At 74.9% G+C, this 57671-nt stretch carries 48 protein-coding genes; 22 read left to right on the top strand and 26 right to left on the bottom strand.

Annotated features, from left to right (window positions below):
- Window positions 1-44 precede the first annotated feature (44 nt).
- The 10 genes from IF83_RS0125265 (at window position 45) to IF83_RS35370 (ending at window position 10947) form a co-directional block, all read left to right on the top strand.
- Entirely contained in the window at window positions 45-947 is a 903-nt protein-coding gene (locus tag IF83_RS0125265) for a glycoside hydrolase family 19 protein (RefSeq protein WP_030547958.1), read from the top strand.
- 365 nt (window positions 948-1312) lie between these two features.
- Entirely contained in the window at window positions 1313-2599 is a 1287-nt protein-coding gene (locus IF83_RS0125260; RefSeq protein WP_030547957.1) for a S1 family peptidase, read from the top strand.
- Between the two features lie 579 nt (window positions 2600-3178).
- Window positions 3179-4489: an ergothioneine biosynthesis glutamate--cysteine ligase EgtA gene (gene egtA, locus IF83_RS0125255; RefSeq protein ID WP_051723365.1), complete on the top strand. Its 1311-nt coding sequence runs from the start codon at window positions 3179-3181 to the stop codon at window positions 4487-4489.
- Window positions 4486-5862 carry an ergothioneine biosynthesis protein EgtB gene (gene egtB, locus IF83_RS0125250; RefSeq protein WP_030547953.1) on the top strand — a complete coding sequence of 459 codons (1377 nt, stop codon included), beginning with the start codon at window positions 4486-4488 and terminating at the stop codon, window positions 5860-5862. Before egtA ends, egtB begins: the two co-directional genes overlap by 4 nt.
- Window positions 5863-5911: 49 nt before the next feature.
- Window positions 5912-6667 carry an ergothioneine biosynthesis protein EgtC gene (egtC, locus tag IF83_RS0125245; protein WP_030547951.1) on the top strand — a complete coding sequence of 252 codons (756 nt, stop codon included), beginning with the start codon at window positions 5912-5914 and terminating at the stop codon, window positions 6665-6667.
- The gene (gene egtD, locus IF83_RS0125240) at window positions 6664-7632 is read left to right on the top strand and encodes an L-histidine N(alpha)-methyltransferase (RefSeq protein ID WP_030547949.1); all 969 of its coding nucleotides are present in this window, start codon (window positions 6664-6666) and stop codon (window positions 7630-7632) included. Before egtC ends, egtD begins: the two co-directional genes overlap by 4 nt.
- Before the next feature lie 278 nt (window positions 7633-7910).
- Window positions 7911-8279 (top strand): DUF3140 domain-containing protein, encoded by a 369-nt coding sequence (locus IF83_RS0125235; protein WP_279617231.1) that lies wholly within the window; start codon window positions 7911-7913, stop codon window positions 8277-8279.
- A gap of 135 nt (window positions 8280-8414) precedes the next feature.
- Window positions 8415-8630, top strand: a complete 216-nt coding sequence (locus tag IF83_RS0125230) for a dodecin (RefSeq protein ID WP_030547945.1) — start codon at window positions 8415-8417, stop codon at window positions 8628-8630.
- A gap of 189 nt (window positions 8631-8819) precedes the next feature.
- Window positions 8820-9848: a rod shape-determining protein gene (gene mreB, locus IF83_RS0125225; protein ID WP_030547943.1), complete on the top strand. Its 1029-nt coding sequence runs from the start codon at window positions 8820-8822 to the stop codon at window positions 9846-9848.
- A 190-nt stretch (window positions 9849-10038) separates the two neighbouring features.
- Entirely contained in the window at window positions 10039-10947 is a 909-nt protein-coding gene (locus tag IF83_RS35370) for a hypothetical protein (RefSeq protein ID WP_279617230.1), read from the top strand.
- A 177-nt stretch (window positions 10948-11124) separates the two neighbouring features.
- Here the strand turns inward: IF83_RS35370 and IF83_RS0125215 are convergent, their stop codons facing one another.
- Both IF83_RS0125215 and IF83_RS0125210 read right to left on the bottom strand, forming a co-directional pair.
- Window positions 11125-13302, bottom strand: coding sequence for a putative bifunctional diguanylate cyclase/phosphodiesterase (locus IF83_RS0125215; protein ID WP_030547939.1), 2178 nt, complete (start codon window positions 13300-13302; stop codon window positions 11125-11127).
- The gene (locus IF83_RS0125210; protein ID WP_030547937.1) at window positions 13299-14111 is read right to left on the bottom strand and encodes an SAM-dependent methyltransferase; all 813 of its coding nucleotides are present in this window, start codon (window positions 14109-14111) and stop codon (window positions 13299-13301) included. Before IF83_RS0125210 ends, IF83_RS0125215 begins: the two co-directional genes overlap by 4 nt.
- A 337-nt stretch (window positions 14112-14448) precedes the next feature.
- On the opposite strand from IF83_RS0125210, the gene IF83_RS0125205 reads away from it, so the two are divergent.
- Window positions 14449-14919: a universal stress protein gene (locus IF83_RS0125205; RefSeq protein WP_030547936.1), complete on the top strand. Its 471-nt coding sequence runs from the start codon at window positions 14449-14451 to the stop codon at window positions 14917-14919.
- Window positions 14920-14982: 63 nt separating this feature from the next.
- On the opposite strand, the gene IF83_RS35035 is transcribed toward IF83_RS0125205, so the two are convergent.
- Complete coding sequence (locus IF83_RS35035) at window positions 14983-15573, bottom strand: hypothetical protein (RefSeq protein ID WP_244177200.1); 591 nt, start codon at window positions 15571-15573, stop codon at window positions 14983-14985.
- A gap of 36 nt (window positions 15574-15609) precedes the next feature.
- Between IF83_RS35035 and IF83_RS0125190 the strand changes: the two genes are divergently transcribed.
- Window positions 15610-16359 (top strand): response regulator transcription factor, encoded by a 750-nt coding sequence (locus IF83_RS0125190; RefSeq protein WP_030547930.1) that lies wholly within the window; start codon window positions 15610-15612, stop codon window positions 16357-16359.
- The gene (locus IF83_RS0125185) at window positions 16356-17777 is read left to right on the top strand and encodes a sensor histidine kinase (RefSeq protein WP_078843853.1); all 1422 of its coding nucleotides are present in this window, start codon (window positions 16356-16358) and stop codon (window positions 17775-17777) included. Before IF83_RS0125190 ends, IF83_RS0125185 begins: the two co-directional genes overlap by 4 nt.
- Before the next feature lie 204 nt (window positions 17778-17981).
- On the opposite strand, the gene IF83_RS0125180 is transcribed toward IF83_RS0125185, so the two are convergent.
- From IF83_RS0125180 to IF83_RS0125150, 7 genes are all read right to left on the bottom strand, one after another.
- A complete protein-coding gene (locus tag IF83_RS0125180) occupies window positions 17982-18758 on the bottom strand; it encodes a CAP domain-containing protein (RefSeq protein WP_030547926.1) in 777 nt (258 codons plus the stop codon).
- 343 nt (window positions 18759-19101) lie between these two features.
- On the bottom strand, window positions 19102-19590 hold the full coding sequence (locus IF83_RS0125175; protein ID WP_030547924.1) for a GNAT family N-acetyltransferase: 489 nt from the start codon (window positions 19588-19590) through the stop codon (window positions 19102-19104).
- A gap of 99 nt (window positions 19591-19689) precedes the next feature.
- Window positions 19690-21000, bottom strand: coding sequence for an NAD(P)/FAD-dependent oxidoreductase (locus IF83_RS0125170; protein ID WP_037681281.1), 1311 nt, complete (start codon window positions 20998-21000; stop codon window positions 19690-19692).
- A gap of 159 nt (window positions 21001-21159) precedes the next feature.
- Complete coding sequence (locus IF83_RS0125165) at window positions 21160-21525, bottom strand: DUF6343 family protein (RefSeq protein ID WP_030547920.1); 366 nt, start codon at window positions 21523-21525, stop codon at window positions 21160-21162.
- Between the two features lie 60 nt (window positions 21526-21585).
- Window positions 21586-22032, bottom strand: a complete 447-nt coding sequence (locus tag IF83_RS0125160; protein WP_030547918.1) for a DUF2267 domain-containing protein — start codon at window positions 22030-22032, stop codon at window positions 21586-21588.
- 155 nt (window positions 22033-22187) lie between these two features.
- Entirely contained in the window at window positions 22188-23054 is an 867-nt protein-coding gene (locus tag IF83_RS0125155) for a glycosyltransferase family 2 protein (protein WP_030547916.1), read from the bottom strand.
- Window positions 23055-23389: 335 nt separating this feature from the next.
- Entirely contained in the window at window positions 23390-24298 is a 909-nt protein-coding gene (locus tag IF83_RS0125150) for a glycosyltransferase family 2 protein (RefSeq protein WP_051723363.1), read from the bottom strand.
- Between the two features lie 221 nt (window positions 24299-24519).
- Between IF83_RS0125150 and IF83_RS0125145 the strand changes: the two genes are divergently transcribed.
- Complete coding sequence (locus tag IF83_RS0125145) at window positions 24520-24762, top strand: DUF6480 family protein (protein WP_030547912.1); 243 nt, start codon at window positions 24520-24522, stop codon at window positions 24760-24762.
- A 60-nt stretch (window positions 24763-24822) separates the two neighbouring features.
- Here IF83_RS0125145 and IF83_RS0125140 read toward each other — a convergent pair whose 3' ends face one another.
- Entirely contained in the window at window positions 24823-25998 is a 1176-nt protein-coding gene (locus tag IF83_RS0125140; RefSeq protein ID WP_078843852.1) for an NAD-dependent epimerase/dehydratase family protein, read from the bottom strand.
- A 92-nt stretch (window positions 25999-26090) separates the two neighbouring features.
- Window positions 26091-27926, bottom strand: a complete 1836-nt coding sequence (locus tag IF83_RS0125135; RefSeq protein ID WP_030547908.1) for a transketolase — start codon at window positions 27924-27926, stop codon at window positions 26091-26093.
- Window positions 27927-28090: 164 nt separating this feature from the next.
- On the opposite strand from IF83_RS0125135, the gene IF83_RS0125130 reads away from it, so the two are divergent.
- Window positions 28091-29341, top strand: a complete 1251-nt coding sequence (locus tag IF83_RS0125130) for an FUSC family protein (protein ID WP_051723361.1) — start codon at window positions 28091-28093, stop codon at window positions 29339-29341.
- A gap of 108 nt (window positions 29342-29449) precedes the next feature.
- Here the strand turns inward: IF83_RS0125130 and secD are convergent, their stop codons facing one another.
- Both secD and IF83_RS0125120 read right to left on the bottom strand, forming a co-directional pair.
- Window positions 29450-31810 carry a protein translocase subunit SecD gene (gene secD / locus IF83_RS0125125; protein WP_030547904.1) on the bottom strand — a complete coding sequence of 787 codons (2361 nt, stop codon included), beginning with the start codon at window positions 31808-31810 and terminating at the stop codon, window positions 29450-29452.
- A gap of 209 nt (window positions 31811-32019) precedes the next feature.
- Window positions 32020-32439 (bottom strand): hypothetical protein, encoded by a 420-nt coding sequence (locus IF83_RS0125120; RefSeq protein WP_030547902.1) that lies wholly within the window; start codon window positions 32437-32439, stop codon window positions 32020-32022.
- Window positions 32440-32602: 163 nt separating this feature from the next.
- On the opposite strand from IF83_RS0125120, the gene IF83_RS0125115 reads away from it, so the two are divergent.
- Window positions 32603-34228, top strand: a complete 1626-nt coding sequence (locus IF83_RS0125115) for a serine/threonine-protein kinase (RefSeq protein ID WP_030547900.1) — start codon at window positions 32603-32605, stop codon at window positions 34226-34228.
- Between the two features lie 26 nt (window positions 34229-34254).
- Window positions 34255-34791, top strand: a complete 537-nt coding sequence (locus IF83_RS0125110; RefSeq protein WP_051723355.1) for a DUF6328 family protein — start codon at window positions 34255-34257, stop codon at window positions 34789-34791.
- Between the two features lie 102 nt (window positions 34792-34893).
- Here the strand turns inward: IF83_RS0125110 and IF83_RS0125105 are convergent, their stop codons facing one another.
- From IF83_RS0125105 to IF83_RS0125070, 7 genes are all read right to left on the bottom strand, one after another.
- On the bottom strand, window positions 34894-36087 hold the full coding sequence (locus IF83_RS0125105; protein ID WP_030547896.1) for an alcohol dehydrogenase catalytic domain-containing protein: 1194 nt from the start codon (window positions 36085-36087) through the stop codon (window positions 34894-34896).
- Between the two features lie 329 nt (window positions 36088-36416).
- On the bottom strand, window positions 36417-37589 hold the full coding sequence (gene nrfD, locus IF83_RS30665) for an NrfD/PsrC family molybdoenzyme membrane anchor subunit (protein ID WP_078843851.1): 1173 nt from the start codon (window positions 37587-37589) through the stop codon (window positions 36417-36419).
- Complete coding sequence (locus IF83_RS0125090) at window positions 37586-38554, bottom strand: 4Fe-4S dicluster domain-containing protein (protein WP_051723353.1); 969 nt, start codon at window positions 38552-38554, stop codon at window positions 37586-37588. Before IF83_RS0125090 ends, nrfD begins: the two co-directional genes overlap by 4 nt.
- A complete protein-coding gene (gene fdh, locus IF83_RS0125085; RefSeq protein WP_030547890.1) occupies window positions 38551-41892 on the bottom strand; it encodes a formate dehydrogenase in 3342 nt (1113 codons plus the stop codon). Before fdh ends, IF83_RS0125090 begins: the two co-directional genes overlap by 4 nt.
- A 177-nt stretch (window positions 41893-42069) precedes the next feature.
- Window positions 42070-42240 carry a hypothetical protein gene (locus IF83_RS34170; RefSeq protein ID WP_019706657.1) on the bottom strand — a complete coding sequence of 57 codons (171 nt, stop codon included), beginning with the start codon at window positions 42238-42240 and terminating at the stop codon, window positions 42070-42072.
- A gap of 484 nt (window positions 42241-42724) precedes the next feature.
- Window positions 42725-44203, bottom strand: a complete 1479-nt coding sequence (locus IF83_RS0125075) for an SDR family oxidoreductase (protein WP_030547888.1) — start codon at window positions 44201-44203, stop codon at window positions 42725-42727.
- Between the two features lie 349 nt (window positions 44204-44552).
- Window positions 44553-45515: an endo alpha-1,4 polygalactosaminidase gene (locus tag IF83_RS0125070; RefSeq protein ID WP_078843850.1), complete on the bottom strand. Its 963-nt coding sequence runs from the start codon at window positions 45513-45515 to the stop codon at window positions 44553-44555.
- A gap of 214 nt (window positions 45516-45729) precedes the next feature.
- Here IF83_RS0125070 and IF83_RS0125065 point away from each other — a divergent pair, with 214 nt between their 5' ends.
- The 4 genes from IF83_RS0125065 (at window position 45730) to IF83_RS0125050 (ending at window position 50941) form a co-directional block, all read left to right on the top strand.
- Window positions 45730-47214 (top strand): aldehyde dehydrogenase family protein, encoded by a 1485-nt coding sequence (locus IF83_RS0125065; protein ID WP_030547884.1) that lies wholly within the window; start codon window positions 45730-45732, stop codon window positions 47212-47214.
- 196 nt (window positions 47215-47410) lie between these two features.
- Window positions 47411-48226 carry an SAM-dependent methyltransferase gene (locus IF83_RS0125060; protein WP_030547882.1) on the top strand — a complete coding sequence of 272 codons (816 nt, stop codon included), beginning with the start codon at window positions 47411-47413 and terminating at the stop codon, window positions 48224-48226.
- 611 nt (window positions 48227-48837) lie between these two features.
- Entirely contained in the window at window positions 48838-49803 is a 966-nt protein-coding gene (locus IF83_RS0125055; RefSeq protein WP_078843849.1) for an SAM-dependent methyltransferase, read from the top strand.
- Between the two features lie 4 nt (window positions 49804-49807).
- Window positions 49808-50941, top strand: a complete 1134-nt coding sequence (locus IF83_RS0125050) for a terpene synthase family protein (protein WP_244177199.1) — start codon at window positions 49808-49810, stop codon at window positions 50939-50941.
- Window positions 50942-50994: 53 nt separating this feature from the next.
- On the opposite strand, the gene IF83_RS0125045 is transcribed toward IF83_RS0125050, so the two are convergent.
- From IF83_RS0125045 to IF83_RS0125025, 5 genes are read right to left on the bottom strand one after another with little or no spacing between them, the layout of a single operon-like run.
- A complete protein-coding gene (locus IF83_RS0125045; RefSeq protein WP_394297374.1) occupies window positions 50995-52596 on the bottom strand; it encodes a cytochrome P450 in 1602 nt (533 codons plus the stop codon).
- Window positions 52593-53216, bottom strand: coding sequence for a GTP-binding protein (locus IF83_RS0125040; RefSeq protein WP_030547874.1), 624 nt, complete (start codon window positions 53214-53216; stop codon window positions 52593-52595). The genes IF83_RS0125045 and IF83_RS0125040 overlap by 4 nt, the downstream gene beginning before the upstream one ends.
- Window positions 53197-53559 carry a DUF742 domain-containing protein gene (locus IF83_RS0125035; protein ID WP_030547872.1) on the bottom strand — a complete coding sequence of 121 codons (363 nt, stop codon included), beginning with the start codon at window positions 53557-53559 and terminating at the stop codon, window positions 53197-53199. Before IF83_RS0125035 ends, IF83_RS0125040 begins: the two co-directional genes overlap by 20 nt.
- Window positions 53556-53939: a roadblock/LC7 domain-containing protein gene (locus IF83_RS0125030; RefSeq protein ID WP_078843855.1), complete on the bottom strand. Its 384-nt coding sequence runs from the start codon at window positions 53937-53939 to the stop codon at window positions 53556-53558. Before IF83_RS0125030 ends, IF83_RS0125035 begins: the two co-directional genes overlap by 4 nt.
- 25 nt (window positions 53940-53964) lie before the next feature.
- Window positions 53965-55458: a sensor histidine kinase gene (locus IF83_RS0125025; protein WP_051723351.1), complete on the bottom strand. Its 1494-nt coding sequence runs from the start codon at window positions 55456-55458 to the stop codon at window positions 53965-53967.
- Window positions 55459-56119: 661 nt separating this feature from the next.
- Between IF83_RS0125025 and IF83_RS0125020 the strand changes: the two genes are divergently transcribed.
- Window positions 56120-57601: a hypothetical protein gene (locus tag IF83_RS0125020; protein ID WP_051723349.1), complete on the top strand. Its 1482-nt coding sequence runs from the start codon at window positions 56120-56122 to the stop codon at window positions 57599-57601.
- The last annotated feature ends 70 nt before the right edge of the window (window positions 57602-57671 follow it).

Raw genomic sequence — 57671 nt, 5'->3', positions numbered from 1 at the left:
GGTGCCGGCCCGAAGCGGCGACCTGCCGCACAAGGAGTGATCGCGTGTCGCGACGTCTTCTGGCGTTACTCACCACTCTGCTGGTCTGCTGTGGGCTGGCGGGCCTCACGCCCGCGGCCGCCTCGGCCGCCCCCGTTTCCGCGGCACGGGCCGCGGCCTGCCCGGCGCCGGACTGGGTGGCCGGGCAGTGGTACGCGGCCGGTTCGGTCGTCCGCTACACCGACGGCCGCCACTACCGGGCCGAGCACGGCAATCCGGGGTATGACCCGGTGATCAGCACCTGGTACTGGGAGCCGCACGTGTGCGACGGCGGCACCCCCTCCCCCGGCGGCTTCGTGGTGAGCGAGGCGCAGTTCCAGCAGATGTTCCCGAACCGGAATCCCTTCTACACCTACAGCGGTCTGACGGCCGCGCTGGGCGCCTACCCCGCCTTCGCCACCACCGGCAGCGACACCGTCAGGCGGCAGGAGGCGGCGGCCTTCCTCGCCAATGTGGCCCACGAGACCGGCGGTCTGGTGCACATCGTCGAGCAGAACACCGCCAACTACCCGCACTACTGCGACACGTCCCAGCCGTACGGCTGCCCCGCCGGGCACGACGCGTACTACGGTCGCGGGCCCATCCAGCTGAGCTGGAACTTCAACTACAAGGCCGCCGGTGATGCCCTCGGCATCGACCTGCTGAACCAACCGTTCCTGGTGCAGAACGACGCGGCCGTGGCCTGGAAGACCGCCCTGTGGTACTGGAACACCCAGAGCGGCCCCGGCACCATGACCGGCCATACCGCGATGACCGGCGGCCACGGATTCGGCCAGACGATCCGCAGCATCAACGGCAGCCTGGAGTGCGACGGGAAGAACCCGGCGCAGGTACGCAGCCGGATCGACAACTACCAGCGTTTCACGGGCATCCTCGGCACCGTCCCGGGCGGCGGTCTCTCCTGCTGAGCGGCCCGCTCCGCCCGTCCCGCTCCACGCACCGTACGCCCGCCACGGCACGCCGCCGCGGCGGGCGTACGCCATGTGACGGGGCGCCCGTGCACCGTGCGCGGACGCCCGCGGAAGCGGGTGACCCCCAGGGGCCGGCTCCGGTCCCACCAGGCACTTCTCGTCAATTCTCCGTCCCCTTGAGGCAATTCGCGCCCCCGTACGTAGTGAGGGTGAACAGGCGCACGGGGTCGGAGGACCGCAACCGCTCGCGTCTGTCCGTACGGCAGGAGGACCCGCTCCGGGGACCCTCCCCGCCGCAGCCCCACAAGCCGGACCGGCCGGACCCCCAGCGGCCGGTCCGCCCCCCGATGGAGGTCAGTCAGTTGAGCCACCGACGAGTCAACAAGCGGACGAGCGCCATAGCCGCGGCCTCCGCAGCCGCCCTCGCGGGAGCGGTGATCCTGCTGCCGAACGCGAACGCCAGTGACGAGAAGGAGGCCGCTCCCAGAACGTTCGCCGGCCCGGCCGCGGCGGAGACGGGTACCGCCCTCGCGGCCGACCTGGGCGCCGACGCCGCGGGCTGGTACTTCGACGGCGACTCCGGCCGGCTCGTGATGAACGTCCTGGACGAGGAAGCCGCGGAGACCGCGCGTGCCAAGGGCGCCGAGGCGCGGATCGTGGACAACAGCATGGCCGAACTGAAGGCCGCCACGCAGACCCTGAGCGACCAGGCGTCGATCCCGGGCACCGCCTGGTCGATCGACCCCAAGACCAACAAGGTCTCCGTGCTCGCCGACCGCACCGTGACGGGCGACAAGCTCGCCGAACTGGAGCAGGCCACGGACGGCATGGCGGGCCTGGTGTCCGTCAAGCGCAGCCAGGGCGAGTTCAAGCCGTTCGCCGACGGCGGCGACGCCATCTTCGGCGGCGGCTCGCGCTGCTCCCTCGGCTTCAACGTGGACGTGAACGGCGCCCCGGGCTTCCTGACCGCCGGCCACTGCGGCGGCGTCGGGCAGACCTGGACGGCCGACCAGGGTGGCGCCCAGCCGCTGGGCGCCACGGCCGAATCCGTCTTCCCCGTCGCCGACTTCTCCCTGGTGATGTACGACGACCCGGCGACGGAGGCCCCGAGCACGGTCGACCTCCAGGACGGCACCACGCAGGAGATCACCGAGGCCGCGGAGGCGAGCGTCGGCATGGAGGTGCAGCGCTCCGGCAGCACCACCGGTCTCAGCGACGGCCAGGTCACCGGCCTCAACGCCACCGTCAACTACGGCAATGGCGACATCGTCAACGGCCTGATCCAGACCAATGTGTGCGCCGAGCCGGGCGACAGCGGCGGCGCCATGTTCTCCGGCACCGCCGCCGTGGGCCTGACCTCGGGCGGCAGCGGCGACTGCACGGTCGGCGGCGAGACCTTCTTCCAGCCGGTGACCACCGCCCTGGAGGCCGTGGGCGCGACGATCGGCGCCGGCGGCGCGGGTGCGGGCGGCGAAGCGGGTGACGGCGGTGAGGCCGGTGCGGGCGGTGAGGCCGGTGACGGCGTCATCGGCGAGGGCGCCGGTGACGCGGGCGACGCCGGTGCCGGTGACCAGGGTGCCGGTGACGAGGGCATCGGGAGCCCCGTCGACGGTGCGCGGGACGACTCCTCCGGCTCCGGCCACCAGTAGGCGTCACGGCGGACCGGAGGGCGCGGCCGCCCGTCAGCCCTCCTCCTCCGCCACGCGCGAGATTCGTACGTTCCGCAAGCTCCACATGCTCCGGGCGCGGGGCCCGGGTACCTCTCCCCCGGTACCCGGGCCCCGCGCGCGTCCCCGCACCGCCGCGGGCTCCCCGCCGCCTCGGAACACCGTGCCCGGCACCCCCTGCGGTGGCGCAGCCGCGAGGGGAAGCAGGGCTTCTCACCCCTTCACCCCCGACAGAACAGGGCGGCCGGTCGTCTTCGCCGGGCGGCCCCTCCGGACCGTCCCGTCGCCCCTCCGCGGCACCGTCCGGCTCGTCCCCTGCCTCCACCACCCGCTTCGTCCACCTCCCACCACCTGCCGCGTCACCTCCCGCCTCCCGGCCGCCGCCCCGTCCTCCGTCCGCTCCCCCGCCCGTGCCGGCAGCCCGCCGGCCGCGCGTGCCCGGCGGGAAGGAGGGCAAAAGGCGGTCTTGAGGACATCCGCCGCAGCGGGTTAGGTGATGCGGGACGGCACCGGTTCACCTACCGTGAGCACGTGCCGCCGCCACACCGGGAGGTACCGGATATGACCGACGTCTTCGACGCGCCCATCCCCCCGCCGGAGCCCCGGGCCCGGCTCGTCACCACCGCCGAGGTCGACGCCCAGGTGCGCGGCGTCTGCTTCAAGACCGGGCCGCCGCGCAGGCTCGGTGTGGAACTCGAATGGTTCATCCACGACCCCCGCGATGCCCGCGCCCCCGTCGCCCCCTCCCGGCTCTCCGCCGCCCACGCCGCCCTGCGCGGCCTCACCCTCCGCTCTGCGCTCACCTTCGAGCCCGGCGGCCAGATCGAGCTCAGCTCTCCCCCCGCCGGCTCCCTCGCCGCCTGCGTGGCGGACGCGGCCGCCGACCTGCGGCTCGTACGCGCCGCCCTGGCCGGCCGCGGCCTCGCCCTCGCCGGGCACGGCCACGACCCGTGGAACCCCCCGCGCCGGCTGCTCACCGCCCCCCGGTACCGCGCCATGGAGGCGTACTTCGACCGCGCCGGCCCCGCCGGCCGGGCCATGATGTGCGCCACCGCCTCCGTCCAGGTGTGCCTGGACGCCGGGCACGAGGAGCCCGGTCCGCTCGGCCACGTCCGCCGCTGGCGGCTGGCGCATCTGCTGGGCGCCGTGCTCGTCGCCGCCTTCGCCAACTCCCCGCTCCGGCAGGGCGTTCCCACCGGCTGGCGCTCCACCCGGCAGGCCCTGTGGGCCGAGCTCGACCCCGGCCGCGCCCTGGCGCCCCCCGAGGGCCCGGAGCCGCGCGCCGCCTGGGCGGCGTACGCCCTCGACGCACCCGTCATGTGCGTCCGCTCCGGCAACGGCGGGCCGTGGGCCGTACCGCCGGACGGACTCACCTTCCGCCACTGGATCGCGGGCGGCGCCGCCCGGCCGCCGACCGCCGACGACCTCGCCTACCACCTGACCACCCTCTTCCCCCCGGTCCGGCCGCGCGGCCACCTGGAGCTGCGCATGATCGACGCGCAGCCCGGCGAGGACGGCTGGATGGTGCCGCTCGCGGTGACCGCCGCCCTGTTCGACGACCCGGCGGCCGCCTCGGCAGCCGCCCGGGCGGTCGAACCGCTCGCCGCCACCGCCGGCACGGACCCACCGCCCGGCAATCCGCTGTGGCGGAACGCCGCCCGCCACGGCCTCGCCGATCCCGCGCTCCGCGCCGCCGCCGAGGCCTGCTTCGCCGCCGCCCGCGAGGCCCTGCCCCGGCTCGGGGCACCGCCCTCCGTGCGGAACGCGGTGGCGGACTTCACGGAACGCTACGTCTCCCGTGGCCGCTGCCCCGCCGACGACCTGCTCGACCTGTACGGACAGCCGGCACCAGGGAAGGAGAGCCGCCCATGACGGCCACCGAACGGACCAGCCCCGCGGCCCGCGACACCGCCGAGAGCGTCCTCCCCGCGACCGCCCCCGACACCTTCCGCCAACGGGCCGCCGACGCCCTCACCGCCGCCCGCGACCGGACCGCCCTGCTCACCTCCTGCGTCGACGACCCCGAACTCACCGCCCAGCACTCCCCGCTGATGTCCCCGCTCGTCTGGGACCTCGCCCACATCGGCAATTTCGAGGACCAGTGGCTGCTCCGCGCCGTCGGCGGCCGCGCGGCACTCCGCCCCGACGTCGACGCCGTCTACGACGCCTTCGAACACCCCCGCGCGGAACGCCCCTCCCTGCCGCTGCTGCCCCCGGGCGAGGCCCGCCGCTACGTCGCCGACGTGCGGACCCGGGCCCTCGACGTCCTCGCGGACACCCCGCTGGAGGGCAGGGAACTCACCGACGCGGCCTTCGCGTTCGGCATGATCGCCCAGCACGAGCAGCAGCACGACGAGACCATGCTCATCACCCACCAGCTGCGCCGCGGCCCCGCCGCGCTCACCGCACCCCCGCCACCGCCGGCCCCCGCCGACGCCGGCTCGCTGCCGGACGAAGTCCTCGTGCCCGGCGGCCCGTTCACCATGGGCACCTCCGCCGAGCCCTGGGCCCTCGACAACGAACGGCCCGCGCACCCGCGCGACCTCCCGGCCTTCCTCATCGACACCGTCCCCGTCGGCAACGGCGCCTATCTGCGCTTCATGGCGGACGGCGGCTACGACGACCCCCGCTGGTGGGCCCCCGCGGGCTGGGCATACATCCGCGAACACGGCCTGCGCGCACCGCTGTTCTGGCGCCGCGAGGGCACCGGCTGGGTCCGCCGCCGCTTCGGCGTCACCGAACCCGTACCGCTCGACGAGCCCGTGCTCCACGTCAGCTGGTACGAGGCCGACGCCTACGCCCGCTGGGCCGGCCGGCGCCTGCCCACCGAGGCCGAGTGGGAGAAGGCCGCCCGCCACGACCCGGCCACCGGCCGCTCCCGCCGCTACCCCTGGGGCGACGCCGACCCGGGACCGGAGCACGCCAACCTCGGGCAGCGGCATCTGCGGCCCGCGCCCCTGGGCAGCTGGCCGCGCGGCGCGTCACCGCTCGGCGTGCGGCAGCTCATCGGCGACGTGTGGGAGTGGACCGCGAGCGACTTCCTCCCCTACCCGGGCTTCCGCGCCTTCCCCTACCGGGAGTACTCGGAAGTCTTCTTCGGCCCGGAACACAAGGTACTGCGCGGCGGCTCCTTCACCGTCGACCCCGTCGCCTGCCGGGGCACCTTCCGCAACTGGGACCTGCCGGTGCGCCGCCAGATCTTCGCCGGCTTCCGCACGGCCCGCGACCTGCCGGAGAGCGCGTGACCGCCCGGCGCGGGCCCGCGCCCGCGGTCTCCGGACGGAGGTGCGGCTGATGTGCCGGCACGTGGCCTACCTGGGCCCCGCCGTCCCCTGGCGGGACGTCCTCGTCACCCCCGGGCACGGGCTGTACCGCCAGTCGTGGGCGCCGCGCCGCCAGCGGTACGGCACCGTCAACGCCGACGGCTTCGGCGTCGGCTGGTACGCCGACGGCGACCCGGTGCCCGCCCGCTACCGCCGCGCCGGCCCCATCTGGGCCGACCAGTCCTTCGCCGACCTCGCCCGCGCCGTGCGCACCCGCGCCCTCCTCGCCGCCGTACGGGACGCGACCGAGGCCGGCGCCGACGGCGAGGCCGCCGCCGCGCCGTTCGCCGACGGCCCCTGGCTGTTCAGCCACAACGGGGCCCTGACGGGCTGGCCCGCCTCCGCCGCCCCGCTCGCAGCCGCACTGCCGCCGGAGGACCTGCTGACGCTTCCGGCGCGCTGCGACGCGGCCTTCGTCTGGGCGCTGGTCCGCCACGCGCTGCGCCGCGGCGACTCCCTGGGCGACGCGCTGTCCGCCGCCGTCGGGGAACTGGCCGCGGCGGCACCCGGTTCCCGGCTCAATCTGCTGCTGACCGACGGCACCACCGTCGCCGCCACCGCCTGGGGCGACACCCTCTGGTATCTCGCCGACCCGGCCGCCCGGCGCACCGTCGTGGCCTCCGAGCCCTACGACGACGATCCCCGCTGGACCGAGGCGCCCGACCGCACCCTGCTCACCGCAACCCGCACCGATGTTCTCCTGACCCCGCTCAAGGAGCCCGCGTGAGTCCGTTCGCCGTCACCCGCACGCTGCCCGCCGACGCCACCGCCGCCGCTCTGCGCACCGACGTCCTCCGCGGCCTCTCCACCCGCCCCAGGGAGCTGCCGCCCAAGTGGTTCTACGACGCCCGCGGCAGCGAGCTGTTCGAGGAGATCACGCGACTTCCCGAGTACTACCCGACCCGCGCGGAACGGGAGATCCTCGCCGCCCGCGCGGACGCCGTCGCCGCGGCGAGCGGCGCCCGCACCCTGGTGGAACTGGGCTCCGGCTCCTCCGAGAAGACCCGCCACCTCCTGCGGGCCCTGGGCGGCCTGCGGGCCTACGTGCCCGTCGACGTCAGCGAGTCGGCGCTGCGCCTGGCGGGCGAAAGCCTGCTGGCGGACCATCCGGAGCTGGAGGTCCACGCCCTGGTGACCGACTTCCAGCACGGACTCCGGCTCCCGGACACCCCCGGCCCGCGCCTGGTCGCCTTCCTCGGCGGCACGATCGGCAACCTGCTGCCCGCCGAGCGCGCCGCCTTCCTGACCGCCGTGCGCGGCCTGCTCTCCCCCGGTGACACGCTGCTGCTCGGCACCGACCTGGTGAAGGACGAACGCACGCTGGTGGCGGCCTACGACGACGCCCGGGGTGTCACCGCCGCGTTCAACAAGAACGTCCTGTCGGTCCTGGACCGCGAACTCGGCGCGGACTTCGACCCGGACGACTTCGACCACGTCGCGCTGTGGGACGCCGAGCACGAATGGATCGAGATGCGGCTGCGCGCCCGGCACGCGCTGACCGCGAAGATCCCCGCGCTGGACCTCGCCGTCACCTTCGACGCCGGCGAGGAACTGCGCACCGAGGTCTCGGCCAAGTTCCGGCGGGAGGGTGTCCGGAAGGAACTGGCCGCCGCCGGCATGGAGTTGCGCCACTGGTGGACGGACGAGGAGAACCGCTTCGCCCTGTCGCTGGCGGCGCCGGCCGCGAGCTGAACGGACGGTACGGACGGTCCGGCCGGTCCCCCGCGCGTCCCCCGGGGGACCGGCCTCCACCTGGCCGGACGCCTGCCCGGCCGGGCCCGGAGCTGCGGACTCCGCGAGCAGCGGCCCCGCGACGCCCGGCTCCCCGGCACCGGACGCACGGACCAACCGGACTCCCGGCGTTTCCCACCCGTTTCCCCGCGCCCCTGCCGGGCACCCGTGGATGTCGTAAGCGACCGGCGTCGCGGACGCCGGGACGACCGACGGAAACCGGGCCCGGGAGGCACACCGTGGCTGACACATCGGCTCACATCTCCACCATCGAGCTCGACGCGCTCTGGGACGAGTTCCACCGCGTCGTCAACATGAACTCCGAGGAACTCGCCGCATGGCTGCGGACGGAATCCGCCGGCGAGGTCAGCGAGACCGAACCGGACCACTCCGGTACGCGGCTGGGCCGGCACGTTCTGCACATCCTGCAGTCACGCCGCACCGACCTCACCGACGACGACATCCGGGTGATGCACAAGGTCGTCGACCGGGTGACGGAGCAACGGCGCGAGGACATGGAACCGGTGGCCGGACAGAGCCACTGGCGGCACCGGCTCATGAACATGGGCCACGACCCGCTGAAACCCCCGCGCGACACCGGCCGCTGACCCGGTACGCCGCACGGCCCCCTCGCCTCGCGCGCCCGCGCCCGCCGGGGCACGGTGGGTCGTGACCACCCCCGCCCCCGCCCACCGCGGCGCGCCCCACCGCGCCACACCGGCCACACAGTCAGGGAGATCGCCATGACCAACCACGTCTACCGGGTGACCGAGATCGTCGGCTCGTCGCACGAGGGACTCGACGACGCCATCCGCAACGGGATCCGCCGCGCCTCGGAAACCCTGCGGCACCTCGACTGGTTCGAGGTGACCGAGATGCGCGGACAGATCAAGGACGGGCAGGTCGAGCACTACCAGGTCGGCCTGAAGGTCGGCTTCCGGCTGGAGGACGCCGGCTGACCGGCGCACCGGCGGCTCCGGCACCCGGCCCACCCGCCGGCGCCACCGCCCCGTCCGTCCCCCGAACGGGCCACCGCGCTCCCCCGGCCGGACCTCCCCGGCGGGCACACCCTCCGGGCCTGCCGGAGGCTGTACGGAAGCGGGCCCGCGCGCCCGCCCTCCGCACCGTCCCGCAGGGGAGGACCCGACGTGCCCGTCAACATCGAAGAGATGCGCCGCTGCTCGGTCGCCGTGGACCTCGGCGCGTCGAGGAGCCGGGTGTACGTCAAGGACACCGGCCTCATCGTCGACGAGCCGAGCGTCGCCGCCGTCAACACCCGTACCGGCGCGCTCCTCGCGGTGGGCGAACTCGCCGAACGCATGACCGGGCGCACCCCCGAGCACATCCGGGTCGTCCGCCCCGTGCAGGGCGGCACCGTCGTCAACGTCGACCTGGCCCGCCGGATGCTGCGCCACCTCATCGGGGGCAAACTCCGCCACACCTGGATCCGCCGGCCCGGCATGCGCTTCGCCGCCTGCGTACCGCACGACAGCGAACCGCTCGCGCAGCGCGCCCTGCGGGAGACCCTCACCGCGGTCGGCGCCCGCCGGGTGGAACTGGCCGACACCCTCATCTGCGCGGCCATCGGCTCGGGCCTCCCGGTGGAGCACCCGGAGGCGACGATGATCGTGGTCTGCGGAGCGGGCACCACGCAAGTGGCGGTGCTGTCACTCGGCTCGATCGTGGCCGCGGAGACCGTGCCGGTCGGCGGCGACTCCATCGACTACGCCGTCATCGAACACCTCCGCAGCCGCCACGAACTGCTGCTGCCGTACCCGGCGGTGCGCCCGCTGCGGATGATCCTGCACTCGGCGGAGCAGAGCCCCGCGGTGGCCGAGGTGCACGGCCGCGACGTGACGACGGGACTGGCGCGGACGGTGACCGTGGACACCGAGAGCGTCCGGCAGGCCGTCGGCGGCCCGCTCACCGCCGTGCTCGACGCGATCCGCGCCGTCCTGCGGCGCTGCCCGCCCGACCTCGTCGCGGACCTCTCCGAACGCGGCGTCGTCCTGGCCGGCGGGAGCGCCCTGCTGCCGGGACTGGACGCGATGCTGAGCCGCTCGACCGGGATGCCGGTGCACACCGCCGACGCCCCGGACACCTGTGCCGTCCGGGGACTCGGCGCGATGATCGAGGGCAAGGTCGAGTCGATGCGCCTCGACCCGCTGGCCGGCTGACGGGCCGGCGGGCCGGCGGCCCCGGCCGGCCCGGGCACGGAACGGCACGCACCGGCGCGGACGAGCCCGCCCGGCGCGGACGGCGGAGGCGCCCGGAGACCGCCGGGGACACGGCCACCGCGGGCCACCACGACCCCGCCGCCGCGAAAGGTCCGTGCGGGTGAGGGGCGGGGTGGGTGACAATCGCCGGGTGCCGACACCTTCGTATCCCTCCATCGCCGCGCTGGACGCGCTCCTCGACGCGATGCCCGCGACCGGGGACGCGCGTCGGCGGCAACTGGGCATGGTCCGGCGCGAGTTGGAAACGGCTCTGCGCCAGGACGCCCTGCCCGCCCCGGCACGCGGCAGCCTGCGGCACCTCCTGGGCGAGGAGGCCCTGGGCCCGTACCTGCGCCGGGCGGAGTCCGGCGCGCTGCGTCACCGCCTGGTCGCCGGCCGGCGCCCGCCGACGTCCGGGCACACCAACCAGACCCGGCTGGTCTGCCTCGATCTGCTGCGGGAGGCGGCCGGTCTGCCGGACCTGCACCTGGCGGTCACCGGGACCCCGGACCTGCACCCGGTCCCCGCCTTCGCCCAACTGGCCGCGCTGCGGCGGCAGCTCGACCGGGACCTCGCCGGCCCTCTGTCCCCGGGACGGGTCCGGCTGACCGCCGTGCTCGCCCTGGTGCTGGACACGGCCGCGCGCTCCGGCGAACTGACCGGCCTGCGGATCACCCATCTCACCGGAGACCGCCGCTCGGTGTACGTGGAGCGGCGTCCGCAGCACGGCACCGCCGCCCCGGTGACAGGCGAGTGGCTGCCGCTCTCCCCGCTCGCCCGGGCCGCCCTGGACCGCTGGCTCGCGGCCCGTGCGGATCTGGTCGCGTTCGCCCACGGCACCTCCCGCCTGTGGGTGTCCCTGCGCCCGAACCACGCCGGCCTCCCGGACGAGAACGGCAACGCCGTGGGACGGCCGGCAGGGATGCCACTGGAGGAGAACGGACTCATCACCTCCTACCGGCGCGGCCGCGCCCGCTACGGGCTCCAGCACCTGCTGCCGGCGAAGTTGGAACAACTGCGCCGCGCCGCCGAACAGCAGCGCGACGCGCGTCACACCTAGCGGCATCCTCCGGCGTGGGCGGCGCCCCCGGCGGCCGCCGCCTTCTGTGTCTGCGGTGGAACGGTGGCAGCCAAAGGCTTGTTATATGACTTTCCCCCATTGGTCCCCGGAGCCCGGCAGGCCACCCGGAGGATGGCTGATTCACGCCCTCGGGGAAGCCGCCGGGCCGCCCCCGCGTCAGGTCGCGTCGGCCAGGGAGAGGGTGTGCAGGTGCTCGGGCGGGCCGGGGCGGGCGTAGTACCAGCCCTGGGCCGTGTCGCAGCCGAGGACGCGCAGATGCTCGGCCTGGACGCCCGTCTCCACGCCCTCGACGGTGACCGCGAGGTCGAGGGTGTGCGCGAGGGAGACGATGCCCTCCACGATCTTGATGTCGATGGGGTCGGCCGGCTCCCGCTGCATGCCCCGGGTGAAGGATCGGTCGAGTTTGAGGGTGCTGAGCGGCATCCGGCGCAGGTTGGAGAGGTTGGAGTAGCCGGTGCCGAAGTCGTCGAGGGCGATGTCGACACCGAGGTCGGCCAGTTCGCGCAGCGGCTTCAGCAGGGCCTCGTCGGCGCCGATGAGGGCGCTCTCGGTGACCTCCAGGCAGAGCGAGGACGGCTCCAGGCCGGCCTCCTTGAGCACCTCCGCCGTGTCCCGCACCAGATGCGGGTGGTGGAGCTGACAGGGCGACAGATTGACGTTGACGCGCAGGGCCTTGCCGTCGATGTGCTGGAACTGCCAGTCGCGGGCCTGCCGTACGGCCTCCTCCAGCACCCAGCGGCCGAGCGGCACGATCAGGCCGGTGTTCTCCGCGAGGGGGATGAACTGGTCCGGCCCGAGCACGCCGCGCAGCGGATGGGACCAGCGGACCAGGGCCTCCGCGCCGTGCACCTGGCCGTCGCTGAGCCGGACCAGCGGCTGGTACTCGATGAAGAACTCGCCGCGCTGGAGCGCCAGCGGCAGGCTGTTGGTCAGGCCGTGGCGGGTGATGACGCGGGTGTCGGCCTCGGGGTCGGCGTGCTCGTAGCGGTTGCCGCCCGCGGCCTTGGCCCGGTACATGGTGATGTCCGCGCTGCGCAGCACCTCGGCGGCGCCGAGCTTGCCCGCCGGGCCGTCGACGATGCCGATGCTGCCCCGTACGGCCAGTTCCTTGCCGGCGATGGAGACCGGGGTGGAGAGGGCGTCGAGGATGCGCTCGGCGAAGTCGGTGACGTCCTTCTGCTCGGGCGGATCGTTGATGAGGGCCACGAACTCGTCACCGCCGATCCGCGCGACGAGCTGTCCGGGGCCGGTGACGCACGCTTGCAGCCGGTCGGCGACGGCGACCAGCAGCTGGTCGCCGATGGCGTGGCCGAGGTGGTCGTTGACCGTCTTGAAGCCGTCCAGGTCCAGGTAGCAGAGGCCGAACCGGGCGGTGCCCCCGCGGGCGACGACCGCGGATTCCAGCCGTTCGAAGAAGAAGGTCCGGTTGGGGAGCCCGGTGAGGGCGTCGTGCGTCGCCTCGTAGCGGAGGCGCAGGTTGAGCAGCCGGCGCTCGGTGATGTCCTCCATCAGCGCCAGCATGTAGCGGGGGGTGCCGTCCCGGTCGCGGAGGAGGGAGACCGTGAGGTTGGTCCACAGGACGGTGCCGTCGTTGCGGTAGTACGGCTTGTCGACGCGGAAGTGGTCGCGTTCACCGCGCATGAGTTCGGCCAGCATCCGCCAGACCCCCGGCTCGTCCTCGGGGTGGGTCCAGTCGGTCACCCGGCGGCTGCGCACATGGTGCTCCAGGCCGCCGAACATCCGGGTCAGGCTCTCGTTGATGTCGACGACCCGGCCCTCCATGTCGGCGATGCCGATGCCGATGGCGGCGCCCTCGAAGACCGCCCGGAACCTCGCCTCGCTGCGGTGGAGTGCCTGTTCGGCCTCCGCCTGGGCCCGCAGCGCGGCGCGGGACATGGCCTCCTGTTCGGAGCGGGTCCGCTCGCGCAGGGCCTCGGCGAATCCGGCGGCGACGGCGTGCTGGAGCCGGGTGCAGCGGGCGCGGAGCTGCTCCACCGGCTGCGGTTCCTCGGGCGGGCAGTAGAGCGTCAGATAGGAGTCGATCACGCCGAGCGTCTGCGGCAGGCTGCCGGGGTCGGTGCAGTGGGCCGCGACGAGCGCCGCCCCGACCTCCAGCCCCGCGCCGGGGTCGAACGGCCGGGTCCGCAGGGCCGCCGCCAGCCGGCGGGCCTGCGGGACCAGATGCTGTTCGAACTCGGCGCGGGTCATGGAGGTGGCCGTGGCCGGGTAGATGGCCCGGCTCCAGATCGCGGCGAACCGTCTCAGTCTGTCGTCGGGCCCGTCCTCGGAACCGTCTGGGCCGGGGGTGCCGGGCCCGGGCGGCCGGGCCGTCACGCCTTGCGCCCCACGCCGGCGAACCCGGTGTAGACCACGGGGTCCTCCTGTTCGCCGGGGGTGTCGGGCCGCCAGTCGGGCATCGACACGAGACCCGGCTCGACCATCTCGAAGCCGTCGAAGAACCGGGTGACCTCCGCGCGCGACCGCATGATCAGCGGTGAGGTGGCCTGCCGGTAGACGCCCTGCACCTCGTCGCCCTGGCGGGGCGTCAGGGGGCCGCCCTCGGTGGACGCGTGGGTGAGCGCCATCAGGCTTCCCGGTGGGAGCGCGTCGCGCAACTCGGCGACGACGCGCTCCGGTTGGTCGTCCTCGGTGAGGAAGTGCAGGACGGCGACGAGGAGCAGGGCCACCGGCTTGCCGAGGTCGAGCATCCTCCCGACCTCGGGGCTGGACAGGATGTCCGCCGGCTTGCGCAGGTCGGCCGCGGCGATGACCGCGGAGTCGTTGCCCTCCAGCACCGCGCGGCTGTGCGCCACGGCCACCGGGTCGTTGTCGACGTAGACGACCTTCGCCTCCGGGGCGGCGGCCTGGGCGACCTCGTGCACGTTGCCGAAGGTCGGTATGCCGGAGCCTATGTCGAGGAACTGGGTGATGCCCTCCCCCGCGGCGTACCGTACGGCCCGGCGCATGAAGGCACGGTTCGCCTGCATGATCTTCGGCAGGCCCGGCATGATCTCCATCGCCCTGCGCGCCGCCTCCCGGTCGGCCTCGAAGTTGTGCGAGCCGCCCAGGTAGTAGTCGTAGATCCGGGACACGCTCGGCACGGAAAGGTCGATGCCCTGTGGGGCCCAGGAGGGTCGCTCCATCGGTGGTCTCCAAGTGTCGGCCAGGAGGGTCCGGCCATTTTTGTGCCGGTGTATGCGCCTGAGGCTACTGATCGCTCCTCAGCAGGGGAACCTCAAACGGAAATCTGCGATCCGTTCTGGTCACAAACCATGGGCATGTGCGCCGGGAGAGGGGAGTTGAGCCCCACGTGTCCCACCGCGCATCGCAAGACGACCGGCGCACAGCGCAACTGAGGCTGAATCAGGCCGGACCGGAACCGATTTCACGCCACCTGCCGCGCCGCCCGGATGTCCGGTGCGCACCGGTCCGCCGGAGCCGGGGACGCGGTACGCTACGGGCATCCATGGCCTCAGCCGTGTGGAGAACAGGGAGGAACGGGTGCCCGCGCCCTTCGAGCGCGGAACGGACGGCCCGAAGGTGATCGTCGCCGGGCTGGACGGTTCCGACTCCTCCTGGCGTGCCACCGCCTACGCCGCGGGGCTGGCCCGGCGGCAGCACGCCCTGCTCGCGATCGTCCACGTCCAGCCCCTACTGGTCGTCCGCGCCGCCCTGGGCGCCCCCACGGCCGCGATCACCGCCGATGCCGCCGAGGAGCTGGAGCGGGAGGCGCGCTCGGCGATCGACCGCATGCCGGATCCCCGGGGCCTGCGCTGGGAGTTCCACACCTTCCATGGCGACCCGTACACCGTGCTGACCGAGGCGGCGGACGGGCTGCGGGCCGACGCCGTGGTCGTCGGCGCCTCCGAGCGTGCCGGGCACCGGCTGGCCGGTTCGGTCGCGGTGCGGCTGGTCAAGGCGGGCCGCTGGCCGGTCACCGTGGTGCCGTAGCCCCGGCCCGGGCCCCGGCCCCGGCCACGACCCCGGCCCCTGCCCCTGCCCCGGCCCCGGTGGTCACCAGGAGGTCTCCTTGATCGTCGCTTTGTTCTGCGGGGTGGTGGTCGCTGTGATCTCCGACTCGCTCCGCTGTCCGGAGAACGTCACGGTCAGCGTCGTCCGCTCGCGCTGCTCGGTCCGGACGGTGAAGCCCCGGACCGGCACGGCCGAGACCAGGCACACCCCCCGGTCGCCGAAGCGGACCGTCGCCTGCCCCCCGGCCGACTCGATGGTGTGCACGCCCGCCCCGCCCTCGCAGTCCGTGTAGGCACCGGAGCCGCCCGCCGGCGTGGAGGCCGCGGGCGGCGGGGCGGTGCTCCGGCTCGGCCGGGGCGTGGCCGCCCGGGACGGGGGCCGGGAGGCCTCGGCGCGGGACGCGGACCGGGTGGCCGAGGGGCCGGCGGTGCGCCTGCTCGGGGAGGGCTCGGGCTCGGCGCTCGGGCTCGGCGGCCGGCTCGTGGAGGACGTGAAGACCGTCGGCGCCGACCGCGCCACCAGCGGCTTGGGCCGGGTCGAGCCCACCACGAAGTGCACGGTCAGCAGCACCGCCGTCACGCTGACGGCGGTACAGGAGAGCCAGAGGAGGAGGTAGCGGAGGTAGCGGGGCACGACACCATGGTGACGTACGGGATAACGTGCAGAGCCATGGCTTCCGTCCTGGTCGTCGAGGACGACCCCGTCATACGCACCGCGCTCATCGAGGTGCTCTCCGCGCACGGCCATGTGGTGCACAGCGCCGCCGCGGGTTTCGAGGCGCTGCGGGAGATCACCGCCCGGCCGCCGGACGTCGTCGTGCTCGATCTCGGGCTGCCGGACCTGGACGGCACCGATGTGCTGCGGATGATGCGCGGCATCTCCCGGGTGCCGGTGGTGGTCGCCACCGCACGGGACGACGACGCCGAGGTCGTCAAGCTGCTCAACGCGGGGGCCGACGACTACGTGGTCAAGCCCTTCTCCGGGGAGCAGCTCGCCGCCCGGATCGGCGCGGTGCTGCGCCGGACCGCACCCCCGGCCGCGGCGCTCCCCTCCCCCGCCGCCGAGGCGGCCGGCGGACTCCCGGGGGCGCTCCCGGCCGCCGGCGGGGCCGCGGCGAGCACGGTGCGGGTGGGCGAGCTGGTGGTGGACCCGCCGGCCCGGTCGGCACGGCTGGCCGGGCGGGAGCTGCGGCTCACCCGGCGCGAGTTCGATCTGCTCGCCTATCTGGCGGCCCACGCCGACCAGGTCGTCTCCCGGCGCCGGATCCTCGCGGACGTCTGGCGGCAGCCGTATGTGGAGGACCAGACCATAGACGTCCATCTCTCCGCGCTCCGCCGCAAACTGGGCGAGCGGGCCTCGCAGCCGCGCTATCTGCACACGGTGCGCGGCATCGGGATCAAGCTGGTGGCCCCGCGATGAGACGGGCCCTGGCCGGTGTCGCACTGGCGGTGACGTCCATGGTCGCGCTCTCCTTCCTGATCCCGCTGGCGCTGCTCGTGCAGTCCGAGGCGCGGGCCCGCTCCACCACGCAGGCGGAGCAGCGGGCCTCGGCCCTGGCCCCGGTGCTGGCGCTGACCACCCGTTCCCGCGATGTGCAGCAGGCCGTCTCCGGCCTGGACTCGGAGCGGCGGCTGGCGGTCCATCTGCCGGACGGGGAGGTGATCGGGGCCCCTCACGCGCCGGCGTCCGCGCTGCGGCGGGCCGAGCGGGAGCGGGAGACGCTGGCGATGGACACGGCCGACGGGTGGGTGTACCTGCAGCCGGTGATCCTGGCCGGGGACCGGGTCGCGGTCGTGGAGTCGTTCGTGCCGGCCTCGGCGCTCAACCGGGGCGTGGTGCTGTCCTGGGGGGTGATGTCGCTGCTGGCCGTGGGGCTGGTGGCGGGCTCGGTGCTGGTCGCCGACCGGCTGGGCGCGCGGGTGGTCCGCTCCTCGCGGGAGCTGTCCCGGGCCTCGAACACGCTCGGTGAGGGGGATCTCGGGATCCGGGTGGAGCCGGCCGGGCCGCCGGAGCTGAAGGAGGCGGGCCGGGCGTTCAACTCGATGGCGGACCGGGTCGTGGGGCTGCTGGCGACGGAGCGGGAGCTGGTGGCGGATCTGTCGCACCGGCTCCGCACGCCGCTGACGGCGCTCCGGCTGGAGGCGGAGCGGATGGGGTCGGCGCCGGGGTCGGAACGGCTGACGGCCGCGATCACGCATCTGCAGACCGAGATCGACTCGATCATCTCCGCGGCGCGCAGCCCGCTGGCGGTGGACGCGCCGGGGGACGGAGCGGCGGACGGCTCCGGGGACGGGGCCGCGGGGAACCGCTGCGAGGTGTCCGGTGTGGTGCGGCGGCGGGCGGAGTTCTGGGCCGTGCTGGCCGGGCAGCAGGACCGGCCCTGCGGGCTGGAGGTCACCACCGAGCCGACGCCGGTGCGGCTGCCGTACGACGATCTGGCGGCCGTCGTGGACGCCCTGATCGGGAATGTCTTCCAGCACACCCCGGAGGGGACGGCGTTCGCGGTGGAGGTGGAGCGGACCGCGGGGTCGGTGGTGCTCTGCGTGGACGACGCCGGACCCGGCATCGCGGACCCGGATCTCGCCCTGGAGCGCGGGGTGAGCGTCGGCGGCTCGACGGGTCTGGGGCTCGACATCGCGCTCCGGGCGGCGCGGACGACGCGGGGCGACGTGACCATCGGCCGCGGGCCGCTGGGCGGGGCCCGGGTGCGGGTCGAGCTGGGCCTGGCCCCGGCCGTGCCGCCGGCGGGGACGCCCTCCCGGGCCTCGCGGGCCGTCCGCGCGGCGGCCCGGCGGGGGAGGCGGACGACCCCGGACCGGGGCGCCCCGGCCGGCTGAGGGCCGCCCGGCCGGCCGGAGAGCCGGCCGGGAAGGCCACGCGACGCTCGCGCTCGCCTCCCGGGCCGCGCCGTCACCGGGCGCGGGGAGCACCGGGCACGGGAGCCGGTGGAGCGAGTCGCCCCGGGGCGCACCCGGAGGTTCCCCGGGGCGTGCGGCGTTCCAGCGGACCGGGTGCCCGGCCCGGGGAGGGCGGGGCCTCCGTCAGCGGGTGGTGGCGAAGACCTGGGTCCACCAGGGGCCGCCGCTCTCGTGGAGGCCGAGGCCCATTTCCTTGAAGTCGCAGTTGAGGATGTTCGCCCGGTGGCCCGGGCTGTTCATCCAGCCGTCCATGACGGCGGCCGCGTCGGGCTGGCCCATCGCTATGTTCTCGCCGACGGTGGACCAGGCGTAGCCCTCGCGTTCGACGCGCTCGGAGACGTCCGACCCGTCGGTGCCGGTGTGTGAGAAGTTCCCGCTGGACGCCATGGCCCGGCTGTACGTCTGGGCGGCGGCGTCCAGCCGTTCGTCGGCGGTCACCGGCGCGCAGCCGGCGCTCGCGCGGGCCTGGTTGACCAGGCGCAGGACCTCTCCGGCGACACCGGCCGCGGCCGCCTCCGGGGCCTTCGCGGGCTGCTCGGCGGTCTTCGCGGGCTCCTGCGCCCGGGCGGGGGCGCTGTCCCGCTCCGTCTGCCGGTCGGCCTTCGCCGTCGTACGGTCCGGCCGCGGGGTGGCGGTGCTCTTCGTGCTCTGCTCCGCCTTCGGCGACGGGCTGCGCCGGGTGGCGGAGGGGGAAGGGGACGGCGTCGCCTCCCCGGCCGTGGGGGATGCCGGGGAGACGGCGCCGCCGGCCGCGGACCGGGGCTCGGAGGCCACGGTCGCGGGGCCGTCGTCGTCCAGGGCGAGTCCCGTTCCGACGCCCGCCACGACCGTGAGCGCCCCGGCCGCGAGGGCGATGGGGCGGAGCGGCAACGAGCGGGGCTTGCGGTGGCGGGAACTCATGGGGGGAACCTCCGGACAGGTGGTCCGGACGGCCCGCGCTCGCGTCGCGCGGGCCGTACGGACTGGGACCGCCGGCGGTGACCTCGCCGACGCGTTCCCGACCCTAGGGCCCCGGCCGGGCCCGATCGCTCAGAGGAGCGATTCTTAAAGGACCCATAAGGAAACGCTCAAGGAGCGCTTGGAGAACCTGCGCTCCGCATCACCGCATGCTTACGGAGCGTGATGAACCGCCGGTCGGGCCGTGGTCCGCCGGCCCGGTGAACTGCCCGGCGGGCTACGCCCGTTCGCCGGCAGCGGTGTTCCGGAGGGCCCACCGGGGCCCGTCCGGTCCCGGGCCGGGCGCTCAGAGGCGGCGGTGCATGATGTGCAGCCCCACATAGCCCTTCACGGGGTGGTGGAAGCCCTCCGGCAGGGTGCCCAGGATCTCGAAGCCGAGGGACCGCCAGAGCGCGACGGCGCGGGTGTTGCTCTCCACCACGGCGTTGAACTGCATCGCCCGGTAGCCCTCGGCGCGCGCCCACGCGATCACGTGCTCGCCGAGCGCGCGGCCGGTGCCCCGCCCGGCCATCGCCGGGTCGACCATGAAGCTCGCACCGGCGATGTGCGAGGCACCGCCCATGTGGTTGGGGTTCATCTTGGCGGTCCCGAGGACGGTGCCGTCCTCGTCCACGGCGACGACGGTGCGGCCCGGCGGCGTGAGCATCCACATCTCGCGGGCCGTCGCCTCGTCCAGGTCCCGGGGATAGGTGTAGGTCTCCCCCGCGGCGACGATCTCGTGCAGGAAGGGCCAGATGGCGGGCCAGTCGTCCGGGGTGGCTTCTCTGATGTGCATGGTCTCCATCATCACGCGCCGGCGCCCCGGCCGGCGACCGCGTTCTCCGTTCGCGGCGGCCGCCCGGGGCGCCCGGGGCTGGGCCCGTTGCCGGTCCGGTCAGGCGTAGGTCCGTACCGGCAGTTCGGGCGAGGCGTTCTCCAGCGGTACCGCGTCGGAGCGGACCAGGCCCATCTGCACGGCCTGCCGCGACAGGGCCGCGTCCAGCAGCCAGTCGGCTCCGGTGCGGACCCGGTTGCCCGGCATCGCGGCCAGGTGGTAGCCCCGGGTGACGGCCTTGGCGACGGGCCCGGACAGCGGCACCCGCAGCGGGTTGGCCGCGGCCTGGAAGCCGCCCAGGTCCACCACGAAGCCCAGGTCGCGGTGGCGGTACGGGCTGCGCTCGCCCTTGCCGTAGGAGGCGGCGATGTTGTGGGCGGCGGTCCTCCCCTGCCGCCAGGCGTGCTGGGCGGTCATCGGGGTGATCTCGCCGGGCCGGTTGAGGTCCGGGACGGCCGCGGCGTCGCCGCAGGCGAAGACCTCGGGGTGGCCGGGGACGTTCAGGTACTCGTCGACGCAGAGCCGCCCCTTCTCGGTCGGCAGGCCGAGATCGCCGACCAGAGGGTCGGGCCGGACCCCCACGCACCAGATCAGCGAGTGGGTCGGGACGAAGCGGTCGTCGGTGAGGCGCACGCCCTCCTTGGTGGCCTCGGCGACCGAGACGCCCATGGAGACCTCGACGCCCCGCCCGGTCAGCACCCGTTCGGCGGTCTCGGCCATGTGCTCGGGCAGTCCCGGCAGCACGCGCGGGGCGATGTCCAGCAGCATCCAGCGGGGCGGTTCACGGTCGCGCAGCGAGGGCTGGTGCCTGGCCAGTTCGTCGGTGAACAGCTTGCCGTGGGCGGCGACCTCGGTGCCGGTGTAGCCGGCTCCGACCACCACGAAGGTGCAGCGGGCGTCCCGCTCGGCGGGATCGTCGGCGACGTCGGCCAGCTCGATCTGGCGGGTCATGTGGTCCCGCAGGTAGAGCGCCTCGGGCATGCCGCGGAAGCCGTGCGCGTGCTCGGTGACCCCGGGGATCGGCAGCAGCTTGTTGACGCTGCCCGCGGAGAGCACGAGCCGGTCGTAGGAGATCTCGCGGCGGTTGCCCTCCGGGTCCACCAGGCCGACCCGGCGCCCGTCGAGGTCGATGTGGTCGGCCTCGCCCAGCATGAGCCGTACGTCCGGCAATGTGCCGGGGATGGACACCGAGATGCGGCGCGGTTCGAGGATGCCGGTCGCCACTTCCGGGAGCAGCGGTACGTAGAGGAAGTAGTCGTGCGGGTTGACCAGTACGATCTCCGCCGCGCCCTTCGCGAGGCGGCAGAGCGTACGGGCGGTCTGGTAACCGGCGAAGCCGGCTCCGACGATCACGATGCGCGGTCGGCTCATGGTGGCGTCCAGTTCGCTTCCTGCTCGGCGTCACGTTCGTCCTGCCTGTTGCCTGCGGGTGCCCCCGACGCGCGGGGCGAATCCCCGGCCGGCGGGCCGCGGCGGGTCTTCCGGTCACCGGCCTCCGGCGCCGGGGCGCCGAGGCCGGCCGGGCGGCGCTCAGCTCCGGGGCCGGCCGTCCCGTTCGCGCCCCCGCCGGCGCAGTACGACCGCCAGGTCGAGCGCCGCCAGAACGGCCAGCACGGCGCAGATGGCGGCGACCACGGCCAGCGATCCGGCGCTGGGGGCGTCGTCCGGCCCGGCCGAGGCCGACCAGAGGGAGAACAGGACCGCGCCGGCGACGAAGAGGGGGGTGAAGACGGCGGCCAGCAGCAGCCGCAGGCCGAGTGCGCTGCGCGCCGTGACGGGTTCGTCGCCGGTGCGCTCCCAGCGCCGGCCGACGACACCGGAGCGGGACCGGGGCACCGGTCCCCCGTCCTCCGGCTTCTCCTGGGTGCGGCCGCGGCCGCGGTGCTCCTGGTGCATGGTTCCTCCTTCGCGTCCGGTGCCCCGGGGGTCCGGCGACGGGCCGGGCCGGGGGGCGTGTCAGGCCCGGGGCCCGCTCTCCCCGGCCCGCGTCTCGGGCAGCAGTTCGCCGATGTCGCGCGGGAGGACCGACGTGAGCTTGTGCATCAGCTCGGGGCTGACGGCCGCGTCCAGCACTTCCAGGACGGCCGCCGCCTCCCGCAGCGCCTCGTCCTCGGAGTGGCCGCTGCGCCAGGCGATCCGTCCCGCGAACGAGGTGATGTCGAAGCGCTCGCCGTGGTCGCGGCTGTACTCCCGCTGCCGGGGCGCGGCCTCGTGCGCCGCGGTGATCCGGCGCACGGCCTCCGCGGCCCCGTCGGGGAGCTGCGCCGCGAGATGGTCGGCCAGCCCGTCCGGCACCCGTTCGGCGAGGGTCTCCAGCGTGGCGCCGAGGACGCGCTCGGCCGACTGCCGGTCCGGCAGCTGGGCCCTGGCCTGCACCTTTCCGGTGAGTTCTTCGTACCGCATGGTGTGCACCGCCTTGTGACGATTCCTGGTGGTCCGCGGCCTCGCAGGGGGCGGAGCCGCTCGCTGCTGTCCGGGTGACCGCCGCGGGGCCTTCCGTAACCCGCCGGGGGCGACCGGTCCGGCCGACGGGCGGGCACCGGGCGGCGGGGCCGGCGTCAGCCCACGTAGCGGCGGGCCGTGGAGCTCCGCTGCTCCTCCTCCAGCAGGCGCAGCCGGCTCTCCACGGCCTCCGGTACCACCCGCCGTTCGCGCAGGACCCACGGCAGCCCGGCGGCCGCCAGCCCGAACGCGCGCAGGGAGGGCCGGTCGCGCGGGACCGTGCGGGCGAGCCGGAGGGTGCGGCGCGCGGCGGCCGGCCAGGGCCGCCGGAGCCAGGAGAACCAGAGGGTGTTGCGGAGGCCGTCCACCCGGCGGCCGGTCGCGTCCCGCGCCGTGGACGGCGCGTGGTGGACGGTGGCCCGCTCGGCGTAGACGAGCCACCAGCCGCGGGTGGCCAGGTCGGTGGCGAGCAGTTCCTCCTCGCCGCCGAGCCACAGCCGGGGCGAGAAGCCGCCTGCCGCGCGGAAGGCGTCGGTGCGGAGGGTGGTGGCGGCGGCGAGGAAGGAGCCGAGGGCGGGGCCGGGCAGCCAGTCCGGTCCGCGGAGGGGCGAGTCGCGCAGCTCGGCGACGATCGGGTCCTCGGTGCCGGCGGGTTCGACGACGATCCGCGCGGTGACCCCGGCCACCCCGGGGTGGGCGTCGAGCAGGTCGGCCGAGGCCGCGAGGGAGCCGGGGGCCCACCAGGAGTCGTCGTCGCAGAAGGCCACGTAGGGGGTGCGGACCTCGCGCACCGCCAGATTGCGGCCGACCGCGCCCAGATTGCGCCCGGGGCGCAGCAGCCGGGCCCAGGGGTGCAGCCGGGTGACGGCCTCGGCGGTGCCGTCGGTGGAGCCGTTGTCCACGACGACGACCGGCGGCTCCTCGGGGAGCGCGGCCAGCCGGCCGAGGGTGTGGAGCAGTTCGTCCCGCCGGTTCCGGGTGATGACGACGACGGTGGTGCGCCCGTCGGCTCCGCTCCCCGGACGGCGGCCGGGGTGGGCGGGATCCGGGGCGGCGGTGCCGGGGGGCGCGGCGCCCGGGGTCGCGGTGCCCCGGCTCGCCGTGCCCGGGACTCCGGCGGCGGGGGCCGCGTCCGCCGGGGGGCCGGGGATGCCGTTCCGCCGCGACGGCCCGGGGCTCGCGGCCCGGCCGGCCTGTGGCGCCGGGTCGTACGGGGCCGGGGAGGGCCGCGGGTCCGGGAGGCTCCGCGGGCGCGGGGCGTCCGGCGCGGCCGGGGTGTCCGGCGGGGCCGGGGGGTTCGGTGCGTTCCGGTCTCGGGTCACGAGGCTCGCTGTCCCTCCAGCCGCCGGACGGCGCGCTCCAGGTACGGCGGCAGCGGATCGCGGAAACGGAGGGAGGCGGGGAGCCGGGCGAGGGCGCCGCTCAGCGCCTCCCGTGCGGTGATGTCGGAGCGGGCCGCGGCGGCGAGCCGGGCCGTGCGCCGCAGGGCGGTCGTCAGCGGGCGGCGCAGCCACGCGGTCAGCAGTTCGTTGCGCAGCACCCGGGCGCGGCGGCCGGCGCGCGGGCCGGAGGCGGGGTGGTGGTGGGCCACCACCTCGGGGCAGTACGCCACGCCCCAGCCGCGGGCCGCCAGGTCGTAGGCGAGCAGGGTTTCCTCGCCGCCGAAGAACAGCACCGGGTGGTAGCCGCCGGCGTCGAGGTACGCCTCGCGCCGGGCGACGGCGGCGCAGCCGAGGTAGCCGAGCACCTGCGGGCCGGGCAGGTCGTGGACGCGGCCCAGCGGGGAGGCGGCGAGGACGTCGTTGAGCGGGTCCGGTTCGTCGTCCGGTCCAACGAGGATGCTGCCGGCGATCAGGCCCAGCCGGGGATGCTCGTCCAGGATGCGGGCGGCGTGCGCGAGGGAGCCCGGCCGCCACCAGGAGTCGTCGTCGCTGAACGCCACGTACGGGGTGTCCAGCGCACGCACCCCGTCGTTGCGGGCGAGCGCGCCGCGGTTGACCGCCAGGGGCAGCATCCGGACCTCCGGGAAGCGCTCGGCGACCATGGCCCGGGTGTGGTCGGCCGAGGCGTTGTCCACGACGACGATCTCCGGGCGCTCCGGCAGGTCGAGCAGGTGCCGCAGGGTCACGGCGAGCTGATCGGCCCGGTTCCGGGTGGCGACGACCACCCCCACCCGGGGGCCGGCCGCGGTGCCCTCCGCCTCGTCTCCAGCGGTGGTTCGCCTCATCCCTGCTGTCCTCCCTCCGTCGCGGCCGCCGGCCGCGGGGCCCGTCCGCCCGGCGGTGGCATGCCGGGGACGCTGCCTGCGTGCCCGGTCCTGCCTTGGCCCGGCCTCTGGCGGGTACCCCGGTTCCGTCACCGGACACGGCCGCGGGCGGAACCGGCCGGGGCCGCCGGCGGAACGGGAGCGGCAGGTGTGAGACGGCGATCCCTGCGCACTCGGTGCCCATGAACCACAGCAACCGGAACCAGGACCCCGACCCCCGGACCAGCACCGGTCTCGAACGCGGCGGCGGGGTGCCGCCCGGGGAGACGCCGCCCCTGGAGGGCAGTCTCTCGGAGAGCGGGCCGGCGGATCTGCCGCACAATCCCGCGAAGGGCTGGGGCAAGGGCCCGATCATCCTCATCGCGGTGGTCGTGCTGCTCTTCGCCGTCTTCATGGTGGTGCGCGCGGCGGCTCTTTGGTCGTGAGCTGGTCCCGAGCGGGGCGGGCCTGCGCCTGCCCCGCTCGCGACGGATCCTCGCAACGGATCAGGGCCGTTCGCCGACCCCCGTCGCCACCTCGGCGGCCCGCCCGCCGCCGGGCAGGCTCGACGCGAGCGGCGCCGTGGCCATGCCCCGTCCCTCCCGCAGCCCGTCCACGAAGGCCATGAGCGCCTCCCGGGCGGTGTACCGGGGCCGCCAGCCCAGCTCCTCCACGGCGCGCCGGGTGTCCATGAGCGGCAGCCGCAGCACCGCGTCGAAGAGCTGCGGGGAGGCCGGCAGGAGATGGAGCCGCCAGGCCGCGGCCAGCCCGGACCGCACGGGCCAGGCCGGCATCCGGACGACGCGGGCGCCGAAGAGCTCCGCCAGCATCGCCGCGTCGACCGGCGGGTCGGCGGCCAGGTTGTAGGCGCCGTGCGCGGCCGGGGAGGTGACGGCGAGGCGGTAGGCCTCGGCCGCGTCGTCGGTGTGCAGGGCCTGGAAGCGCAGACCGGGCAGGTCGGGGACGACGGGCAGCAGCTCGGGGCGGGCCATCCGCCGGGAGAGCAGGGGTCCGGCGAAGAGCCGGCGCTGCTGTGAGGCCGCCTCGGGCTTGAAGAGGAACCCGGGCCGCATCCGCACGACCCGCATGTGCGGGTGCTCGCGCTCGTGGACGTCGAGAGCCCGTTCCACATAGGACTTCTCGCGGCAGTAGGCCGCTTCCGGCCAGCCGTGCGTGGGCCAGCTCTCGTCGACGGGGCGGTCCTTGGGTCCGGCCGAGTACGCCCCGACGGAGGAGGCGTACACGAGCGCCGGGACGTCCGCCGCGGCCGCCGCCTCGAACACCCGGAGGCTGCCGAGGACGTTGGTCCGCCATGTGAGCTTGGGCGTGTGCGTCGGCTGGAACAGCCAGGCCAGGTGGACGACGGCGTCGGCGCCCCGGAAGTGCCGGGTCAGGTCGCCGAGGGCGGCGTCCTCGCCGATGTCGACCGCCGCCCACCGGGTGCGCGGGGGCGACCAGGCGGGCAGGCGCCGGGCGAGCCCGAGCACGGACCCGACGGCCGGGTCCTCGCTCAGGGCGCGCACCACGCTCGTGCCGGCGTTCCCGGTGGCCCCGACGACCACGACCCGCAGTCCGCCACCGGCGCCGGCGCCGCCCTCACCCCCCTTCCCGCCGGTGCCGCGGGGGCCGGTGCCGCTGGTGCTGCCGTTGCTGTCGCTGCCGCCGTGCGGGACGCTGCTCATCGGCGCTGCTCCTCAACAGGTCGAAAGGCGGTGGGGAGGAGAACAGGAAAACGGAGAAACGGGGAAGCGGGGAAACGGGGAAGCGGAGGGGATCAGTCCGCCGAGGCCACCAGCCGCCGCGCGGCCGCGGTGATCGCCTCCCGGTCGATGCCGGCGGCGGCGAGCTGCTCCTCGGCGGTGGCGGAGTCGGGCATGGTGCGCACGGCGAGGCGGGCCACCCGGGGCACGGGCCTGCCGTCGGCGAAGGCCTCCAGCACGGCGTCGCCGAGCCCGCCCTCGGGCCGGTGGTCCTCGACGGTCACGATCCGCCCGGTGTCGTGGGCCGCCTCGTGGAGGGTCGCGGCGTCGACCGGCTTGACCGAGTAGAGGTCGATCACGCGGGCGGCGATGCCCTCCTCGGCGAGCCAGTCGGCGGCGGCCAGCGCCTCGTGGACGGTGACCCCGGCGGCGACCAGGGTCACCCGGTCCTCGCCGGAGGCGCGGAGCACCTTGCTGCCGCCGATGGCGAACGGCTCCTCGGGCCCGTACAGCTGCGGGTAGGCGTCGCGGGAGGTGCGCAGATAGCCGATCCCGGGCCGGTCGCACAGCGCCGACACCAGCCGGCCGGTCTGGTGGGGGTCGCAGGGGTACAGCACGGTGCTGCCGTGCACCGCGCGGAACATGGCGAGGTCCTCCAGGCCCATCTGGGAGGGACCGTCCGGACCGATGGCCACCCCGGCGTGCGAGCCGGCCACGATCAGCCGGGCCCGGCTGACCGCGGCCATGCGCAGGAAGTCGTGGGCGCGGGTGAGGAAGGCGCCGAAGGTGGAGACGTACGGGACCCAGCCGCGGGCCTGGATACCGACGGCCGCCGCGACGAGCTGCTGTTCGGCGATGTAGCACTCGATGAACCGGTCCGGGTGCTCCTGCGCGAAGAACTTGGCCCGGGTGGAATCGCTGACCTCGCCGTCCAGGGCGACCACGTCACCGCGCGCCGTGCCGAGCGCTGCCAGGGCGTGGCCGTAGGCGTCGCGGGTGGCGGCCTTCTCGTCCGGCTCGTAGCGCGGCAGTTGGAGGTCGGCGAGGGGGCGTTCCGACTCGCGGACCTCGGGGGGCGGCTGGACGTCGACCCGCAGGGCGCGGGGCCCGCCGAGTTCGGCGATGGCCTCGGCGGCGTCCGGCAGCGGTTTGCCGTGGGCGCCCTCGCGGTCCTCCACCGCGTCGACTCCCCGGCCCTTGGCGGTCCTGGCGATGACGGCGGTGGGGCGGTGCGGGGTGGCCTTCGCCTCGGCGTAGGCGGCGTCCACGGCCGCGGGGTCGTGGCCGTCGATCTCGACGGTGTGCCAGCCGAAGGCCCGGATGCGCCGGGCGTAGGCGTCGAGGTCCCATTCGTGGCGGGTGGGGCCGCGCTGGCCGAGCCGGTTGACGTCGACGATCGCGGTCAGGTTGTCCAGCCCTTCGTGCCCGGCGTATTCGAACGCCTCCCACATCGAGCCCTCGGCCAGCTCGCTGTCCCCGCACAGCACCCAGGTGCGGTACGGCAGCCGGTCCAGGCGTTTCCCGGCCAGCGCCAGGCCGACGCCGACCGGCAGGCCCTGGCCCAGCGAGCCGGTGGCCACGTCCACCCAGGGCAGCCGGGGGGTCGGGTGGCCCTCCAGCCGGCTGCCCCGGGTGCGGAAGGTCAGGAGTTCGTCGTCGCCGATGGCGCCGGCCGCCTTGAACAGGGCGTAGAGCAGCGGTGAGGCGTGGCCCTTGGAGAAGACCAGGTGGTCGTTGCCGGGGTGGTCCGGCCGGCCGAAGTCGTAGTGGAGGTGACGGGCCAGCAGGACGGCCATCAAGTCGGCGGCGGACATCGAGGACGTGGGGTGGCCGGATCCGGCGGCGTCGGCGGCCCGTACGGCGTCGACGCGCAGTTGCTGGCCCAGTTCGCGCAGGTTGTCGAGATCCATGTCGCCTTCCTCGTCGGGTTCCCGTCGGGAACGTGGCGTTTCCGGGTGGTGGGACGTCCACGCTGGGTACCCCGCATCCGGCCCGGCATCCACCGCCGTACGGCGGGATTCCTCACGCTCTCCGGGACGCGTGAGCGCCCGCCGCGCGTGGCACCGGAACAGTGATGCCGTACACACCCCGCACACCGCTCACCGGTTCGCAGCACGCCCGTTCCCCGCACTCCCGTTCGCCGTCCCGGTTCCTCCGCGCGGAGGCGGCCGCGGTGGCCCGTTCCGCCCGCCGGGCGTGGTCGGGTCCGGGGCGTGAACGTGACCTTCTCGTCCAGTCCCTGAAGGCCGCGCTGGCCGCGGTTCTCGCGTGGCTGCTGTCGTCCTGGCTGCTGCCGGACACCCTGGCCCTCATGGCGCCCTGGGTGGCCGTCGTCCTGGTGCAGGCCACCGTCTACCGGTCGATGGCGCAGGGCGTGCGGCAGCTGGCGGCGATCGCGCTCGGCACCGTGCTGGGCACCGCCGCCCTGGCCCTGTCCGGCCATCCGCTGGCGGCGATGGCCGCCGTGCTGCCACTGACCATCCTCATCGGCAACTGGCACCGCTTCGGCGACCAGGGCATCTACGGCGCGACCTCGGCACTGTTCACCGTCACCGCCTCCCAGGAGGCGACGGCGGTGGTCGCCGGGGAGCGGGTGGCGGCCGCGCTGCTCGGCGCGGGCGTGGCCGTCGCCGTCAACGCGCTGCTGCGGCCCCCGGCGTATCTGCGGGACACCCGCAAGGCGGTGCGGAACGTGGTGGACGAGGCGGCCGAGGCGCTGGAGGACATCGCGGACGGCCTCGGCGAGCCGCTGGAGTACGACCGGGCCCGCGGCTGGTACGACCGCGCCCGCCGGCTGCCCCGGCTCATCGGCGACGTGCGGTCGTCGGTCGCGTGGACCCGGGAGAGCGTGTGGTTCAACCCCGAGCGGCGCAAGCGGGCGGAGGCGGCCCGGCTGGCCCCGTGGTACGACGAGACGCTGCACACCCTCGACCATGTGGGCGGCCATCTCGCGGCCCTGACCGCCATGCTGCTGGACGCGGCCGACGAGGAGCGGCCGAGTCCGCGGCCGGACGCCGGGGTCACGGAGCCGTACGCCGTCTTCCTCCGCCAGGTGGTGGCGGTGCTGCGGGCCTACGGGCGTGCGGTGGCGGAGGAGGACGGCGGCCGGCGGGAGCGGGAACTGAACGAGGCGGCGGCCGCGGTCGGCGAGACGCACGACCGGCTGCGCGGGGAGCTGCCGCGCTGGGCCACCGGAAGCCCCGAGTCCGTGGCGTTCTTCGGCTCCCTGCTCCGGCACGCCGGGGATCTGACGGATCGTCTGGCGTCCGGGCGGCCGGCGGATCCCGGCGAGCGCCCGGGCCTGCCGGGGCAGCCGGAGGCGTAGCCCCGCCCCTGGGGCGGCCCGGGACCGCGGCCCACCCCCGCCCGTGAAGCCCTCTCCCGACCGCCTCGTTCACGGCGGCCGGGAGAGGGCTTCACGGGCGGTGCCGGCTCAGACGCGTGCGCCGTTGTCCTCGGCACCGGGGCGGACGGCCGCACGGTCCCGCGAGGGGCCGGGACGCTTCTTCGCCGACGGCGGCGCGGCGCCGGTCCGTTCGGCGAGTTCGACGGCGATCGGCACGGCCGTGAACACCGAGGAGAACATGCCCACGGTGAGGCCGACGAGCAGCGCGACGGCGAAGTCGGTGAGCGAGTCACCGCCGAGCACCGCGAGGGCCAGCAGGATAAACAGGGCGCCCATCCCGGTGTTGATGGTCCGCGGCACGGTCTGCAGGGCGGCCCTGCCCGCGACGTCCGAGAAGGGCGTGCCGCGGTGCCGGGCCCACAGCTCCCGCACCCGGTCGAAGATCACCACCGAGTCGTTGACCGAGTAGCCGATGACGGTCAGCAGGGCCGCCAGGAACACCCCGTCGACCGGCTTCCCCAGCCAGGCGAAGACGCCGATGAGGATGAGCACGTCTTGGGCCATGGCCGCCACGGTCGCCGCCCCGAAGATCCAGCGGAAGCGGACGGCGAGGTACAGGAGCTGGGCGGCCAGCGCGACCCCGAGGGCGATCAGGGCGTTGCGGCGCAGCTCGTCCCCCAGGCTCGGTCCGATCAGTTCGTCGCGGAGCTTCTCCGCGCCGCCGCCCGTCTCGGCGAGGGCCTCCTCGACGCGGACCACCTCGTCGTCGCCGAGGTTCTCGCTCCGTACGGAGATGGCGCCCTCACCGGAGGACTGGACGACCGCGCGGGGGAAACCGGCGTCCGCCACGGCCCGGCGGGCCTCCTCGGCGTCCACCGGCCGCTCCGTGGCGTACTCCACGAGACGGCCGCCGGTGAACTCCACGCCGAAGTCCAGACCGCGGACGAAGAGGCCGCTCGTCGCCAGGACCAGAACGGCGGCCGAGCCGGCGAGCCACCGCCTGCGCTTCCGCATGAAGGCGGGGCCGTGCCCTTCGAGCCGGCGGCGCAGCCCTCCGCCGCCGGCGACCCCGCTGAGGCCGGGACGCTTCTGCAGGGCACGCCGGCCGGCCGCGGTCTCGGTGAGCGCTCGGGCGACGACCAGCGCGCTGATCATGGAGGCGAGCACGCCGATGGAGAGGGTGACGCCGAAGCCGCGGACCGGGCCCGAGGCGAGGAAGAACAGCAGCACGGCGGCGAGCAGGGTGGTGATGTTGGAGTCCGCGATGGCGCTCCACGCGTTGCGGTAGCCGGAGGTCAGGGCCGCCGCCAGGCTCCTCCCGCGACGCGCCGCGAAATCCTCCCGAGCCCGTTCGAACACCAGCACGTTGGCGTCCACGGCCATGCCGATCGCCAGCACGAAACCGGCCAGTCCCGGCAGGGTCAGGGTGGCCCCGAGGAGCAGCAGGGCCGCGTAGGAGATGAGGCCGTAGCTCACGAGGGCGATCGCCGCGAGGCCGCCGAAGAGCCGGTAGACGACCAGGATGAACAGCGAGGTGGCCGCGATGCCGATCACGGCGGCCTGCGCGCTGGCCTCAATGGCCTCCGCACCCAGCGTCGGGCCCACGGTCCGCTGCTCCACCGTCTCGACGGGCACCGGCAGGGCTCCGCCGCTGATGAGCAGGGCCAGTTCCTTGGCGTCCTCCGCGCTGAAGTTGCCGGTGATCTGGGTGGAACCGCCCGCGATCCCGCCGTCGCAGCGGACGGACGGATCGACCTGCGGCGAGGAGATCACCTCGTCGTCCAGCACGATGGCCACCCGCCGGGCGGGGTCGCCGGGCGGGGAACACGCGGCCTCGGCGGTCAGCTCGCGCCACTGCTCCTTGCCCTCGCCCCGCAGGTCCACGGTGACGTACCAGCCGCCGCCGGTCTGCGCGTCGAAGCCGGGCTCCGCCCCCTCCACGAGGGCGCCGCTCAGCCCGGCCGGGCCGATGCGCAGGGGTTGGCCGTCCTCGTCCTTCAGGGTCCGTTCGTCCTTCTCCTTCTTCTCCTTCTTCTCTTCCTCCGTGTTCCCGCCGGGGTCCTCCCGGACGTCCTCGCCGGCGCCGGTCACCGGGTGGAAGGTCAGCTGCGCGGTGCGGCCGAGGACCTCGGCCGCCTGCCTCGGGTCCTGCACCCCGGGGAGCTCGACGATGATGCGCCGCTCCCCGGAGCTGGTGATGGTCGGTTCGGTGACGCCCAGGGCGTCGACCCGGCGGCGCAGCACCTCCAGGGTCCGGTTGGTGGCCTCCGGCCCGGCCTTCACCCGGTCCGAGTCCTTGGTCTCCAGGACGATCTGCGTGCCGCCGCGCAGATCGAGTCCGAGCCGGGGCGGCTTGGTGAAGCTCAGCCAGACCGACACGGTGACGACGGCAAGAGCGAGGAACACCCGCACCCAGTGGGCGCGGGACGATGTGGCGCGCGTTTTCACACTGCCTCCAGCAGGCACGCCGTGGCCTCTGCGGGCACGGCGGAGTACGACGAGGGGACGCCGGTGCCGGGGAGCTGTCCGAGAGCCGCCTGCCGGCGGGCAGGGCGGGGCGGGGCCGGGGCTGTTGCCCGCGTGCGGGCGGGTGGGGCCGCGTGCGGGACCGCGGCTCGGTCGTCGCCGCCGCGTCCGCGCACGTCACCGGTCTCCGGTCACCGGTCTCGGAGAGCTCCGGAGCCGGGTGGCGCGCGGCCGGGGCGCGGCGTGTGGTGTGCGGTGGCGGTCGCGGGCCGGGGGGCGGAGGCGAGGGCCCGGTGGCGGTCCGCGGGGTGCCCGCCGTGCCGGGCCGGCACGGCGGCCGGCATCCCGCTGTGGGGCGGATGGTGGTCCTCGCCGCCGACGAGGGACGCCCGGCCCGAGGAGGACAGGACACCGGCGACGGCCACCCGGTCGGTGACGGCCGCCGAGTGGTCTCCCGGACGCGCGTGCCCCGGCAGGGCGGCGCTCCCCACGGGGGAGGACACCGGCGGACCGCCGAACAGCACGGCCAGCACCGCGAGCAGCGCGGAGAGCACTCCCGCGGGCCGGCGGCCGGGGACGGGGCGGCGGGAAACGCCGGCGGAGCGACGCATCGCCCTCCCCTCCCTCCGCGGACACCGGTGAACGGCCGACCTTAGCCCATCCCGGCCGGCCGGCACGGCGGCAACGGCGGCTTCCCCGCGCCGCGGTGCCGACCGGTTTCGGGACCGGCGCTCGGACACCTCCGGGAACAGCGGATACGGTGATCCGGTGGCGATGATCGGTGACGAGACGGTACCGGGGGCCGTGCTGCTGCTGGCGGCGGCGCCCGTGGGCAGGAGCCGGCTGGTGGACGGGGCGTCCGCGCTGCCCGCACTGGCGGCCGTGCGGCCGGAGGTGCTGACGGGCACGGCGGCCGCGAGCGTCGTGGAGCTGGTGGAACCGGCCGATCCGCAGGTCGTCCTGGTCCGGCTGCGGAGCGCGGCGGCCGCTCCGGGGCCGCTGCTGATCCACCTCATCGGGCAGCTCACACTGGACCGGCGGCAGCAGCTGCCGCATCTGGCGCTGGCGCGCACCACGGCGGCGACCGCCCGCTACACCGCGCTGCCCTGGCACTGGCTCTCCGCCGAACTCCAGTTCCGGCCGCCGGGCACCACCACGGTGCTGGCCGACCTGACGGCCGACCAGGCCGCCTGGGAGCGGCTGCCGCCCCCGTCGGCACTGGCGGTGGCCGGGGCGGCGCTGTACGGGGCGGTGTCCCCGCCGCCGGGCCGCCGGGCCCCGGCCGAGCCGCTCTACAGCCGGGCGGTCGCCGGGCTGCTGCGGTCCGCCACCGGCCGGCCCTCCCCGGCGGAGCTCCACGATCTCGCCGTCGCCCGCGCGGGGCTGCCCGCCGAGGCGCGGCTGCTCACCCCGCTCACCACGGGTACGGCCGGGTCGCACCCGGGGCTGCCCGGCCTCCCCTCCGGCACGGACGCCCCGGCCGTGCCCCGGCCGGTCCCGGCCGCTCCCGACAGCACGGCGCGGCCGTCGTCCCCCGGTCTTCCGGCGCCTCCCTCGTCCTCCGGCCCGGCGCCCGCCGCACCCGCGCCGGTACCCGCTTCCGGACCGGAGAGCCCGCTCCCGGAGGGCGCTCCTCCCCCGGGCGCCCAGGCGTCCCCCGCCCCGGCCGGCTCCGCCGCACCGGACGGGTCCGCGCCCGGGCCGGCGCCCGCCTCGGCTCACTCCACGAGTGCGGGCACCACGCCGGAGCCGACGTCCTCCGTGCCGGGCACCGCAGTCGCGCACGGAGCCACCGCGCCGCACGGCCGGCCCCCGGCCGGTGTGCCCGCCCCGGCCGGAGCCCCCGTTCCCCCGGCCGCGCCGCCCACGGCGGCCGCGGTACCGCCCCGGCCGGCCCGTCCGCCGGAGCCCGCCGCCTCCACCGGGGCCTCCACCGCGGCCGCGCCCCGCTCCGCCGCCGCGTCCGCGCCGCAGGACCCGCATCCGGCCATCCTCGCCGCCGCGCACGAGGGGAGGCACGGCGAGGCGGCCGCCATGGCCGCCGCCTGGGAGCAGCACGCGCTGCGCCACCACGGCCCGGACTCCGCCGAGGCCGTGCACTGGCTGGAGGTGCGGGCCGATCTCGCCCGGCTCGCCGGTGACTTCGGCCGGTCCTGCGAACTCTGGCTCACCGCGGCCTCCGCCCGGCTCGGCGCCGGGGAGCCGGAGGACGGGCGGGACGTGGTGGCCGCGGTGGACCGTGCGCACCACTGCTGGGAACAGCTGGGCGACGACACCGCCGCCCGGAGTCTCGTCTCACGGCTTGCGACCCTGCGTCACCGGGTACCCGGACCACGTCCCGGTGCCGTCGAGGCGCTGGAACGCCGTATCGAGACCCTCGGCGCCGTCGGCGCGAACTGAGGGACGCAGCAGGAGGAGCCGCCCCGATGCCCCACGCCTACGAGCCGCCCACCGGACGCGACGAGACGAGGGAGGAGCAGGCCGACCGGAAGTGGGGCGAGCTGCTGCAGGAGGTGCGGGTCGCGCAGACCGGCATCCAGATCCTGCTCGCCTTCCTGCTGACCTCCGCGTTCTCCCCGCGCTTCCCCGATCTCGACCCCTTCGGCAAGGACCTCTACGTCTTCACGATCATGTGCGGGGCCGGAGCCACGGGAGCGCTGATCGCTCCCGTCACCCTGCACCGCATGGTCACCGGCTACCGGCTGAAGCCGCAGACGGTCATCTGGGCCTCGCGGTTCACCATGGTCGGGCTGGTACTGCTGCTGGTCACCGTGGGAGCGGCGCTGGCACTGATCCTGCGGTTCGTCATCGAGGACACGATGGCGGTCTGGCTGGCGTCCGCCGTGCTGCTGTGGTTCGCGGGCTGCTGGTTCCTGCCCGCGGCCTGGCTGCGGCACAAGCGGCGCGAGCTGTGCGAGGGCCCCGGCGACACGGACGTGAAACGGGTGTCCGACGGCGGCTGACCGTCCGGCGGCGCGGCGGCGCGGCTGGACGGGTGTGCCCGGCGGACCGGATCACCGGCCGCCGGGCACACCCGTCCAGCGTTCCGCGCTTTCCCGGCGCCGTCAGACGGATCCCGGGCGGAACAGCGTCTTGACCATCCCGTCGCCCTTGTCCTGGAAGGTCTTGTAGGCCTTCGGCGCGTCCTCCAGCGGCAGGGTGTGGGTGGCGAAGCTCTCCACGCCCAGCGGGTCCCCGTCGGTGAGCAGCGGCAGGATGTCCCCCACCCAGCGGTGCACGTTGGCCTGGCCCATCCGCAGCTGGATCTGCTTGTCGAACAGCGTGAGCATCGGCAGCGGGTCGGCCATCCCGCCGTAGACGCCGCTGAGCGAGATCGTGCCGCCGCGCCGCACCGCGTCGATGGCCGTGTAGAGGGCCGCGAGCCGGTCGACGCCGGCGCGGCTCATCAGCTTCTCGGCGACGGCGCCGGGCAGCATCCCGACCATCTGGTGGGCCAGTTTGGCGGCCGGCGCCCCGTGCGCCTCCATGCCGACCGCGTCGATGACGGCGTCGGCGCCCCGGCCGCCGGTGAGTCCGCGGACGGCGTCGCCCAGGTCCTTGCCGTGCTCGTCCATGTCCAGCACCCGCACGCCGCGGCTCTCGGCGCGCCGCAGCCGCTCCGGGACCCGGTCGACGCCGATGACGTTCTCCACGCCCAAGTGGCGGGCGATCCGGCAGGACATGTCGCCGATCGGGCCGAGGCCGAGGACGAGCAGGCTGCCACCGGGCGGCACCGCCGCGTAAGCGACGGCCTGCCAGGCCGTGGGCAGGACGTCGGAGAGGTACACGAACCGCTCGTCCGGCGGCCCGTCCGGAACCTTGATGGGCAGGGTGTTGCCGAACGGCACCCGCAGATACTCGGCCTGGCCGCCCGGTACCTGTCCGTAGAGCTTGGTGTAGCCGAACAGGCTTCCGCCGGTGTTCCGTTCGCGGTTCTGGGTGGTCTCGCACTGCGAGTGCAGCCCCTGCCCGCACATCCAGCAGGTGCCGCAGGAGACGTTGAACGGGATCACGACGCGGTCGCCGGTCTTGACGGCGGTGACCTCGGAGCCGGTCTCCTCCACCACGCCCATCGGTTCGTGGCCGAGGATGTCGCCCGGTTCCAGGAACGGCCCGAGCACCTCGTAGAGGTGCAGGTCCGAGCCGCAGAGGCCGGTGGAGGTGATCCGGACGACGATGTCGGTGGGGTCCTGGATGACCGGGTCGGGAACGGTCTCCACGCGCACATCGCGCTTGCCGTGCCAGGTCAGGGCTCTCATGGTCGTTCTCTCCCTCTCGCGGTGGTGCCGGACCGCCCGGCGGAACGGCCGGACGGTCGTACGGGGACGGCGCCGTGCGCGCCGTGCGGGTCGCGGCGGCCGGCGGCCGGAGCGCGGGGCGGCCGGGCCGGGGCGGGCCGGCCGTGGTCCCCGCGCGGGCGGCCCGCGTCTCCCCCTGAGCCGGCCGGCCGGTGTCGCGGGCTGTCCGCGGACCCTGGCGGTGGTGCGCGTCCGGTCCTTCCGGTGTGCGCCGTCCGGCCCTCGCGGCGTGTGCCGTCCGGACCAGCCGTGCTGCCCGGACCACCCGTGCCGCCCGACCCGCCGTGCCGTCAGGGCCGCCCGTCCTGTCCGTCTTGCCCGTCCCGCGCGGCGGAATCCCGGCCGGCGTCCCCGGCCACCCGGGCAGCGGCCTCCGCCGCCCGCCGTTCGCGCCGCTCCCGCTGCGGGACGACGGTGTACGCGGGGTCCTCCGCCGAGGCGATGCCCGCGTGGAAGACCCCGAAGCGGGTGCACGCGGAGCCCGCCAGCAGCGCCAGGCCGCTGACGGCCGCGGCGCCCCGGTGCCGCCGGCCGAGCAGCGCGGCGCCCAGCGCCCCGCCCGCGGTGAGGAGTTCGGCGGCGCGCATCAGCTTCCCGGCCCTCCCCCGCTCGTAGGTCTCGGCGATCATGCCGAGCCGGCGGCGCTTCAGCCGCAGGACCGCCGCCTCGGCCGCCGCCGCGAGCAGGGCCGCGTGCCGCGCCGGGGCGTTCTCCCGCACCGGGGCGGCGACCAGGGCCATGCCGGAGGCGGCGGCCGTCGCCGAGGAGACGAAGAGGTACGGGAGTTCGCGGTGGGCCTCGTGCCAGGCCGGGACGGCGGTGTCGGCGGCCAGTACGGCGGTGTACGCGGCGACGAGCGGGCCGAGCAGCGCCGCGGTGCCGGTGGCGGCGGTGTTGATCCGCGGCAGCCGTCCGGTGGTCTCCAGCACGGCGGCGGCGCCGGCGGCGGGCCCGTAGGCGGCGAGCAGCCAGGAGCCGACGCTCATCGGGGAGGTCGGTTTGATCACCCGGAGCATGTTGGCGAAGCGTTCCGGCCGCCCGAGGTCGTGGACGAGGGCGGCGGTGGAGGCCGTGATCGCCGCCAGCGAGGAGAGCTTCATCGCCCTGGCGGTGGCGGGGCGCCCGCTGAGCTGGGCGCCGGCCGCCAGCACGGAGCCGGCCCCGGCGAGCCCGCCGGCAAAGAAGTAGCCGGCGATGTCCGTGGCGCTCCAACTCGGCGCCTTGATGACGGGACGGCCGTAGTAGGACTGGAACTCGGCGCGGGGCACCATGAGTTCCTCGCCGCGCCGCTTGCCGCGGCCCCGCTTGCGGCCCGCTCCCCCGGTCTGTTCCCCGGCCCGCCGCCCGGTCTCCCGCCCGGACGGCTCCGGTGGGGTGCCGCCGAGCCGGAGGACGTCCGGGGCCGCCTCGCGGCCGGGCCGCTCGCCCCGGGTGCCCTGCCGGGTGACGTCGGATTCGGTCATCGGACCGGTCCCCTTCCGAAGGCGCTGGTGCGTCGGGTGCCCGTGCCCCGGCGCGCGGCCGGTGACGACAGGAAGGCGGTGGCGATCCCGCCGAGGAGGGACAGCGCGGCCAGGCCCGCGTGTTTCCACATCCGCGGCAGGTCGCGGGTGGTGACGACCGGGTCCGGTGGCAGGCCGTAGACCTCGGGCTCGTCGAGGAGGAGGAAGAAGGCGCCGTCGCCGCCGACCCCGTCCTCCGGGTCCTCGCCGTAGAGGCGGGCGCCGGTGACCCCGGCCTCGCGCAGCTGTTCCACCCGCCCGGCGGCCCGCTCGCGGAGTTCGTCCAGCGGGCCGAACTGGATGGAGTCGGTGGGGCAGGCCTTGGCGCAGGCCGGTTCCATGCCCTCGCCGAGCCGGTCGTAGCACATGGTGCACTTGAACGCCCGCCCGTCGTCCGGGCGTTGCTCGATGACCCCGTACGGGCAGGCGGGCACGCAGTAACCGCAGCCGTTGCAGATGTCCTCCTGGACGACGACGGTGCCGAACTCGGTGCGGAACAGCGAGCCGGTCGGGCAGACGTCGAGGCAGGCGGCGTGCGTGCAGTGCTTGCAGACGTCGGAGGACATCAGCCAGCGCAGCTCGGTCCGGCCGTCGGGATGCGGCACCTCGGCGCCCGGGGTCACCGGGTCGGCGGGCTCCGGGGGCGCGGCGGCGCGGGTCACGGCGCTCTGCTCGATGAAGGCGACGTGCCGCCAGGTGGAGGCGCCGAGCCCCTGGGTGTTGTCGTAGGACATGCCGGTCAGCGACAGGCCGTCCTCGGGAATGGCGTTCCACTCCTTGCACGCCACCTCGCAGGCCTTGCAGCCGATGCAGACGGAGGTGTCGGTGAAGAAGCCGGCCCGCTCGGGGTGGCCGGTGTGCCCGGCGTCGCCGGCCGGGTCGGCCTCCGGTCCGGAGAGCAGGTTCCTCAGGTCGATGTCGGTCATGACCGGGCCTCCGTTCCGGTGTGCGCGGTGATGCCGGCGCGTTCGCGGTAGTCGGCGACGAGCCGGGGCAGATCGGCGCCGCGGGGCCGGCGGCCGGGGCGGATGTCGGCGGTCAGGGCCTTGTCCTCCTGGATGTGGGTGCTGGGGTCCTGGACGATGGCGGTGAGCTCGTTGGCCGCGTCGCCGGTGACGACGCCGTTGGGCCCCCAGTGGAAGGGCAGCCCGATCTGGTGGACGGTGCGGCCGTGCACGGTCAGCGGCCTGATCCGCTCGGTGACCATCACCCGGGCCTCGATGGCGTTGCGGGCGGTGACGACGGTGGCCCAGCCGCCGTGCTCCAGGCCGCGCTCGGCGGCGAGGGCGGGCGAGACCTCGCAGAAGAACTCCGGCTGGAGCTCGGCGAGATGGGGGGACCAGCGGCTCATGCCGCCCGCGGTGAAGTGCTCGGTGAGCCGGTGGGTGGTGACGATGTACGGGTAGACGCCGGCGCCGGGTTCGTCACCGCTGGGGTGGTAGCGGTTGCCCTCGCGCGGTTTGACCTCCCGGACCGGGGAGCGGCTCTGCCGCTCGTAGAGGGCGTTGTGGAAGGGTGAGTCCTGCGGCTCGTAGTGGGTGGGCAGCGGCCCGTCGGTGAGCCCGGCGGGCGCGTAGAGCCAGCCCTTGCCGTCGGCCTGCATGACGAAGGCGTCGTCGCCGGCCAGGGCGTCGGGCCCCTCGGCGTCCTCGGGCGGGACGTACGACGGCGGGCGGTCGGGGATGAAGTCGGCGTTGTCGTGGCCGGTCCAGCGGCCCGCCTTCTCGTCCCACCAGACGTACGCCTTGCGCTCGCTCCACGGGGTGCCGTCGGGGGCGGCGGAGGCGCGGTTGTAGAGCACCCGGCGGTTGGCGGGCCAGGCCCAGGCCCACTCGGCGGCGACCCAGTCCTGCTCGGTGTGCGGCTTGCGGCGGGCGGCCTGGTTGACGCCGTCGGCGTAGACGCCGCAGTAGATCCAGCAGCCGCAGGAGGTGGAGCCGTCGTCCTTCAGCTCGGTGTAGGCGCTCAGCGGCTCGCCGTCCGGGCCGCGGCCGTTGATCTCCCGGAGCACGGCCTCGGCGGACGGCTCCCGCAGCGGGCCCTCCACCGGGTAGTCCCAGGCCAGGTCGAGCACGGGCCGGTCGGCGGGGTCGGCGGAGCCGGCCAGCCGTTCCTTGATCCGGCGGCCCAGGTGATACATGAACCACAGGTCGCTGCGGGCGTCGCCGGGCGGTTCGACGGCCGCGTCGTGCCACTGGAGCCAGCGGTTGGTGTTGGTGAAGCAGCCGGACTTCTCGGTGTGCGCGGCGGCGGGGAAGAAGAACACCTCGGTGCCGATGTCCTCGGTGCGCAGCTCGCCGCTCTGGATCTCGGGGCCGTCCTTCCACCAGGTGGCGGACTCGATGAGGGAGAAGTCGCGGACGACGAGCCAGTCGAGCTCGGCCATGCCGAGCCGCTGGAGGCGGGTGTTGGCGGAGCCCACCGCGGGGTTCTCGCCCATCAGGAAGTAGCCCTTGCAGCGGCCGTCGAGCTGCGCCATCACGGTGTCGTAGGTGCTGTGGGAGCCGGTGAGCCGGGGCAGGTGGCCGAAGCAGAAGTCGTTCTCCGGGGCGGCCGCGTCGCCGTAGTAGGCCTTCAGCAGGCTCACCATGTACGTCCGCATATCGCCCCAGTAGCCCTTGCCGGTGCGGCTCGCCGCGACGAAGGTGTTGAGGTTCTCGTGGGCGTGGGCGTGCGGCATCGGCAGATAGCCGGGCAGCAGGTTGAACAGGGTGGGCACGTCGCTGGAGCCCTGGATGCTGGCGTGGCCGCGGAGCGACATGATCCCGCCGCCGGGCCGGCCGATGTTGCCGAGCAGCAGCTGCAGGATGCTCGCCGTGCGGATGTACTGGGCGCCGACGGTGTGCTGGGTCCAGCCGACCGCGTAGGCGAAGGCGCTGGTCCGGTCGCGGCCGGAGTTCTCCGTGAGCGCCTCGCAGACCGCGAGGAAGTCCTCGCGCGGCACCCCGCAGACCTTCTCGACGAGCTCGGGGGTGTAGCGGGCGAAGTGGCGCTTGAGGATCTGGTAGACGCAGCGCGGGTGCCGGAGGGTCGGATCGCGGACGGGCTCGGGTTCGGCGACGGCGCCGCCGGAGCCGTGGGTCTCCGAGCCGCCGGCCTCCTGCTCGCCCTCCGGGGGCTTCCGGCCCTGGGGCGGGTGCCGTCCGTCCGGGCGCTCACCGTCCGCGTGCTCTCCGTCCGCCTGCTCGCCCTCCGGCCGCACCCGGTCCCAGTAGAGCGTGTCGCGCTCGCCGGAGGCAGCCTGCACCGCCCCGCTCCGGTACTGCCAGGTCCGCGGGTCGTAGACCCCCTCCGCCTCGTCGAAGCCGGAGAAGATTCCGTCGAGGTCCTCGGTGTCCGCGTACTGCTCGGTGACGATGGTCGCCGCGTTGGTGTAGGCGAGGACGTACTCGCGGAAGTCCTTCTCCTCCGTCAGCACATGGTTGATGATCGCGCCGAGGAAGGCGATGTCGCTCCCGGCCCGGATCGGCACATGCTGGTCGGCGAGGGCGCTGGTGCGGGTGAAGCGCGGGTCGACGTGGATGACGCGGGCGCCCCGGGCCTTGGCCTCCATCACCCACTGGAAGCCGACGGGGTGCGCCTCGGCGAAGTTGGAGCCCTGGATGACGATGCAGTCCGAGTGCTGCAGGTCCTGCAGGAAGGTGGTGGCGCCGCCCCGGCCGAAGGAGGTGCCGAGCCCGGCGACGGTGGAGCTGTGGCAGACCCGGGCCTGGTTCTCCACCTGGACCACGCCGAGGCCGGTCAGCAGCTTCTTGATCAGGTAGTTCTCCTCGTTGTCGAGGGTGGCGCCGCCGAGGCTGGCGATGCCCAGGGTGCGGTTGACCGTCACCCCGTCGCGCTCCTTCTCCCAGGTCTCGCGCCGGGTCCGCACGACCCGGTCGGCCAGCATGTCCATGGCCTGCTCCAGGTCCAGCCGCTGCCAGTCCCTCGCGTACGGGGCGCGGTACAGCACGTGGTGCTCCCGGGCGGAGCCGGTGGTGAGCTGAAGCGTCGCGGAGCCCTTGGGGCAGAGCCGGCCGCGGCTGATGGGTGAGTCGGGATCGCCCTCGATCTGGACGACCTTCTCGTCCTTGACGTAGACGGTCTGCCCGCAGCCCACCGCGCAGTACGGACAGACCGACTTGACGACCCGGTCCGCCGTGGCGGTCCGGGCCGTCAGCTGTTCGCTGTGCCGGGATTTCGCGGCCGCGCCGCGCCCCAGTGGGTCCTTCCCGGTGAGTTGCCGGTACACCGGCCATTCGAGCATCCGGCTGCGCACGCCCATCGGTTCCTCCGCCGTCCACCGCTGCTGCCGCAGAGCTGCCACTGCTGCCTGCTGATCGTCGGGACGGGCTGCGGGTGCCCCGGGAACCGGGCGCGAAACGCGAGGACCCGCCGGGCACGGTGCTCCCGGCGGGTCGTCAGGCGGTCGTGCGGGGACGACCGGTGGGCGGCGGTGCGGTCAGTCGATGCCGCGGAGGATGTGGGACTCGGCCGGGTCGTCGTCGTAGCCGGCGAGCCGGATGGGGGCGACCCGGGACCAGACGTCCAGGTTGCGGGGTTCCTTCTGGCGGGCGGCCGGGTACTCCTCGGGTTCCGCCAGCAGCTGGTTGGTCTTCTTCTCGGTTGTCACCGCGCACTCCTTAGTGTCGGGTGCACCGAACGCCATACGCCCGGGATACTGCGCAGCCGTGAAAAGCGGCCGGGCGCCGACGCCCGATGGGGCTGGTGGAAAGTCACTGCGGGCGCGGTGGCGCCGGAGATGCGGACCGGGAGTGCGGCCATGGTGGCTGGCCTGTCCCGGGACGGGCCGAGGGTCTCGGTGCTTCATTTACCGGAAGGCTGTCCGTCTGCTGTTCAGCCTACCCCCACCTGCGGGGAAGCGCGCGCGGATTTCCCGTTCCGGATACCGGAGACGGCCCGCGGCGGCCCGGCCCGCTCCGCCGTGGGGCGGCGATTTCGCAGGCCGGGCGGGGGCGCCCGGGGGCGCGAGGTGACGAAGGGCACGTGCCGGCCGCGTCGCGCCGTCACCCGCCCGGGTGGCGCGGGGTCGCGGGGCGTACGGCGGCGGCCGCCGGCTCCGGAGCCCGCCCCGGCTCACCGGCCGGCGGGGTGCCTCACCAGTTGGCGGGGGCGTAGTCCTTCAGGAAGCAGCCGTACAGGTCCTCGCCGAGCTCGCCGCGGACGATGGGGTCGTAGACGCGCGCGGCCCCGTCGACGAGGTCCAGCGGGGCGTGGAAGCCGGCCTCGGCCAGCCGCATCTTGTCCGGGTGCGGGCGCTCGTCGGTGATCCAGCCGGTGTCGACGCTCGTCATGAGGATGCCGTCGGTCTCCAGCATCTCCTGGGCGCTGGTGCGGGTGAGCATGTTCAGCGCGGCCTTCGCCATGTTGGTGTGCGGATGGCCGGCGCCCTTGTAGCCCCGGCTGAACACCCCTTCCATGGCCGAGACGTTGACCACGTACTTGCGGCGGGCGGGGGACGCGGCCATCGCCGGGCGCAGCCGGCTGACGAGGATGAACGGCGCGGTGACGTTGCAGAGCTGCACCTCCAGCAGCTCCACCGGCTCCACCTCGCTCACCGTCTGGATCCAGCTGTTGGTGTCGGCGAGGTCCGGGATGAGCCCGCCCGCGTCGATGGCGTTGCCGGCCTCGATCCGCGCGGGGGAGGCGGAGCCGCTGGTCAGGGCCAGGGCGGCGAGGGAGTCCGGGGTGATGCCGCCGGACCGGTCCGCGGCGGCGGGCAGCGCCTGCTGGCTGCCGCTGCCGAAGCTGCCGAGGACGAGCGGCTCGGGCAGCCCGCCGCCGGGCGGCAGCGGCGCGGCCTCGCCCGCCACCAGCTCGGCGTAGGACTCCGGGGAGCGGCGCACGGTCTGGGCGGCGTTGTTGATGAGGATGTCCAGCGGGCCCTCGGCGCTCACCGCGTCCGTCAGCGCCACCACCTGCGCGGGGTCCCGCAGGTCGATGCCGACGATCTTGAGCCGGTGGAGCCAGTCCCCGCTGTCGGGCATGGCCGAGAAGCGCCGGGCGGCGTCCTTGGGGAAGCGGGTGGTGATGGTGGTGTGCGCCCCGTCGCGGAGCAGCCGCAGCGCGATGTACATCCCGATCTTGGCGCGGCCGCCGGTGAGCAGGGCGCGCCGGCCCGTCAGATCCGTGCGGGCGTCGCGGCGGGCGCGGTTCTCCTTGGCGCAGGACTGGCACAGCTGGTGGTAGAAGGCGTCCACCTCGCGGTACCGCGTCTTGCAGATGTAGCAGGAGCGGGGGCGTTCGAGGACGCCGACGATCTCCGTGGCGGCGGACGCGGCGAGCGGTATGCCGGCCGTCTCGTCGTCGATGCGGTCGGCGGAGCCGGTGGCGGTGGCCTCGGTGACGGCCTTGTCGTTGGCCGTCTTGGCGGCCCGGCGCTCCTGGCGGCGGCGCTGCTTCACGGTGCGGTAGATGCCGGCGGTGGCACGGCGCACCGTGATGGCGTCGGGGTGGTCCAGCGGCAGGTCGTCGAGCTCCGCGAGCACGCCGAGACAGGCGGCCAGCCGTTCCGGGTCGATGCCCGGGTGCTCCTGCTCCGCCTGCCCGGCCCGGCCGTCGTCTGTCACCGTCATCGCCGCCGCCGCTTCCGTTCCCGCTCTGGTGCGTCCCGGGTGCGCACACTCCGGCGGCACTTTACGGAGCACCGGGCGGCTCCGCCAAACCGGTCCGGTCCGGCGGGAGCAAGGTCACACCGGCGGCGGGGACGGGACGGCCGCGCGGAAGCGGCCGGGGCCGGGCCGGGCCGGCGCCGGAGCGGGAACCGGTGGGGGCGCGGGGGCCGGGGCGGTGCCGGAGTCACGGCAGGGGGGCAGGGGGGCAGGGACGGCGGCAGTGCCGGGGCCGGGCGGAGACAGAGCGCCGGGTCAGGGGCCGGGGTCAGGGCCGGCGGGGGCGGCAACCGAAGCGGGGTCGGGGCCGGGGTCAGGGGCAGGGGCGGCGCCAGGCGTCCAGCGAGAGGCGTTTCCGCAGGGAGCTGAGCCCCAGCCGCTCGCTCTCGGCGCAGTAGTCGTCCGGGTCCAGCGCGTACTCGGCGTGGAAGACCGCCTTGTCCTGCTCGATGAACGGGGTGAGCGCGGCGCACTCGCCGAACTCGGCGCACTCCTCGTTCACCGCGAAGTCGAAGGAGCCGACGAGTTCGGGGATCTGGGGAAGGTCGTTCTTGAGCCCCACGGCGAGACCCCGTTCGTGGGCGAGCTCCGCCAGCATGCGGTTGTAGGCGAGCTGGTGACGGGCGGTGAGGGGGAAGCCGGTGCGGTTGAGATAGCCGTCCATCAGGTCGGGCTCCACCGCGTCGAAGCCCTTGTCCCGGCACATGTCCATGCGGCGGGCCATCAGCGGGCGCAGAACGCCGGTCTGCCGGATGTCCAGCCAGCGCTCCCCCGGCCAGCCGTTGCCGCGGCCCCGGACCGCGCGGGGGAAGTCGTCGCGGTCGGGGCGGAAGTCCTCCCAGGCGCCCGCGTTGATGTAGCAGATGACCTTGCGGCCGTCGGCGTGCAGCCGGGCCACGGTCTCCGCGTCGTTCTCGAAGCCGTCGATGTCGTAGACGGGGACGTCGACGCCCGTGTCGACCCGCCCGCTGAGCTGCCACTGCCAGGGCGTGCCGGCCTTCGGCCGCCAGTGCGTTCCCCCGCCGCCGTCACCCCCGCCGCCCGCCGTGGCGGACGGGCGGCCGGGCCCGGAACCCGGCGCGGAGCCGTCGGACGGCGGCCGCGCCTCCGTGCCGGAGCAGCCCGCGAGCAGTCCGGCCGGCAGGGCCAGCACTGCGGCGAGGACGGCGGCGCGTATGCGCGGACCGGAACGCCGGCGAGGACGCGGGCGCGGGTGCCGGTCCGGGTGCGGGCGGCGGTGCGGGCCGGTGGTCCGTCCGGCACGGCGGGTTCTCATGGCGTGTCGGTCCTCCTCGTGGCTCCCCGTGGTTCCCTCAGTCTTCCGGGTCCCCGCCGGCCCGGCGGCCCTCCGCGGACCGGGCCCGGGATTGGCCCCCGGGCTTCCGGGCACTCGGGCCCGGTCCGGCGGACACCCGGTACGTGCCCGGCGGGCACCCCGTAGAAGGACCACCGGCCCCCGGCCCCTCCCGGTACGACGAGCGGAGAGACCCATGACATCCGCGACGCCCACGCCCGCGTCCCCCGGCCCGTACACCGGATTCGACCGCATGTTCCTGGCCGGGCACTGGCAGCCGGGCAGTTCCGGCAGTGTCGGGACGGATACGGACCCGTACACCGGCGAGACACTGACCGAGGTCCAGCTCGCGGCCCCCGCCGATGTGGACCTGGCGTACGGGGCGGCCCGGGAGGCGCAGCCCGGCTGGGCGGCCCTGCCGCGGGAGGAGCGGGCCGCCGTGCTGGACCGGGCCGCGCGGATCATGGCGGAGCGGCGGGCGGAGATCGGTGGCTGGCTCACCCGGGAGGCGGGGGCCACCGCCGCCCGGGTGGAGATGGAGCTCGGCATCCTGGAGGCCGTGACGCGGCTGGCGGCCGAGCACCGGGAGCCGGACCCGCCGCACGTGGAGGCGAGTGTCCCGGGTAAGGAGAACCGGATCCGCCGGCGGCCCGTGGGGGTCGTCGCGGTGATCAGCCCGTGGAACTTCCCGGCCTATCTCTCCAACCGCTCGGTGGCTCCCGCGCTGGCGGCGGGCAACGCCGTCGTCCTGAAGCCCGCCGGTGACACCCCGGTCACCGGCGGGCTGCTGCTGGCGAAGACCTACGAGGAGGCCGGGCTGCCGCCGGGGCTGCTCAGCGTGCTGGTGGGCAGCGGCGGCGAGATCGGCGATCTGATGGTGGCGCACCACGTGCCCCGGGTGGTCTCCTTCACCGGTTCCACGCCGGTGGGCCGGCGCATCGCGGCCCGGGCCGGGCTGAAGAAGCTCGCCCTGGAGCTGGGCGGCAACGGCCCGATGGTGGTCCTCGACGACGCCGGTCTCGACGGCGCGGTGGACGCCGCCCTCTACGGCAGCTACTTCCACCAGGGCCAGATCTGCATGGCCACCAACCGCGTCATCGTCGACCGCTCCCGCTTCGACGACTTCGCCGGCCTCTTCACCGAGCGGGCCCGCGCCCTGTGCGCCGGGGACCCACGCGAGGAGCGGACGCAGATCGGCCCGCTGATCAACGACTCCCAACTGGCGGGCGTGCGGGACAAGGTGGCCCGCTCCGTCACCCAGGGCGCCCGGGTCCTCCTCTCCGGCGAGCCGGTGGGCCCCACCGGGCGGGTGCTGCCGCCGCATGTGGTGATCGGCCGCAATGACGTCGCCACCGCCGCCGAGGAGGTGTTCGGCCCGGTGGCCACCTTGCTGCCGGCGGACGGCGAGGAGGACGCGCTGCGGCTGGCCAACGACACCGAGTACGGCCTGTCGAGCGCGGTGTTCACCGGCGACCCGGAGCGCGGCCTGCGGTTCGCCTCCCGCGTGGAGGCCGGGATGACGCACGTCAACGACACCACCGTGCACGACGACGTGCGGGCGGCCTTCGGCGGCGAGAAGGAGTCGGGGCTCGGGCGGTTCGGCGGCGAGTGGGTCTTCGAGGAGTTCACCACCCCGCACTGGGTCACCGTCCAGCGCACTCCGCGCGACCTGTCGTTCTGACCCGGCGTTCCGGCACGGGTTCCGGCACGGCGTTCTGCCGCCGCGCTCCGGCACCGCGTTCGGCAGACGATCTGACAGTCACCCAATAAGCCGCTGCGGCAGGGCCGTTGGCCTTAACCGGAAGCATGTGCCCCTCTAGGATGTGAGCGCGTCGCACCGCACACGCGATCGCGCGGACGAGACTGTGAGGGGTCGGATGGGCCAGACACAAGAGCCGCTGCCCAAGGGGATCGACATCAACGTTCCCAGTGTGGCTCGGATGTACGACTACTTCCTCGGCGGCAAGGACAACTACGCCGTCGACCGGGAAGCCTCCGACGAACTGCTGAAGGTGGTCCCCAGCACGCGGGAACTGGCCCTCAACAACCGGCAGTTCCTGGCCCGCGTGGTCCGCCGGCTGGCCGAGGACCACGGCATCCGCCAGTTCCTGGACCACGGCTCCGGCCTCCCCACCCAGAACAACGTGCACCAGGTCGCCCAGAGCGTGGACCCGGCCTCGCGCGTGGTCTACGTCGACAACGACCCGATCGTCCTCGCCCACGGCCGCGCGCTGCTGGAGGAGAACGAGAACACCGCCGTCATCACGGCGGACATGCGCGACACCGACGGGATCTTCAACCATCCCGAGGTCGAGCGGCTGATCGACTTCGACGAGCCGGTGGCCGCCCTGTTCGTCTCGGTGCTGCACTGCATCAAGGACGAGGACGACCCGGCCGGTCTCATACGGACCGTCAGGGACCGGCTGGCGCCCGGCAGTTTCATGGTCATCTGCCAGTTGGTGAGCGAGGACGCCGCCACCCGCGAGTTCGTCACCGACTTCATGGACAAGAGCACCCACGGCAACTGGGGCCGGGTGCGGCAGCAGCGGGAGCTGGAGCAGTTCTTCGAGGGCCTGGAGATCCTGGAGCCGGGCCTGGTGGAGGTCTCCACCTGGCACCCGGACAGCGAAGTCGCCCCGCGGCAGCGCACGCAGGAGTGGATCGAGTACGGCGGCGTCGGCCGGCTCCCCTGAGCCCGGCCGGGCCCGCCCGGAGCACGGCGGGCCCGCCCCGTCCCGTCCCACTCCCCTCACCCCTCGCCGCAGAGGGGCCGCACCAAGGAGGGCCCGTCCCGGGCCGGTGGATTCCCACCGCGCGGGGGCGGGCCCTCGCCGTTCCCGGGGCATCGCCCGCGGGCCCCGCGCCGGTGCCGTGCGGCTTTTCCCGCCGTTTTTCCGGCGGACGCGCGTGCTCACCGGAAACCGGGGAAAACGCACCGCTACCGGCGCCGCGCGCCGGCCTCAACGGGACCGTCGAATACCGGACATGACCGCCGGTGCGCAGCAGTCGTTCTCCGGGAACACCGACTGCCGTCATAAATTCCGCTATTCACTCATGCGTCCCCCCGTCGCATTCCACACTGCACCGCATTCCGTTCAGAAGTGAGCGTGAATGGCCCATGCCTACTCACCATCTCTTCATTCTCTGTCGAAGACGGTAGGCCCGATCCCGTCGCCCGGCCGCACGGGCGGGGTTAAGGATCTCCGGGACCGGGGGAGGTTGGGGGCGCCGCGCGCCGGGCGGCGCCGGAACCCCCTCCCCCACGCCCCGGACGACTCCACACCCCAGCTTCAGGAGGCCGAATATGACAGACGCAGCCGACAGCATCACGGGCACCGGTCATGCCCCGGGCGGCGGCGGTGTCGTCATCGCCCCTCCGAGACCCGGGGACCCGGCCGCCGGGGAGGCCCCGTTCGACGAAGCCGAGGTGCCGCTGTACTACTCCCGGAAGACCGCCGACATCCTGCACAAGTACGGCCCGGGGCCGCGCGTCCACTTCCACCTGGGCATGTTCGACGGCACCCCGGACACCACCGTCGCCCAGCACCTCATCCGCCGCCGGATCACCGACTCCCAGGAAGCCGTGATCCGCCACGCGGCCACCACCTGGGGCGCCGCGGACCATCCACCGGGCACCCTCCTCGACATCGGCTGCGGCCTCGGCGGCGGGTCGATCTACTGGGCCCAGGAGCACGGCAGCACCGTCACGGGCATCACCGTCACCGCGGACCACATACCCGTCATGGACCACCTGGCCCGCCGGGCCGGGGTCCGCGACCGCGTCACCCCCGTCCTGGGCGATATCCACGACTTCCGGGAGGAGCGCGCGTATGACGCCGCCGTGGCCGTGGAGAGCGCCGTGCACATGGACCGGCGGCGGCTCTTCGCCGTGGCTGCCCGGGCCCTCCGGCCCGGTGGCTGGTTCGGCCTCCAGGACCACTTCCTGTGCCGCCCGGAGGTCGCCGGCTTCGTGAACGGCTACTACCGGACCCGGCTGGGCCCTCTCGACGAGTACGTCTCCGCCGCGCACGAGGCGGGCTTCGTCCTGGAGCGGAACGAGGACATCACGGACCCCGTCGCGGAGTTCTGGGTGCAGTCCATGGCCTGGACGGCGGCCGAACTCGACCGGACGGCGCAGCCGGGCGAGTCCTCCCCCATCGCCCGCGACCGGCTGATGGACTCGGCCGTCGGCCACGGCAGGCTGTTCCGGATCTGGCGCGATCACGCCGTCGAGACCCGGCTGCTCCTCTTCCGTCTCCGGACGGACTGAGCCGGTGCCGGACACCACCAGCACCCCCGCGGCCGCCATCACCCGCAGTGCCCGCACCGAGGAGACGCTCCCGGGCGGACTGCCGCCCTTCTACTGTCCCGTGGAGTCGGCCGTCCACCCCGCGGTCCGCAGGATCGAGGAACGGGCCGTCGCCTGGCTCGACGCGCGCGGCGTCTTCACCGACGCGACCGAACGGGCCTGGAATCTGGCCAGCAACGCCGCGGAGTTCAGCTGCCGTCTCGCCCCGTACGGTGACGAGGAACGCCTGCTGCTGTTCGCCCAGTGGACGTACTGGCTGTTCGCTCTCGACGACACCCGGCTCGACGCCGGGCCGTCCGCGGACCGCGGCCCGGACCTCGCCGGCCTCGGGCTGCGTCTGGTCCGCTGCCTGGAAGCGCCGGGTTCCGGGATGCTCGGCTCCGGCCCGATGGCGCGCGCGCTCGACGACCTGGTCGTGCGCACCCGGGCCGTGACCAGCACCGTGCAGTACCAGCGGCTGGCCGACGGGGTGCGCGATCTGCTGCTGGGCGCGGCCTGGCAGCACGGCAACGCACGCCGCGGCGTCGTGCCGAGTCCCGCGGAGTACGCCGCGGGGCGCATCGCCGATGTCGGGACCCGGTTCGACGCCGCCTTCGTCGAGATTGCCAACGGTGTCGAGATTCCCGGCGCACGGCTGTACTCCGGACCCGTCCGCGCCCTGATCGAGGCCACGGGCTTCATCGCTGCCTGCGACAACGATCTGCTCTCCCGGGCCAAGGAGGCCGGTGAGGGCGCCGCCGCCCCGGACATCGTGCGGGTCCTCACCCGTCACCACCGCTGCTCCGAGGGGGAGGCCCTCGCCGCCGCGCTCGCCCTGCGGGACCGGGCGATGACGCTCTTCCTCCGCTTGCGCGAGCGGACCGCGCGGGGGGCCGACGCGGACCTCCGCCGCTGTCTCGACGATCTGGGCCACTGGATCGCGGGCAACATCCGCTGGTCGGACACGGCGCCGCGCTATGCCAGCCCGCGTCATCTGCACCGGCTGCCCGTGACCGGGGCGCGGCTGGGCGTCGTCCGGCGCCCGGACCCGGCCGACGCCCGGCCGGACGCGCCCGGTCTGGCCACGATCGACTGGTGGTGGGACCAACTCGGCGTCTGACGGGCGTCCGCGCGGCCCCGGGTGAGCCCGCCCGCGCGGACGCCCGGCCGGGCTCACCCGCCGGCGAACCACCGGGCCGCGCGCCGCCACCACGGGTCCGCCGCCCGCAGCGGGGGCCGGCCGGAGCCGGCGGCGAGGGGATCGGCGACCCCCGCGACCGGTGCCGCCGTCCCCGGCCGCGCCGAGGCCGCCGCGGGTTCCCCGGTGCCGTCTCCCCGCCGGGCCTCCCCGGGCAGCGGCGTGCGCCGGGTGGACGGCGCCGGAACGGCCGCGGACAGGGATGCCTCCTTCGGCTCGGGCCGGTGCGGGGTGAACTCGACGGGCAGCGCCGTGAGATGACGGGTCATGAGGGCTGACACCCAGGTCAGCTCCGTCTCCTCCACGGCCAGCCGCAGATCCGGGAGGCGGGCCAGCAGAGCCTCGACGCCGGTGTCCGCGATGGCCCGCCCGATGTCCTGGCCGGGGCATTCGTGCGGGCCGCCGCTGAAGGCCAGGTGTGAGCGGTTCCCGTGGACGGGGACGCTGGGGTCGGGCCGGATCGCCGGGTCGAGATTGCCCGCGGCCAGCCCGAGGATCAGCAGGTCACCGGCGCGGATGGACTGTCCGGCGAGTTCCGTGTCCCCGGTGGCCCACCGCCCCACGGCCGTCATCATCGGCGGCTCGTCCCACAGCACCTGCTCCATGGCGTCGGGCAGCGTCATGTGGCCGCCCGCCAGGTCGGCCCGGAAGCGGCGGTCGGTGAGGACCATCCGCAGCATGTTGATGATCAGGTTCGCCGTGGTCTCGTAGGCGGCGATCAGGACGAGCCGCAGGTGCTGCTCCACCTCGTCGTCGGTCAGTCCGGCGGGGTGCTCGATCAGCCGGCTCGCGAAGTCGGGCCCCGGCGAGGCGTGTTTGCGCGCGACGAGCTGGCGCAGGGTGCGCAGAACGTAGTCATTGCTGGCGACCGCGGTCTCGGTGCCCTTGAGCAGGTCGCGGGCCGCGTTCACCAGCTTGGGGCCGTAGGAGTCGGGCATGCCCAGGAGCTGCGTCATCACCAGCATGGGCAGATGGTCGGAGAACTGCCGGACCAGGTCCGCCCTGCCGTCGGCGCAGAACCGGTCGATCAGCAGGTTCGCGGAGCGGGTCACCGTGCGCCGGATGCCCCGGCGGTCGAAGCGGTCGAGGCCGTCGGTGACGGCGCCGCGGAGCCGTTCGTGCTCCCGGCCGTCGACCTGGGTGCACATCGGCTGCCAGGCCACGACGGGGGCGAGGGGGTGGTCCGCGGCGACGCGGCCCTCGCGGGCGAGGCGCCAGTGGCGGGAGTCGCGGGAGAAGCGGGAGGGGGTGCGGGCCACGTCGAGGTTCTCGCGGTAGCCGAGGACCAGCCAGGCCGGGAGGTCGCCGTGGAGGAGGACCGGGGCGACGGCTCCGTGCTGGGCGCGCAGCCGTTCGTACAGGCCCATCGGGTCGGTCTCGGCCTCGGGGCCGTAGAGCCGGATCAGGCCCCCGGGCCCGTAGGCGTGGGCGGGGCAGCCGGGCGGCGGCGCGGTCCCGGCGCCGGCGGCTGAGGAGGCGGCAGTGGAGGAGGCGGCGACGGCCGAGCGCGGGTCGGTGGCGATACGGGCGCCGGTGCCGGGTGCGGGGCCGGCGGGGTCGGGTGGCGGGACGGTCACGGGGACTCCGGGGTTGCGGTGGCGAGGGTGTGCAGATAGCGCATGAGCGTCAGCAGGGCGTCCCGGCAGGAGCCGCGGTCGCGGGCGTCGCAGGCGACCATGGGCACGGAGTCGGGCAGGTCCATCGCCGCGCGCAGATCGGCCATCGGGTAACGGGGCGATTCGGGGAAGTCGTTGACGACGACCACGAACGGGACGCCGCGCTCCTCCAGCCGCCCGACGACGTCGAAGCTGACCTCCAGGCGGCGGGTGTCGATGAGGACGAGCGCGCCCAGGGCCCCTTCGAAGAGGCCGTTCCAGAGGAACCAGAAGCGCTCCTGGCCGGGGGTGCCGAAGAGGTACAGCACCAGTTGCTCGTTGATGCTGATCCGGCCGAAGTCCATGGCGACGGTGGTCTCGGTCTTCCGCTCGACGCCCGCGATGTCGTCGACGCCGACCCCGGCCTGGGTCATCGTCTCCTCGGTGGTCAGCGGGCGTATCTCGCTGACGGAGCCGACCAGGGTGGTCTTGCCGACGCCGAAGCCGCCGACGATCACCACCTTGACCGCGGACGTGGCCGTGGCGGGGAGGGTGTCCTCGCTGCGCGGGCCGGGGAGCGTGTCAGAGGTTCTGTAGTCCATGCATCACCGCCTTGAGGAGTTCCGCGTCGGGCAACGCGGCGGTGGGGATCGGGGCGCGGGCCTCCATGCGCCCGTCGGCCAGCAGGTCCGTGAGGAGCACGGTGACCGTGCTGACGGGCAGGTCCAGATAGGCGGAGATCTCGGCCACGGAGAGCGGGTAGTGGCACATCCGCAGCATGGCCGCGTGCTCGGGCTGCATGCCCGGCTTCGGCACGTCGCGGGAGACGATGAGGGTGACCAGGTCGAGGCCGGCCTTTCTGCCGCGGGCCCGGCTGCGGCCGCCGGTCAGCACGTACAGCCGCTCGGGGGCACCTTCCTCCCAGTCCTCGCCGGGCCCGCTCATGTGTGCTCGTCCACGCGCGGCGGGCTGCTGAGGTGCTCGCCGATCCTGGCGACGAGGTCGCGCATGCGCTGCCCCATCAGCCCGGCGTCGACGCCGTCGTCGGCGAGCACGGCGAGGTAGGCGCCGGCGCCGGCCGCCATGAGGTAGAAGAAGCCGCCGCTGACCTCGATGACGACCAGCCTCATCCGCCCGGTGCCGTGCGGGAATTCGGCGGCGATCGCGCCGGACAGGCTCTGCAGTCCGGCGCAGGCCGCGGCGAGCCGGTCGGCGGTGTCGCCGTCGGTGCCGTGCTGTGCCATGCACAGGCCGTCCGCGGAGAGCACCACGATGTGCCGGGTCTGCGGGACGCTCGTGGCGAGATCCCTGAGCATCCAGTCCATGTTGAGCCGCTGCTGTGTCACGTTTCTACTCATCCCCGTCCACCGAGTCGTCACTGTCCGGACGCGCGGCCCGCGGTACCGGCGTCTCTCCGTTGATGCCGCTCTGGAAGGCAGCCAGCCACAGCCCCGGCTTGACCTGTTCCGCGGCCGCTGGCGGCCGGGGTGCCGCCGCGGACCGGGCGGGCGCCGCGGCCCGGGGGGCGACGCCGGGGTGCCGGCGGCGGCGCTGTGGCAGCCCGCCCGCGCCGCGGACGGCCGCCGCGGTGTCCTCCTCCATGGCCGCTCCGTTCGGCGGGGGCAGCGGCGTCGGCGTGGGCCGTGTCCTGCGCTTGGGCGGCGGAAGGGTGGCGGCCCTGGCGACGGCGCCGCCGGGGGTGGGCGTGGCGGTGACGAGGTCCTGCGGGACGATCAGGACGCAGCGGACGCCTCCGTAGGCCGAGGGGCGCAGCGACACCTGGAAGTCGTGGGTCTGCGCCAGCCTGCCCACCACGGCGAGGCCCAGCCGGGGGGTCTCGCCGAGGTCGTTGAGGTCGATGCCCGCGGAGGCCTGGGCCAGGACGCGTTCGGCGCGCCGCCGGGCCTCCTCGGTGAGGCCGACGCCGGCGTCCTCGATCTCCACGGCGATGCCGGACTGCACCTCGATGGCGGTGAGGTGGACCCGGGTCTGCGGGGGCGAGTAGCGGGTGGCGTTGTCGAGCAGCTCGGCCAGTGCGTGGATCAGGGGCTCGACGGCGGGTCCGACGATGGCGGCCTCGGCGACGGAGTGCAGGTCGACCCGCTGGTAGTCGATGATGCGGGACATGGCGCCGCGCAGGACGTTGAAGAGCGGGACGTTCTGCTGCCACTGGCGGCCGGGGCGGGAGCCGCCGAGGACGGCGATGCTGTCGGCGAGCCGGCCGATGAGGGCGGTGCCGTGGTCGAGGTGGAGGAGGTCGCCGAAGAACTCCGGCTCGTTGCCGTGCTTGTCCTCCATCTCCCGCAGGTCCTGGGCCTGCTGGTGGACGATCGCCTGGACGCGGCGGGCGATGTTGACGAAGGCGCGGTGGGCCGATTCGCGCAGGTCCTCCTCGGCGCGGACGGCTTCGAGGACGAAGCGGAGCACCGCTTCGTGGGCGGCGTGGAAGCGGGGGTCGGCGCCGGGCGTGTAGGCGACGCCCTCCAGGACCTCGTCGACGGAGGCCCCGCGCTGGAGGCGGTCGACGGCCGCGGGCAGCAGTTCCCCGGCGAGCCGTGCGGTCTCGGCCTCCTGTTCGGCGAGGCGGCGGCCGAGCGCCGCTTCCTGCTCGGCGGCGCGCCGGCGCAGTGCGTGGACAAGGCGCCCGCGCCGTACCGCCTCGGCCGCGGCGATCGCCACGGCGGCGGTGGCGACGGCGCCGCACCAGGCCACCGGGGCGCGGGCGCCGTCGGGAACGCCGAGGACGGCGACGACCGCGCAGAGAGCCGTCACGGCGGGTGGGAACAGCCACAGAAGTGCGGAGGCGGGCCGCCGACCTCCTGGTGACGAGCCGGCACGAACCATCAATGTCTCAAACCCTTGCGGAAGGAATAGGGGTGTCGGCCGGTGCGTCGGGGCACCGGCGGGGGCCGCCGCCGCGATCCGCGCCCCAGGGGCGATCGCGGCGCCGCGGCGGCCGGTGGCGGCCTGCGGAAATCGCCGCAACCCGCCTGCGAGACATGGAGCATAGCCCTTTCATTCTTACCGCTGGGATGAAGATGTCCTTTTCTCAGGAATATGCTGTTGGACCTTTCACAACACATAAAAAAGTGGTCGGACTTTTGCAGCGGGATCGCTTTGCCGGTCCATTTTTTTTCGGTCATTCCGGCTGACCTGCGGGAATGACCCGGCCCCCGAAAACGGCACGAGGGCGGCGCCGGACGGGGCACGGCCGCTTCCTCCGGCTGCCCCGCCCGAGTGGTGAGCGCGCGCACCGCGGCACAGGCTGGTGATCGCCTGTCTGTCCCCCCCATTCGGCACCCCCTTCGACGTGCGGCGAGGTCCGGCCATGCAGCCACCACCGGTCACCGGCCCCCGGGACGAGCGGCCCCGCCGGCGGCCGCGGCGAGCGCCGGGAGGCCTCCCCCGGCGCGGCCCGCGCACCGCTCGGGCCGAGGGCGCCGCTCGTGGTGCCGCCCCGCCGGGCGCGGCCGCACCGGGGGCCGCCGCGTCCGGGCGCGCCGGGGTGCGGTGGGCCGCCCGCGCCGTGCCGTACGGCCCCGCAGCCGTCGCCGCCCTCTTCACGCTGCTGCAGCTGGCGGTGGTCGTCCCCGGCACCGGCCTCGGCTGGGACGAGACCGTGTACGTCAGCCAGGTCAGCTCCCACGCCCCGGCCGCGTTCTTCAGCGCTCCCCGCGCCCGGGGCATCGCGTATCTCGCCGCTCCGGTGGCCGCCGTCACCGACGCCGTTCCGCCGCTGCGCGTGTGGCTGGCGCTGCTCAGCGGGGCCGGTCTCTTCCTCGCCCTGCGGGTGTGGCGCGGTCTGCTGCCGGCGACGGTGCTCACCCTGGCCGGGGGGCTCTTCGCCGGTCTCTGGGTGACCCTCTTCTACGGTCCGCAGGTGATGCCCAACCTCTGGGTCGCGCTGGCCGCGCTGTTCACCACGGGCTGTCTGCTGCGGGCCGTGCGGAACCCGGCCTCCCGGCTCGCCCCGGCCGGGGTGTGCGCGGGCGTCGCCCTGGCCGCCCTGATGCGCCCCTCCGACGCCCTCTGGCTCGCCCTGCCGCTGGGCACCGCCCTGCTGCTGATCCGCTCCTGGCGGCGCCCGCTGCTGCTGACCGCCCTGGTGGCGGGCGGTGCGCTGGGCTGCGCGGAGTGGGTCGCCGAGGCGTACACCGCGTACGGCGGCTTGGCGGCCCGGCTGAGCCGGGCCAGCGAGATCCAGGGCCATCTCGCCCCGTACTTCTCCGTGGACGACCACATCCGCGCCCTCGGCGGCCGCACCCTGTGCCGGCCCTGTGACGTGCCGTGGCGGAACCCGGGCACCGGCGTCTGGTGGTTCGCCCTCCCCCTGCTCGCCGCCGGGGGCGCGCTCGCGGCACGCCGCACCCGGTACCGGGCCGAAATCCTGCTGCCCGCCCTGACGGGGCTGGGGCTCGCCCTGCCGTATCTGTTCCTGGTCGGCTACGCGGCGCCGCGCTTCCTGCTGCCCGCGTACGCGCTGCTGTCCCTGCCGGTCGCGCACGGCCTGATCCGGCTGGCGCGGCGGGTGCGGGAGGCCCGGCCCCGGCTGCGTCCGGCCGCCGTCGCGCTGTCCGTGACGGTGCTGGGCCTGCATCTGGGCGTGCAGTTCACCGTGCTGCACTCCACGCTCACCACCTTCCGGGCCAACGGCGAGACGCTGGACCGGATGGCCGCCGAGCTGGGCCGGCAGGGGGTCCGGCCGCCGTGTGTGGTCTCCGGCCCGGACGCGGTGCGGATCGCCTTCCGCGCCGGCTGTTCCTCGCGCCAGGTGGGCGGGCACGACGGCAGCATCACGCACGCGGCGCTGCGCGCGGCGGCGGAGAACCGGCCCGTCGCCGTCCTGGTGACGAACGGTGCCGAGCCGCCCCCGTACGCCCGGGCCTGGCGCTCCCGGCCGCTGCCGGACCTGGGGCCGTGGCGGTTCCGCGCCTATCTGTCCCCGGCGGCCCGCCCGGAGAGCGGACCGGTCACCGCCCGCGGCTGACCGGGGCCGGGCACGGGGCGCACAGCACGGCGGCGGCCCTCCGGGACAGCCGTGAGGCTGTTCCGGAGGG

Origin of the sequence: Streptomyces albus subsp. albus, assembly GCF_000719865.1 — a bacterium.
Lineage (GTDB): Bacteria > Actinomycetota > Actinomycetes > Streptomycetales > Streptomycetaceae > Streptomyces > Streptomyces albus_E.
The sequence above is the reverse complement of the archived record's forward strand: the minus strand, read 5'-3'. Positions and strand labels throughout refer to the sequence as shown.

Excerpts from the sequence above, each read along its gene's own strand:
- IF83_RS0125165 (WP_030547920.1), bottom strand. The coding sequence starts at position 21,525 with ATGCACCAGGAGCACCGCGGCCGCGGCCGCACCCAGGAGAAGCCGGAG.
- egtA (WP_051723365.1), top strand. The coding sequence starts at position 3,179 with ATGACCGACGTCTTCGACGCGCCCATCCCCCCGCCGGAGCCCCGGGCC.
- IF83_RS0125110 (WP_051723355.1), top strand. The coding sequence starts at position 34,255 with ATGCCCCACGCCTACGAGCCGCCCACCGGACGCGACGAGACGAGGGAG.
- IF83_RS0125075 (WP_030547888.1), bottom strand. The coding sequence starts at position 44,203 with ATGACGGTGACAGACGACGGCCGGGCCGGGCAGGCGGAGCAGGAGCAC.
- IF83_RS0125060 (WP_030547882.1), top strand. The coding sequence starts at position 47,411 with ATGGGCCAGACACAAGAGCCGCTGCCCAAGGGGATCGACATCAACGTT.
- egtB (WP_030547953.1), top strand. The coding sequence starts at position 4,486 with ATGACGGCCACCGAACGGACCAGCCCCGCGGCCCGCGACACCGCCGAG.
- IF83_RS0125170 (WP_037681281.1), bottom strand. The coding sequence starts at position 21,000 with ATGAGCCGACCGCGCATCGTGATCGTCGGAGCCGGCTTCGCCGGTTAC.
- IF83_RS0125070 (WP_078843850.1), bottom strand. The coding sequence starts at position 45,515 with ATGAGAACCCGCCGTGCCGGACGGACCACCGGCCCGCACCGCCGCCCG.
- IF83_RS0125210 (WP_030547937.1), bottom strand. The coding sequence starts at position 14,111 with ATGGAGCGACCCTCCTGGGCCCCACAGGGCATCGACCTTTCCGTGCCG.
- IF83_RS0125230 (WP_030547945.1), top strand. The coding sequence starts at position 8,415 with ATGACCAACCACGTCTACCGGGTGACCGAGATCGTCGGCTCGTCGCAC.
- IF83_RS0125135 (WP_030547908.1), bottom strand. The coding sequence starts at position 27,926 with ATGGATCTCGACAACCTGCGCGAACTGGGCCAGCAACTGCGCGTCGAC.
- IF83_RS0125040 (WP_030547874.1), bottom strand. The coding sequence starts at position 53,216 with ATGGACTACAGAACCTCTGACACGCTCCCCGGCCCGCGCAGCGAGGAC.
- nrfD (WP_078843851.1), bottom strand. The coding sequence starts at position 37,589 with ATGACCGAATCCGACGTCACCCGGCAGGGCACCCGGGGCGAGCGGCCC.
- IF83_RS0125140 (WP_078843852.1), bottom strand. The coding sequence starts at position 25,998 with ATGAGCAGCGTCCCGCACGGCGGCAGCGACAGCAACGGCAGCACCAGC.
- egtC (WP_030547951.1), top strand. The coding sequence starts at position 5,912 with ATGTGCCGGCACGTGGCCTACCTGGGCCCCGCCGTCCCCTGGCGGGAC.
- IF83_RS0125185 (WP_078843853.1), top strand. The coding sequence starts at position 16,356 with ATGAGACGGGCCCTGGCCGGTGTCGCACTGGCGGTGACGTCCATGGTC.
- IF83_RS0125120 (WP_030547902.1), bottom strand. The coding sequence starts at position 32,439 with ATGCGTCGCTCCGCCGGCGTTTCCCGCCGCCCCGTCCCCGGCCGCCGG.
- IF83_RS0125190 (WP_030547930.1), top strand. The coding sequence starts at position 15,610 with ATGGCTTCCGTCCTGGTCGTCGAGGACGACCCCGTCATACGCACCGCG.
- IF83_RS0125090 (WP_051723353.1), bottom strand. The coding sequence starts at position 38,554 with ATGACCGACATCGACCTGAGGAACCTGCTCTCCGGACCGGAGGCCGAC.
- IF83_RS0125130 (WP_051723361.1), top strand. The coding sequence starts at position 28,091 with ATGCCGTACACACCCCGCACACCGCTCACCGGTTCGCAGCACGCCCGT.
- IF83_RS0125030 (WP_078843855.1), bottom strand. The coding sequence starts at position 53,939 with ATGGACTGGATGCTCAGGGATCTCGCCACGAGCGTCCCGCAGACCCGG.
- IF83_RS0125055 (WP_078843849.1), top strand. The coding sequence starts at position 48,838 with ATGACAGACGCAGCCGACAGCATCACGGGCACCGGTCATGCCCCGGGC.
- IF83_RS0125180 (WP_030547926.1), bottom strand. The coding sequence starts at position 18,758 with ATGAGTTCCCGCCACCGCAAGCCCCGCTCGTTGCCGCTCCGCCCCATC.
- IF83_RS0125160 (WP_030547918.1), bottom strand. The coding sequence starts at position 22,032 with ATGCGGTACGAAGAACTCACCGGAAAGGTGCAGGCCAGGGCCCAGCTG.
- fdh (WP_030547890.1), bottom strand. The coding sequence starts at position 41,892 with ATGGGCGTGCGCAGCCGGATGCTCGAATGGCCGGTGTACCGGCAACTC.
- IF83_RS0125065 (WP_030547884.1), top strand. The coding sequence starts at position 45,730 with ATGACATCCGCGACGCCCACGCCCGCGTCCCCCGGCCCGTACACCGGA.
- IF83_RS0125105 (WP_030547896.1), bottom strand. The coding sequence starts at position 36,087 with ATGAGAGCCCTGACCTGGCACGGCAAGCGCGATGTGCGCGTGGAGACC.
- IF83_RS0125145 (WP_030547912.1), top strand. The coding sequence starts at position 24,520 with ATGAACCACAGCAACCGGAACCAGGACCCCGACCCCCGGACCAGCACC.
- IF83_RS0125150 (WP_051723363.1), bottom strand. The coding sequence starts at position 24,298 with ATGAGGCGAACCACCGCTGGAGACGAGGCGGAGGGCACCGCGGCCGGC.
- IF83_RS0125025 (WP_051723351.1), bottom strand. The coding sequence starts at position 55,458 with ATGGTTCGTGCCGGCTCGTCACCAGGAGGTCGGCGGCCCGCCTCCGCA.
- IF83_RS0125035 (WP_030547872.1), bottom strand. The coding sequence starts at position 53,559 with ATGAGCGGGCCCGGCGAGGACTGGGAGGAAGGTGCCCCCGAGCGGCTG.
- IF83_RS0125115 (WP_030547900.1), top strand. The coding sequence starts at position 32,603 with ATGATCGGTGACGAGACGGTACCGGGGGCCGTGCTGCTGCTGGCGGCG.
- IF83_RS0125175 (WP_030547924.1), bottom strand. The coding sequence starts at position 19,590 with ATGCACATCAGAGAAGCCACCCCGGACGACTGGCCCGCCATCTGGCCC.